General features: G+C 67.5%; 57 protein-coding genes (2 of these 57 cut by a window edge). 31 read left to right on the top strand and 26 right to left on the bottom strand.

The features are described from left to right. Together N536_RS0126990 and N536_RS0126985 are read left to right on the top strand one after the other, a co-directional pair. On the top strand, positions 1–760 hold the 3' portion of the coding sequence (locus tag N536_RS0126990; RefSeq protein ID WP_029116463.1) for a hypothetical protein. It extends 95 nt beyond the left edge of the window; the window shows 760 of its 855 coding nt (coding positions 96–855); the start codon falls outside the window, past its left edge; its stop codon occupies positions 758–760. Positions 761–832: 72 nt separating this feature from the next. Beyond that, positions 833–1,549: a crotonase/enoyl-CoA hydratase family protein gene (locus tag N536_RS0126985; protein ID WP_029116462.1), complete on the top strand. Its 717-nt coding sequence runs from the start codon at positions 833–835 to the stop codon at positions 1,547–1,549. Here the strand turns inward: N536_RS0126985 and N536_RS0126980 are convergent. The 3 genes from N536_RS0126980 to N536_RS0126970 form a co-directional block, all read right to left on the bottom strand. Next, complete coding sequence (locus tag N536_RS0126980; RefSeq protein ID WP_029116461.1) at positions 1,546–2,082, bottom strand: M15 family metallopeptidase; 537 nt, start codon at positions 2,080–2,082, stop codon at positions 1,546–1,548. The genes N536_RS0126985 and N536_RS0126980 overlap by 4 nt on opposite strands. Before the next feature lie 69 nt (positions 2,083–2,151). After that, complete coding sequence (gene usfY, locus N536_RS0126975) at positions 2,152–2,463, bottom strand: protein UsfY (protein WP_029116460.1); 312 nt, start codon at positions 2,461–2,463, stop codon at positions 2,152–2,154. Between the two features lie 80 nt (positions 2,464–2,543). Continuing rightward, positions 2,544–3,149, bottom strand: coding sequence for an HD domain-containing protein (locus N536_RS0126970; RefSeq protein ID WP_029116459.1), 606 nt, complete (start codon positions 3,147–3,149; stop codon positions 2,544–2,546). Between the two features lie 40 nt (positions 3,150–3,189). Here N536_RS0126970 and recC point away from each other — a divergent pair, with 40 nt between their 5' ends. The 3 genes from recC to recD are packed head-to-tail and all read left to right on the top strand — an operon-like array spanning position 3,190 to position 11,509. Then, complete coding sequence (gene recC / locus N536_RS0126965) at positions 3,190–6,477, top strand: exodeoxyribonuclease V subunit gamma (RefSeq protein WP_029116458.1); 3,288 nt, start codon at positions 3,190–3,192, stop codon at positions 6,475–6,477. Then, positions 6,477–9,776, top strand: a complete 3,300-nt coding sequence (gene recB / locus N536_RS0126960) for an exodeoxyribonuclease V subunit beta (RefSeq protein WP_029116457.1) — start codon at positions 6,477–6,479, stop codon at positions 9,774–9,776. Before recC ends, recB begins: the two co-directional genes overlap by 1 nt. Beyond that, the gene (gene recD, locus N536_RS0126955; RefSeq protein ID WP_081809392.1) at positions 9,773–11,509 is read left to right on the top strand and encodes an exodeoxyribonuclease V subunit alpha; all 1,737 of its coding nucleotides are present in this window, start codon (positions 9,773–9,775) and stop codon (positions 11,507–11,509) included. Before recB ends, recD begins: the two co-directional genes overlap by 4 nt. Positions 11,510–11,552: 43 nt before the next feature. On the opposite strand, the gene N536_RS39595 is transcribed toward recD, so the two are convergent. Then, on the bottom strand, positions 11,553–11,777 hold the full coding sequence (locus tag N536_RS39595; RefSeq protein WP_036437709.1) for a hypothetical protein: 225 nt from the start codon (positions 11,775–11,777) through the stop codon (positions 11,553–11,555). A 72-nt stretch (positions 11,778–11,849) separates the two neighbouring features. Here N536_RS39595 and N536_RS0126945 point away from each other — a divergent pair, with 72 nt between their 5' ends. The 4 genes from N536_RS0126945 to N536_RS0126930 all read left to right on the top strand — a co-directional run bounded on the left by N536_RS0126945 (position 11,850) and on the right by N536_RS0126930 (position 16,004). Next, a complete protein-coding gene (locus N536_RS0126945; protein WP_029116454.1) occupies positions 11,850–12,194 on the top strand; it encodes a GNAT family N-acetyltransferase in 345 nt (114 codons plus the stop codon). A gap of 304 nt (positions 12,195–12,498) precedes the next feature. Continuing rightward, positions 12,499–14,133, top strand: a complete 1,635-nt coding sequence (locus tag N536_RS0126940) for a fatty acyl-AMP ligase (protein WP_029116453.1) — start codon at positions 12,499–12,501, stop codon at positions 14,131–14,133. A gap of 130 nt (positions 14,134–14,263) precedes the next feature. Then, positions 14,264–15,073, top strand: coding sequence for a GAF and ANTAR domain-containing protein (locus N536_RS0126935; RefSeq protein ID WP_029116452.1), 810 nt, complete (start codon positions 14,264–14,266; stop codon positions 15,071–15,073). 46 nt (positions 15,074–15,119) lie between these two features. Continuing rightward, positions 15,120–16,004, top strand: a complete 885-nt coding sequence (locus tag N536_RS0126930; protein WP_029116451.1) for an NYN domain-containing protein — start codon at positions 15,120–15,122, stop codon at positions 16,002–16,004. Positions 16,005–16,011: 7 nt separating this feature from the next. Here N536_RS0126930 and N536_RS0126925 read toward each other — a convergent pair whose 3' ends face one another. Next, on the bottom strand, positions 16,012–17,250 hold the full coding sequence (locus N536_RS0126925; RefSeq protein WP_231514644.1) for an Ig-like domain-containing protein: 1,239 nt from the start codon (positions 17,248–17,250) through the stop codon (positions 16,012–16,014). 157 nt (positions 17,251–17,407) lie between these two features. After that, complete coding sequence (locus tag N536_RS0126920) at positions 17,408–17,827, bottom strand: very short patch repair endonuclease (protein ID WP_081809391.1); 420 nt, start codon at positions 17,825–17,827, stop codon at positions 17,408–17,410. Between the two features lie 144 nt (positions 17,828–17,971). Between N536_RS0126920 and N536_RS0126915 the strand changes: the two genes are divergently transcribed. Further along, positions 17,972–18,904, top strand: a complete 933-nt coding sequence (locus N536_RS0126915; RefSeq protein ID WP_029116448.1) for a cyclopropane mycolic acid synthase family methyltransferase — start codon at positions 17,972–17,974, stop codon at positions 18,902–18,904. Positions 18,905–18,995: 91 nt separating this feature from the next. After that, positions 18,996–19,904, top strand: coding sequence for a cyclopropane mycolic acid synthase family methyltransferase (locus N536_RS0126910; protein WP_029116447.1), 909 nt, complete (start codon positions 18,996–18,998; stop codon positions 19,902–19,904). A gap of 161 nt (positions 19,905–20,065) precedes the next feature. Here the strand turns inward: N536_RS0126910 and N536_RS0126905 are convergent, their stop codons facing one another. The 3 genes from N536_RS0126905 to N536_RS0126895 are packed head-to-tail and all read right to left on the bottom strand — an operon-like array spanning position 20,066 to position 22,402. Next, complete coding sequence (locus N536_RS0126905) at positions 20,066–20,500, bottom strand: nitroreductase/quinone reductase family protein (protein ID WP_029116446.1); 435 nt, start codon at positions 20,498–20,500, stop codon at positions 20,066–20,068. Then, on the bottom strand, positions 20,493–21,035 hold the full coding sequence (gene mug, locus N536_RS39590) for a G/U mismatch-specific DNA glycosylase (RefSeq protein WP_036437704.1): 543 nt from the start codon (positions 21,033–21,035) through the stop codon (positions 20,493–20,495). Before mug ends, N536_RS0126905 begins: the two co-directional genes overlap by 8 nt. Before the next feature lie 2 nt (positions 21,036–21,037). Next, entirely contained in the window at positions 21,038–22,402 is a 1,365-nt protein-coding gene (locus N536_RS0126895; RefSeq protein ID WP_051574789.1) for an alpha/beta hydrolase domain-containing protein, read from the bottom strand. A 156-nt stretch (positions 22,403–22,558) separates the two neighbouring features. Here N536_RS0126895 and N536_RS0126890 point away from each other — a divergent pair, with 156 nt between their 5' ends. Then, entirely contained in the window at positions 22,559–22,951 is a 393-nt protein-coding gene (locus N536_RS0126890) for a hypothetical protein (RefSeq protein WP_029116444.1), read from the top strand. Continuing rightward, positions 22,890–23,309 carry a hypothetical protein gene (locus N536_RS42675; protein ID WP_197040238.1) on the top strand — a complete coding sequence of 140 codons (420 nt, stop codon included), beginning with the start codon at positions 22,890–22,892 and terminating at the stop codon, positions 23,307–23,309. The genes N536_RS0126890 and N536_RS42675 overlap by 62 nt, the downstream gene beginning before the upstream one ends. 162 nt (positions 23,310–23,471) lie before the next feature. Here N536_RS42675 and N536_RS0126875 read toward each other — a convergent pair whose 3' ends face one another. Both N536_RS0126875 and N536_RS0126870 read right to left on the bottom strand, forming a co-directional pair. After that, positions 23,472–24,161: a cation transporter gene (locus N536_RS0126875; protein ID WP_029116443.1), complete on the bottom strand. Its 690-nt coding sequence runs from the start codon at positions 24,159–24,161 to the stop codon at positions 23,472–23,474. Continuing rightward, positions 24,161–24,490 (bottom strand): helix-turn-helix transcriptional regulator, encoded by a 330-nt coding sequence (locus tag N536_RS0126870; RefSeq protein WP_029116442.1) that lies wholly within the window; start codon positions 24,488–24,490, stop codon positions 24,161–24,163. Before N536_RS0126870 ends, N536_RS0126875 begins: the two co-directional genes overlap by 1 nt. Before the next feature lie 90 nt (positions 24,491–24,580). Here N536_RS0126870 and N536_RS0126865 point away from each other — a divergent pair, with 90 nt between their 5' ends. The 7 genes from N536_RS0126865 to N536_RS39575 all read left to right on the top strand — a co-directional run bounded on the left by N536_RS0126865 (position 24,581) and on the right by N536_RS39575 (position 30,961). Next, positions 24,581–25,216, top strand: a complete 636-nt coding sequence (locus N536_RS0126865) for a class I SAM-dependent methyltransferase (RefSeq protein WP_029116441.1) — start codon at positions 24,581–24,583, stop codon at positions 25,214–25,216. A gap of 201 nt (positions 25,217–25,417) precedes the next feature. After that, a complete protein-coding gene (locus tag N536_RS39580) occupies positions 25,418–26,707 on the top strand; it encodes a DNA cytosine methyltransferase (RefSeq protein ID WP_155948740.1) in 1,290 nt (429 codons plus the stop codon). Next, positions 26,704–27,852 carry a DNA cytosine methyltransferase gene (locus N536_RS0126855; RefSeq protein WP_081809390.1) on the top strand — a complete coding sequence of 383 codons (1,149 nt, stop codon included), beginning with the start codon at positions 26,704–26,706 and terminating at the stop codon, positions 27,850–27,852. Before N536_RS39580 ends, N536_RS0126855 begins: the two co-directional genes overlap by 4 nt. Beyond that, the gene (locus N536_RS0126850; RefSeq protein WP_029116439.1) at positions 27,849–28,238 is read left to right on the top strand and encodes a hypothetical protein; all 390 of its coding nucleotides are present in this window, start codon (positions 27,849–27,851) and stop codon (positions 28,236–28,238) included. The genes N536_RS0126855 and N536_RS0126850 overlap by 4 nt, the downstream gene beginning before the upstream one ends. Beyond that, a complete protein-coding gene (locus N536_RS0126845) occupies positions 28,231–29,370 on the top strand; it encodes an AAA family ATPase (RefSeq protein ID WP_029116438.1) in 1,140 nt (379 codons plus the stop codon). Before N536_RS0126850 ends, N536_RS0126845 begins: the two co-directional genes overlap by 8 nt. A gap of 23 nt (positions 29,371–29,393) precedes the next feature. Continuing rightward, positions 29,394–30,569, top strand: coding sequence for a hypothetical protein (locus N536_RS0126840; RefSeq protein WP_029116437.1), 1,176 nt, complete (start codon positions 29,394–29,396; stop codon positions 30,567–30,569). Positions 30,570–30,586: 17 nt separating this feature from the next. Continuing rightward, complete coding sequence (locus N536_RS39575; RefSeq protein WP_051574786.1) at positions 30,587–30,961, top strand: YidH family protein; 375 nt, start codon at positions 30,587–30,589, stop codon at positions 30,959–30,961. 4 nt (positions 30,962–30,965) lie between these two features. On the opposite strand, the gene N536_RS0126830 is transcribed toward N536_RS39575, so the two are convergent. Both N536_RS0126830 and N536_RS42360 read right to left on the bottom strand, forming a co-directional pair. Next, on the bottom strand, positions 30,966–32,912 hold the full coding sequence (locus N536_RS0126830) for a GMC family oxidoreductase (protein ID WP_051574785.1): 1,947 nt from the start codon (positions 32,910–32,912) through the stop codon (positions 30,966–30,968). A 37-nt stretch (positions 32,913–32,949) separates the two neighbouring features. Next, the gene (locus N536_RS42360; RefSeq protein ID WP_155948739.1) at positions 32,950–33,105 is read right to left on the bottom strand and encodes a hypothetical protein; all 156 of its coding nucleotides are present in this window, start codon (positions 33,103–33,105) and stop codon (positions 32,950–32,952) included. 209 nt (positions 33,106–33,314) lie between these two features. Here N536_RS42360 and N536_RS0126820 point away from each other — a divergent pair, with 209 nt between their 5' ends. Then, positions 33,315–34,595, top strand: a complete 1,281-nt coding sequence (locus tag N536_RS0126820) for a CdaR family transcriptional regulator (RefSeq protein WP_029116435.1) — start codon at positions 33,315–33,317, stop codon at positions 34,593–34,595. A gap of 36 nt (positions 34,596–34,631) precedes the next feature. Here the strand turns inward: N536_RS0126820 and N536_RS0126815 are convergent, their stop codons facing one another. Both N536_RS0126815 and N536_RS0126810 read right to left on the bottom strand, forming a co-directional pair. Beyond that, entirely contained in the window at positions 34,632–35,015 is a 384-nt protein-coding gene (locus tag N536_RS0126815; RefSeq protein WP_029116434.1) for a type II toxin-antitoxin system VapC family toxin, read from the bottom strand. Beyond that, positions 35,012–35,227, bottom strand: a complete 216-nt coding sequence (locus N536_RS0126810) for a hypothetical protein (protein WP_029116433.1) — start codon at positions 35,225–35,227, stop codon at positions 35,012–35,014. Before N536_RS0126810 ends, N536_RS0126815 begins: the two co-directional genes overlap by 4 nt. A gap of 104 nt (positions 35,228–35,331) precedes the next feature. Between N536_RS0126810 and N536_RS0126805 the strand changes: the two genes are divergently transcribed. The 3 genes from N536_RS0126805 (at position 35,332) to N536_RS39570 (ending at position 39,360) form a co-directional block, all read left to right on the top strand. Continuing rightward, positions 35,332–35,952 (top strand): TetR/AcrR family transcriptional regulator, encoded by a 621-nt coding sequence (locus N536_RS0126805; RefSeq protein WP_051574784.1) that lies wholly within the window; start codon positions 35,332–35,334, stop codon positions 35,950–35,952. A gap of 103 nt (positions 35,953–36,055) precedes the next feature. After that, on the top strand, positions 36,056–36,502 hold the full coding sequence (locus N536_RS0126800) for an MmpS family transport accessory protein (RefSeq protein ID WP_029116431.1): 447 nt from the start codon (positions 36,056–36,058) through the stop codon (positions 36,500–36,502). 50 nt (positions 36,503–36,552) lie between these two features. After that, positions 36,553–39,360, top strand: coding sequence for an RND family transporter (locus tag N536_RS39570; RefSeq protein ID WP_155948738.1), 2,808 nt, complete (start codon positions 36,553–36,555; stop codon positions 39,358–39,360). A 125-nt stretch (positions 39,361–39,485) separates the two neighbouring features. On the opposite strand, the gene N536_RS0126790 is transcribed toward N536_RS39570, so the two are convergent. From N536_RS0126790 to N536_RS0126775, 4 genes are read right to left on the bottom strand one after another with little or no spacing between them, the layout of a single operon-like run. Then, a complete protein-coding gene (locus N536_RS0126790) occupies positions 39,486–39,695 on the bottom strand; it encodes a hypothetical protein (protein WP_029116430.1) in 210 nt (69 codons plus the stop codon). 41 nt (positions 39,696–39,736) lie between these two features. Continuing rightward, positions 39,737–40,552 carry a carbon-nitrogen hydrolase family protein gene (locus N536_RS0126785; protein ID WP_029116429.1) on the bottom strand — a complete coding sequence of 272 codons (816 nt, stop codon included), beginning with the start codon at positions 40,550–40,552 and terminating at the stop codon, positions 39,737–39,739. 19 nt (positions 40,553–40,571) lie between these two features. Beyond that, a complete protein-coding gene (locus tag N536_RS0126780) occupies positions 40,572–41,906 on the bottom strand; it encodes an MFS transporter (RefSeq protein ID WP_029116428.1) in 1,335 nt (444 codons plus the stop codon). After that, positions 41,906–42,667 carry an aldolase/citrate lyase family protein gene (locus N536_RS0126775; RefSeq protein WP_029116427.1) on the bottom strand — a complete coding sequence of 254 codons (762 nt, stop codon included), beginning with the start codon at positions 42,665–42,667 and terminating at the stop codon, positions 41,906–41,908. The genes N536_RS0126780 and N536_RS0126775 overlap by 1 nt, the downstream gene beginning before the upstream one ends. Positions 42,668–42,762: 95 nt before the next feature. Between N536_RS0126775 and N536_RS0126770 the strand changes: the two genes are divergently transcribed. After that, positions 42,763–43,458: a GntR family transcriptional regulator gene (locus N536_RS0126770; protein WP_155948737.1), complete on the top strand. Its 696-nt coding sequence runs from the start codon at positions 42,763–42,765 to the stop codon at positions 43,456–43,458. 46 nt (positions 43,459–43,504) lie between these two features. Here N536_RS0126770 and N536_RS39565 read toward each other — a convergent pair whose 3' ends face one another. Next, the gene (locus N536_RS39565; RefSeq protein WP_036437745.1) at positions 43,505–44,653 is read right to left on the bottom strand and encodes a hypothetical protein; all 1,149 of its coding nucleotides are present in this window, start codon (positions 44,651–44,653) and stop codon (positions 43,505–43,507) included. Positions 44,654–44,835: 182 nt separating this feature from the next. Between N536_RS39565 and N536_RS0126760 the strand changes: the two genes are divergently transcribed. Further along, complete coding sequence (locus N536_RS0126760; RefSeq protein WP_029116425.1) at positions 44,836–45,972, top strand: SMP-30/gluconolactonase/LRE family protein; 1,137 nt, start codon at positions 44,836–44,838, stop codon at positions 45,970–45,972. 30 nt (positions 45,973–46,002) lie between these two features. On the opposite strand, the gene nagB is transcribed toward N536_RS0126760, so the two are convergent. Together nagB and N536_RS0126750 are read right to left on the bottom strand one after the other, a co-directional pair. Beyond that, positions 46,003–46,812 carry a glucosamine-6-phosphate deaminase gene (nagB, locus tag N536_RS39560; protein WP_051574801.1) on the bottom strand — a complete coding sequence of 270 codons (810 nt, stop codon included), beginning with the start codon at positions 46,810–46,812 and terminating at the stop codon, positions 46,003–46,005. 19 nt (positions 46,813–46,831) lie between these two features. Next, positions 46,832–48,001, bottom strand: a complete 1,170-nt coding sequence (locus tag N536_RS0126750; RefSeq protein WP_051574800.1) for an ROK family protein — start codon at positions 47,999–48,001, stop codon at positions 46,832–46,834. A 153-nt stretch (positions 48,002–48,154) separates the two neighbouring features. Here N536_RS0126750 and N536_RS0126745 point away from each other — a divergent pair, with 153 nt between their 5' ends. Then, positions 48,155–49,585, top strand: a complete 1,431-nt coding sequence (locus N536_RS0126745) for an APC family permease (protein WP_029116423.1) — start codon at positions 48,155–48,157, stop codon at positions 49,583–49,585. Positions 49,586–49,763: 178 nt separating this feature from the next. Here the strand turns inward: N536_RS0126745 and N536_RS43625 are convergent, their stop codons facing one another. Further along, positions 49,764–49,982: a hypothetical protein gene (locus tag N536_RS43625; protein WP_081809397.1), complete on the bottom strand. Its 219-nt coding sequence runs from the start codon at positions 49,980–49,982 to the stop codon at positions 49,764–49,766. A gap of 26 nt (positions 49,983–50,008) precedes the next feature. On the opposite strand from N536_RS43625, the gene N536_RS0126740 reads away from it, so the two are divergent. Both N536_RS0126740 and N536_RS41795 read left to right on the top strand, forming a co-directional pair. Next, a complete protein-coding gene (locus N536_RS0126740) occupies positions 50,009–51,025 on the top strand; it encodes a hypothetical protein (protein ID WP_029116422.1) in 1,017 nt (338 codons plus the stop codon). Positions 51,026–51,068: 43 nt separating this feature from the next. Next, positions 51,069–51,566 carry a tyrosine-protein phosphatase gene (locus N536_RS41795; protein ID WP_231514643.1) on the top strand — a complete coding sequence of 166 codons (498 nt, stop codon included), beginning with the start codon at positions 51,069–51,071 and terminating at the stop codon, positions 51,564–51,566. A 73-nt stretch (positions 51,567–51,639) separates the two neighbouring features. On the opposite strand, the gene N536_RS0126725 is transcribed toward N536_RS41795, so the two are convergent. Then, entirely contained in the window at positions 51,640–52,197 is a 558-nt protein-coding gene (locus N536_RS0126725; RefSeq protein ID WP_231514642.1) for a DUF3887 domain-containing protein, read from the bottom strand. A 248-nt stretch (positions 52,198–52,445) separates the two neighbouring features. On the opposite strand from N536_RS0126725, the gene N536_RS0126720 reads away from it, so the two are divergent. Both N536_RS0126720 and N536_RS0126715 read left to right on the top strand, forming a co-directional pair. Further along, positions 52,446–54,050: an MFS transporter gene (locus N536_RS0126720; protein WP_029116420.1), complete on the top strand. Its 1,605-nt coding sequence runs from the start codon at positions 52,446–52,448 to the stop codon at positions 54,048–54,050. Positions 54,051–54,090: 40 nt separating this feature from the next. Further along, entirely contained in the window at positions 54,091–54,408 is a 318-nt protein-coding gene (locus tag N536_RS0126715; protein ID WP_231514641.1) for a helix-turn-helix domain-containing protein, read from the top strand. A 116-nt stretch (positions 54,409–54,524) separates the two neighbouring features. Here the strand turns inward: N536_RS0126715 and N536_RS0126710 are convergent, their stop codons facing one another. Continuing rightward, positions 54,525–56,192 (bottom strand): SWIM zinc finger domain-containing protein, encoded by a 1,668-nt coding sequence (locus tag N536_RS0126710; protein ID WP_029116418.1) that lies wholly within the window; start codon positions 56,190–56,192, stop codon positions 54,525–54,527. A gap of 143 nt (positions 56,193–56,335) precedes the next feature. Continuing rightward, a protein-coding gene (locus N536_RS39550) for a hypothetical protein (RefSeq protein ID WP_155948735.1) crosses the window boundary here: on the bottom strand, positions 56,336–56,510 show its 3' portion. It continues 149 nt past the right edge of the window; only the last 175 of its 324 coding nucleotides appear in the window; the start codon falls outside the window, past its right edge; the stop codon is at positions 56,336–56,338.

Raw genomic sequence — 56,510 nt, 5'->3', positions numbered from 1 at the left:
CGTCGTACTTTTCTACGCCCATCGCCAGATCAAGAAGAATCGCCAGGTCAAGACCGAGCAGATCCGACCGCAGGTGGCGATGTTCATGGAGCCGCACGCCGCCGATTGGCACGTCATCGAACTCGTCGTACGGAACTTCGGCCAGACCGCTGCCCACGACGTGCGCTTCGAGTTCACCAACCCACCGACCGTCGCCATCTACGAGGACAACGTCGCCGACAGGCAACCCGACGTCGCCGAACTGGACCTCCCCAGCGAACTTCCGTTCCTCGCGCCCGGGCAGGAATGGCGAACGGTGTGGGATTCGGCGATCAGCCGTGAACAGCTGGGCGGGTCCATCCGGTCCCGCTTCGACGGCACGCTGACGTACTTCGACCACCCGCGGCCAGACAAGGACAAGGGCAAGAACAAGGGCGGTTCGCGGTTCTGGAACAAGCGCCAGGAGTTCCAGTCCAAGGTGTGCCTGGACTGGGCGACGCTGCAGCCCGTCCAGCGCCTCGAGCTGATGACCACCCACGACCTGGCGAAGCGGGAGAAGCAGAAGCTCGAACTGTTGCGCACGGTGCTCACCTACTTCCACTATGCGTCCAAGGAGACCAGACCCGACGTGTTCCGCGCCGAGATCGACCGGATGAACCGTGCGGTCGAGGAAGCTCAGGACCGTTGGCGCACAACGCAATTCGATCAGACCACGGAGCTGGACTTCCCGTGGATCGAGAAGAACGGTGCCGCGGGGCGTCACCACGCGAGCCTGGGGTGAGCGACGGCTCCCGTCGCTGAATAACGGCGTTAAGTAACATCGGCTCCGATATCCGCACTCGAGGGAGAGTCGATGAGCAGCACGGTCAACTACGAGCTGAATGAGTCGGTCGCGACGATCACGCTGGACGACGGCAAGGTCAACGTGTTGTCGCCGGCGATGCAGCAGACCATCAACGAGGCATTGGACCGTGCCGCGAAGGCCGCCGAGAACGGCGAGGTCAAGGCCATCGTGCTGGCAGGCAACTCGCGGGTGCTGAGCGCCGGGTTCGATCTGAGCGTGTTCGCCTCGGGCGACGCCGCCGCTTCGCTGGCGATGTTGTCCGGTGGCATCGAGCTGTCGATCCGGCTGCTGACGTTCCCGGTGCCGGTGATCATCGCCGCCACCGGCCCGGCGATCGCGATGGGCGGGTTCATGTTGCTGTCCGGCGATCATCGGGTGGGCTCGCCGAAGACGCGCTGCCAGGCCAACGAGGTGGCGATCGGCATGACGCTGCCGCTCTCGGCCATCGAGGTCATGCGAATGCGGTTGACGCGGACGGCTTTTCAACGCGCCGTCTCGATGGCGACGCCGTTCTCCGGCGACGCGGCCGTCGCAGCCGGGTGGCTCGACGAGATCGTCGAGGCCGAGAACGTCCTACCGAGGGCCCAACAGGTCGCTGCCGAAGCCGCCGCCACACTGCACGTGAAGGCGCACCTGGCCAGCAAGCTGAAGGCCCGCGACGACGCGCTTAAGGCGATTCGGGCCGGAATCGACCGGCTCCCAGCGGAAATCGCCGGCGCGGGTTAGCCCGTCGGCTCATACGAGCCACAGTGGTCGCACCCGCTCGGAGCCAGGTCGCGCAGCGCGGCGTGCGCCAGCTCGATGGCATCCGACGGCGTGCCCATGAACTCGAAGTGCATCCAGTCCCGCCGGTGCCCGTGGTCGCCGCCCCAGGCGAAGCCGTACCGGTTCCAGACCCGGGCCACGTGGGGCGGGAGACCCTGTGGGTCGCCTGTCGTCAACGGGTCGTCGCTTCCGTTGACGTCGACGTCGACCGCCCAGGAGTGGTTGAAGGCCGTGCTGGTGATGGCGATCGGATGGCGGTCGCAGCCGCCGCACTCGCCGGCGTTGAGAAGCGGGTAGTTGCCGCCGTCCTCGCGTTCCGTCCAGTCGATGAGCGTGCAGACGAGCGTGGCGAGGGCCGTGCGGACGGCGACTCGGATGCCGGAGCGGTCGGCGACGGCGGTGGCCACGTCGGCATTTGCTGCGCGACTGTGCCAGCGGCCTGTCCAGCCGCGGTGGCCGACGGTCGGTGCGTAGGCGTCAAGGTCGGTGAACATGACTCAATCGTCGACCCACCGACGGGCCGAGGCGTGAGTAGTCGGCTACTCGATTTCCGCTACACCGGGTTAGCTGGCGCGGTGATGCGTGTCGAGCTCGGGGTGCTCCACCAACCAACTTCGTTCGATGCGGTTCACCCTGCGGTGCTCCAGGGTGATCAATCCAAAGCCCGCCGTGACCACCGCCCCGCTCACCAACGCCAGCGGAAGCACCCACTGGGAGTTTCCGTACGCCGCGGCGGCGACGATGCCGGCGAGGCCCACTATTCCAATGGCGATCAAAATCAGTCCCGGAAACCACAGCGTGTCGATCATCGATTCGCCGGCATGCGGCATCGTCGTGCGGGAATGATCGACCGGATCGTGATGCGCGCCCTTCATCGCATCTCCCCTCATCGTTGAGATACTTCGAGGGTAGACCTGCCTCGGCCGCACTACCAGGTCTTTTGCCGGCAAAGTCCCTACGTCTTCGGCGCCGCGGCGACCGCCCCTTCCAGCTCGTCCAGCACCCGCCCGAGTTCGTCGACCAGCCACCCCGAATGCCGGGCCCGGTAGACGTCGAGCAGCGAGCGGTAATACCAGAGGTGCTGCTGCGGGTCGTGCATGCTGAACCGCGTCCACAGCGCCGGCCCGAGGTCGCGGTAATCACGCAGGATCGCCCTGGCGTTGTCGACCTTGTCGCACAACGACACCAGGATGGTGGCCTCCGACGTGTAGCCGAGATGGTCGACGTACTTCTTCTTGCGCTCCTGCCAGGGTGGCTTGGGCTCTTCGAAGGTGTCACTGCACTCGCCGACGATGGTGGCGACGTCGTCACCGAACTTCTCCCGGATCTCGGCCAGCGTCGCCTCGCCGCCCTGATCCTCGGCCGCGTCGTGCAGCAGCGCCGCGATGGCCTGCGTCTCGGTGCCGCCGCCTTCGATGACCAGGCTGGCCACCGACAGCAGGTGGCCGAGGTACGGGATGTCGCCACCCTTGCGGGTCTGCGTCCGATGCAGTTGCGAGGCGTACCCCAGTGCCTCGTCGAACCGTTCGGTCAGCTTCGGTGTGGCGGTTTGTTCCGGCATTCCCTCACCGTGTCACACGCACGCCCTATCGTGGCGACTGATGGCCCTGCACCTGCACCGCGGCGAGCGCACGGATCTATTGGCCGACGGTCTCGGTGCCCTCCTCGCCCAACCCCTCGACGATCCGTTCGCCACGGAGCTGGTCCTGGTTCCCGCGCGCGGCGTCGAGAGGTGGCTCAGCCAGCGCCTATCGCACGTCCTGGGTCGCGGCAGCGGGGCCGACGGGGTGTGTGCCGGCGTCGAGTTTCGGAACCCGCGCTCCCTGCTCGCCGAGATCACCGGCACCACCGATGAGGACCCGTGGGCGCCCGACGCCATGGTGTGGCCGCTGCTGGAGGTCATCGACGAGAGCCTCGACGAACCGTGGTGCAAGACGCTGGCCACCCACCTCGGCCGGTTCGAAACCAGCGACGAGGAGAAGGAGCTGCGGCTGGGGCGGCGCTACGCGGTGGCGCGCCGCATCGCCGGGCTGTTCGCCTCGTATGCCAGCCAACGGCCCGCGCTGCTCGTCGACTGGCTGGACGGCAACGCGGATCTGCCCAGCGACGTCGACTGGCAGCCACCGCTGTGGCGGGCCCTGGCCGACCGCGTGCAAGCCGATCCGCCGCACGTGCGGCAGCAGAAGACCGTTGCGCGCCTTCGGGAATCACCTCTTGACCTGCCGCCGCGGCTGTCGCTGTTCGGGCACACCCGGCTACCCTGCACCGAGATCGAGTTGATCGCGGCGCTGGCCACCCACCACGATCTGCACCTCTGGCTGCCGCATCCCAGCGACGCGTTGTGGCGCACGCTTGGCGGCCTGCACGGTGCGATTCCGCGTCGCGACGACACCAGCCACCGTTCGGTGGGCCATCCCCTGTTGGCCACGCTTGGCCGGGATCTGCGCGAGTTGCAGCGCGGGCTGCCCGCCGAGGTCCGCACCGACGAGCACCTCGACGGCGGCGACCACCCTGACACGCTGCTGGGTTGGCTGCAATCCGACATCGCCTCCAATTCCGTTCGGGCACAGGGTCGTTCGCTCGCCTCGCGCGACCGGTCAGTGCAGGTGCACGCATGTCACGGGCCGGCCCGCCAGGTCGACGTGCTGCGGGAGGTGCTGCTCGGCCTGCTCGCCGACGATCCGACGCTCGAGCCCCGCGACATCCTGGTGATGTGCCCCGACATCGAGACCTACGCGCCGCTGATCAACGCCGACTTCGGGCTCGGTGACGTGCTGCACGGCGCACACCCCGCCCACCAGTTGCGGATGCGTCTCGCCGACCGCTCACTGGTGCAGACCAACCCGTTGCTCGGCGTGGCGACACAACTGCTGAGCCTGGCGGGCAGCAGGGTGACGGCCAGCGAGGTACTCAACTTCGCACAGGCCGCTCCGGTGCGGGCGCGGTTCGGCTTCACCGACGACGACCTCGAGGACGTCACCGGCTGGGTGCGTCAAGCCAACGTCCGCTGGGGATTCGACCAGGAGCACCGCAGGCCTTACGGCGTCGACTTCGTGCACAACACTTGGCGTTTCGGGATCGACCGGGTGCTGGCCGGCGTCGCGATGTCCGACGACGCGCACGCGTGGATCGATTCCACGCTGCCGCTCGACGACGTCAGTAGCAACCGCGTCGAGCTGGCCGGGCAGCTCGCCGAGTTCGTCGACCGCCTGCAGCGGACGGTGTCCTCGCTCACCGGTGCTCGCCCGCTGCGGGACTGGTTGGCGGCACTGACCGACGGCATCACGATGCTGACCCGGATCGACGATGCCGACGCCTGGCAGACCAGCCAGATGGACCGCGAGTTCGGCGACGTGCTGGCCGACGCCGGCGCCAGGGCCTGCACGATCATGCGGCTGCCGGACGTGAAGGCGCTGCTCGAACGTCACCTCGCGGGCCGGCCGACCCGTGCCAACTTCCGCACCGGCACGCTGACGGTGTGCACCATGGTGCCGATGCGCTCGGTGCCGCACCGGGTGGTGTGCCTCGTCGGCCTCGACGACGGCGTCTATCCGCGGCGGGGCGTCGTCGACGGTGACGACGTGCTGGCCCGCAACCCGATGACCGGCGAGCGCGACATCCGTTCGGAGGACCGGCAATTGCTGCTCGACGCCATCGGCGCGGCGACCGAGAAGCTGGTGATCACCTACACCGGCGCCAACGCCTATTCGGGTCAGCCCCGTCCGCCTGCGGTGCCACTGGCCGAGCTGCTGGACACACTGGACGCCACCACGCAGGAGTGCGTCCGCGACCGAATCGTCGTCCGACATCCGTTGCAGCCCTTCGACATCCGCAACGTCATCCCCGGGCGTCTGGTGCCCGAGGTGCCGTTCACGTTCGACTCGACCGTGTTGCGGGCCGCGCGGGCCAGCGCCCGCGAGCGCTCGGAGCAGCCCAAGTTCATCTCCGGTCCGCTCCCGCCGCTGCCTGCCGACGACGTCGCACTCGCCGATCTGGTCGCGTTCTTCAAGGATCCGGTGAAGGGCTTCTTCCGCGCGCTGGAGTACACGTTGCCGTGGGACGTCGACGGCGTCGAGGACGAAATGCCCGTCGACATCAACGCGTTGGAGGAATGGACCGTCGGCGACAGGATGCTCACCGACATGCTGCGCGGCATGACACCCGACCAGGCGCGCCAGGCCGAGTGGCGGCGCGGCACGCTCCCGCCCGGCCAACTTGGCTGGCGCAAGGCAACGGAGCTGCGCGACCAATCCGACCTGCTGGCGACGGCCGCACGCCGGTACCGGAACACGACCGCGCAGGCCTACGACGTCGACGTCGAGCTCGGCGCGGGGCGCCGGTTGACCGGCACGGTGTCCCCCGTCTTCGGCGACCGGCTGGTCTCGGTCACCTACTCCCGGCTGGACGGCAAGCACCTGCTGGAGTCGTGGATTCCGTTGTTGGCGTTGTTCGCCCGCGATTCGCGGCGCGACTGGTCGGCCGTCTGCATCGGCCGGCCGAAGCGCGGCACCACGCCGCGCCAGGAGGGCATCGGGCGCCCGCAGGAACCGGCCGTCGACGTGCTGCGGGAGCTGGTCGCGATCTACGACGCCGGCAGGCGCGAGCCACTTCCGTTGCCCATCAAGACGTCCTACGCCTGGGCGTGTGCCCGCGACAGCGGTGACGACCCGCAGCAGGCGGCGACGTACCGGTGGAAGTCGAACGATCGCTACCCCGCCGAGGATCAGGACCGCGCACAGGTGCGGGCGTGGGGCCGCGGCGCACCGCTCACCGACCTCATGCAGCCCATCCGGCAGGGCGAGGAGTACGACGGTGAGAACAACCGGCTCGGTGCGTACGCGGCACGACTGTGGCTGCCGATGCTGCGCGCGGATCGGAGCCGGGACTGATGGACCGCTTCGACCTGAGGGACCCGCTACCCGCGGCCGGCTCCACCACGGTGCTCGAGGCCAGCGCCGGCACCGGCAAGACCTTCGCGTTGGCCGGGCTGGTGACGCGCTACGTCGCCGAGGGCGCGGCGACGCTCGATGAGATGCTGCTCATCACGTTCGGCCGCGCCGCCAGCCAGGAGCTGCGCGAACGGGTCAGGGCTCAAATCACCGAGGCGGCAGCCGCTTTCGACGATCCTTCGCTGGCCGGCGACAACGAGCTGGTCGCCTACCTGCTGGAGGGCAGCGACGCCGACCATGCGGCGCGGCGGCAACGGCTGCGCGACGCCCTTGCGGGGTTCGATGCGGCGACCATCGCCACCACGCACCAGTTCTGCCAGCTGGTGCTGAAGTCGCTGGGCGTTGCGGGCGACTCCGATGCGGGGGTGACGCTGGTCGAGAGCCTCAACGACCTGGTGACCGAGATCGTCGACGACCTCTACCTCGCCCACTTCGGGCAGCAGCGCGACGACCCCGAGCTGTCCTACGACGACGCGCTCAAGCTGGCCCGCGAGGTGGTGAACAATCCCGCGACCGAGCTGCGGCCCATCGACCCGAAGCCCGACTCGCGCGCCGCGGTGTGCATCGACTTCGCCAAACACGTTCTCGCCGAGCTGGAAACACGCAAACGGCGGATGGGGATCTTGGGCTACGACGACCTGCTGACGCGGCTGGCGAAGGCGCTCGTGGCCGAGCAGTCGCCAGCCCGGGTCCGGATGCACCAACGCTGGCCCATCGTCATGGTCGACGAGTTCCAGGACACCGACCCCGTGCAGTGGGAGGTGATCGACCGCGCGTTCAGCGACCGGTCGACGGTGATCCTGATCGGCGATCCGAAGCAGGCGATCTACGCGTTCCGCGGCGGCGACATCGTCACCTACCTGCGGGCCGCCGAGACCGCAGGGAACAAGAAGACACTGGGCACCAACTGGCGCAGCGACGCCGCGCTGGTGGACCGGCTGCAGGCGGTACTGCGCGGCGCCGAGCTGGGCAACCCGGCGATCGTCGTGCACGACGTGGAGGCCAACCATCGGGGCACCCGGCTGGTCGGCGCCCCGCGCGGCGAGCCGTTCCGGCTGCGGGTGGTGCAGCGGGCGACGTTCGGCCGCCGCGGAATTCAGAACCTGAGCATCGACGACCTGCGCACCCACATCGGCAAGGACCTGGCCAACGACATCGGCGCGCTGCTGGGCAGCGGCGCGACGTTCGACGGCAAACCGGTGGCTGCGCGCGACATCGCGGTGATCGTCGAGAAGCACAAGGACGCGCGCGCCTGCCAGCGGGCATTGGCCGCCGCGGGCATACCGTGCGTCTACACCGGCGACTCCGACATCTTCGAATCGGAGGCCGCCGACGATTGGCTGGCGCTGTTGGAGGCGTTCGATCAGCCGCATCGTGCGGGCGTGGTGCGGGCTGCCGCGGCGACGATGTTCTTCGGCGAGACCGCCGAGACGTTGGTGGCCGGTGGCGACGCGCTGACCGACAGGATCGCGGAGACGTTGCGCGAGTGGGCCGGTCACGCCCGCGAGCGTGGCGTCGCGGCCATCTTCGAAGCCGCCCAACTGCGCGGCATGAGCGGCCGCGTGCTGTCGTGGCGCGACGGGGAGCGCCACATGACCGACCTCGCTCACATGACGCAGCTGCTGCAGGACGTCGCGCACCGCGAGCACTTCACGCTGCCCGCGCTGCGGGACTGGCTGCGCGCCGAGCGCGACGACCGCGGTGGCAGCACGGAGCGCAACCGTCGGCTGGACAGCGACGCCGCGGCCGTGCAGATCATGACGGTGTGGGTGAGCAAGGGCCTGCAGTATCCGATCGTGTACCTGCCGTTCGCATTCAATCGCAATGTGCAGGAACGCGATCTGATCCTGTTCCACGACGGCGACACCCGGTGCCTGCACGTCGGCGGCAAGGACAGCGCCGACTACCACGAGGTCGAGAAGCTGGGCCGCGCCGAAGCCGCAGGCGACGACAGCCGGTTGACCTACGTAGCGCTGACCCGTGCCCAGTCCCAGGTGGTGGCGTGGTGGTCGCCGGCGTTCGACGAGCCGAACGGCGGGCTGTCGCGGCTGCTGCGGGGGCGTCGGCCCGGCGAAGCCACGGTGCCCGATCGCTGCGTGCCCGCCAAGATCAGCGATGACGACGCCATGGCCCGGCTGCGCGAGTGGGCGGACGCCGGCGGGCCGGTGCTCGAGGAGTCGGTGCTCACCCCCGCACCCGCGGTGCTGCCGGACCCCGTCCCGGCCAACCTGGACGCTCGGCACTTCCACCGCTCCATCGACACCACGTGGCGGCGCACCTCCTACTCGGGGCTGATCCGCGTCACCGAAACACCCGGTGTGACAAGCGAACCCGAGGTCGTCGAGCTCGACGACGAAGTAGCCGACATCCCGCTGGTGGAGCCGGCGGCAGGGCCGAGCGTCCCGTCGCCCATGGCCGACCTTCCGACCGGCGCGAAGTTCGGCACCCTGGTGCACGCGGTGTTGGAGACGGCCGACCCGTTGGCGCAGGACCTCGCCGCGGAGCTGGAGGCGCAGATCCGCGAGCAGCTGGTCTGGTGGCCGGTCGACGTCCCGGCCGCCGACCTGGCCGCGGCGCTGGTGCCGATGCACGACACCCCGCTGGGACCACTGGCCGGTGACCTGACGCTGCGCCAGATCGGACTGCCGGACCGGCTGCGCGAGTTGGACTTCGAATTTCCGCTCGCCGGTGGCGATCTGAGGGCGGCCGCGCCGGACATCCGGCTGGCGGACGTCGGGGACTTGGTGCGGAAGCATCTGGCGGCGAGCGATCCGTTGGCGCCGTACGCCGACCGGCTGATGAGCGACGTGCTGGGCAACCAACCGCTGCGGGGTTACCTCAGCGGGTCGATCGACGCGGTGCTGAGGATCCCCGACGGTCCCGGGCACCGTTACGTGGTCGTGGACTACAAGACCAACTGGCTCGGCGACGGCGACGAGCCACTCACGGCGGCCGACTACGGCCGATCCCGAATGGTGGAGGCCATGCTGCACTCCGATTATCCGCTACAGGCGTTGCTGTACAGCGTTGTGCTGCACCGGTTCCTGCGCTGGCGACAGCCGGGATACGACCCCGACCGTCATCTCGGCGGCGTGCTGTACCTGTTCGTGCGCGGCATGTGCGGCCCGGAAACCCCGGTGGTCGACGGGCATCCCGCCGGGGTGTTCGACTGGCAGCCGCCGACGGCGCTGATCGTTGCGGTGTCCGATCTGCTCGATGCGGGCAGGGCCGCCGCGTGACCTCGGTCGAGACGGTGGACGCCGCCGACTGGCGCCGGGCAGCGGGCGCAACTGGACTGTTGAAGTCGTTCAACGACGCCGGGGTGATCGACTCGTCGGATGTCCTTGTCGCACAACGACTCACGGCGATGGTGGCCGAGACCGACGAACGGGTCGCACTCGCCGTCGCCTTCGTGGTCCGCGGCTTGCGGGGCGGCTCGGTGTGCGTCGACCTGCGGTTGCTCGAGGCGCAGGTCGACGTCCCCGACCTGCCCTGGCCCGCCGCCGAGGACTGGCTCGCGGCCGTCGCGGCCAGCCCGCTGCTCGCGGCTCCGCACGTGCTGCGCACCCAGGGTGAGCTGCTCTACCTCGACCGGTACTGGCGCGAGGAACGCCAAGTCGCCGACGACCTGCTCGCGATGAGATCCATCGCTGCGGCGGCGGCGACCGACGTGGATCGGTTGTTCCCTGCAGGGTACGAGGAACAACGCCAGGCCGCCGAGCTCGCGCTGTCGCAACGGCTCACGGTGCTGACCGGTGGGCCGGGAACGGGCAAGACCACCACGGTCGCGCGGCTGCTGGCGCTGCTGGCAGCTGAGGGGTCGTCGCGGCTGCGCATCGCCCTGGCAGCCCCCACCGGGAAGGCGGCGGCGCGACTGCAGGAGGCCGTGCAGGCCGAGATCGACGCGCTGGAACCCACTGACCGGCAACGGCTTTCCGGGCTGCACGCCACGACGCTGCACCGGCTCTTGGGCAGCCGGCCGGACAGTTCGTCGCGGTTCCGGCACCACCGGGGCAACCGGCTTCCGCACGACGTCATCGTGGTCGACGAGACGTCGATGGTGTCGCTGACGATGATGGCCCGGCTGCTGGAGGCGGTGCGGCCGGAGGCGCGGCTGCTGCTGGTGGGCGATCCCGACCAGTTGGCGTCGGTGGAGGCGGGCGCGGTGCTGGCCGATCTGGTCGAGGGTCTCGGCGGCCGGGATGACGTGCGGATCGCGGAGCTGCGGACGTCGCACCGCTTCGGCGAGTCGATCGGCGCGCTGGCGTCGGCGATCCGCGGCGGTGAGGCGGACTTGGCGATCGAGGTGCTGCGGGCCGGCGGGGACCACATCGAGTGGATCGACGCGGAGGATCCGAGCGCCGCACTGCGCAAAGTGCTTCAGCCGCATGCGCTTCGGCTGCGCGAGGCCGGTGTGCTCGGCGACGCCGGCGCGGCACTGCGGACGCTGGCCGAGCACCGGCTGCTGTGCGCGCACCGGCGCGGGCCGCACGGCGTGCAGCACTGGAACCGTCAGGTGGAGCGGTGGCTCACCGAGGCGACCGGCGAACCGATCTGGTCATCCTGGTACGCGGGCAGGCCGGTGCTCGTCAGCGCCAACGACTACGGGTTGGGCCTCTACAACGGCGACACCGGCGTGACGGTGGTTGGCCCGAACGGGCTGCGCGCGGTCATCGCGGGCGCCGAGGAGCCGGTGACGTTCGCGACCAGCCGGCTGTCGGAGGTCGAGACGATGCATGCGATGACGATCCACAAGAGCCAGGGCTCGCAGGCGGCCGAGGTGACGGTGCTGCTACCGCCGGTGGACTCACGGTTGCTGACGCGGGAGCTGTTCTACACCGCGGTGACGCGGGCGAAGGCGAAGGTCCGGGTGGTGGGGTCGGCCGACGAGGTGCGCGCGGCCATCGAGCGGCGGGCGGTGCGGGCGTCGGGCCTGGCGCTACGGTTGGGCGGGGCCGAACCGGTCGCCTGACCATGAGTCCGATTGCCCGCCTCTGCGCGACTTTTCTGGCCCGTCACCGACCGATGATCAGGTCCTTGATTTCGGCGAGCTGCTCATCGACCGATCGGAGAGTGCCCCGGGTCTCTTGCCGAAAGTCCGCGAGGCCTGTTTCCACGGCGGCCAAGCCCTTTTCTACGGCGGCCAGACGCGTGCCCACGGCAGCGAGTCCCAGTGCCTGGTCGCGCTGGTTCGCGCCCAAGGCGTTCACCGCGGCCAAGACCGCACGGTAGTCAGCCATCGCTGCATCGTAAGACGACGAGGCCGCGGGTACCCTCGGCTGCGTCGACCACTCGCCGCGGAAGGGAATGCCATGACGCTGACGGACAAGACCGGAGCCCCTGTCACCATCAGCCGGCAACCCCACGAGTTCAACATCGGCGTGGAGGGAAAGACGGTGGGCCTCGCGGCTTTTGCCGAGCGCGACGGGCAGCGCGTCTTCCACCACACCGAGGTCGACGAAGCGTACGGCGGGCGCGGTCTCGCCACCGTGTTGATCGGCGAGGCACTGGCGGCAACGCGCGCCGACGGCCTGCGCATCGTCGCGGTGTGCCCGATGGTCGCCGGGTACGTCAAGAAGCGCCACGATTTCGACGACATCGTAGACCCGCAGACGCCGCAGATTCTGGCGTGGTTGCGGTCCCACGCAAACAGCTGAACGTCTCGATTCGACGCTCAATGGTGCGGCTTTGGCCGCGGACGCGGTACCGTCATACCCGGTTGACGACCCAGCCACCCGGACCCGTCACAGCGGCGACCTAAGAAATCCCCGCTGAGAGCGCCCGCTCTGCATTCCGACGTAGGCCGACCTAATGAACGGTTGTGCACGCGGAATGATGAGGCCCTTGGCTGCGAATCCAACGCTCACTCCCCCTCGTGCATGCGCGCTCGAACTCGAAAGCGCCTGATCACTGCATGATTCCCACACGTGCCGCAATGGCGGCGAAGCCAAGAGGATTGTCGTGAGCAGATTTACCGAAACGATGTTCAGCAACGCCCACTCGAGCCCGAGGGGCATGGTCACCGGGGAACCGGATGCTCCCGTCCGCCACACGTGGGCGCAGGTCCACGAACGCGCCCGGCGCATCGCAGGCGGCCTGGCCGCTGCCGGTGTCCAGCACGGTGACGCCGTCGCGGTACTGGCCGGCGCACCCGTCGAGATCGCCCCCACCGCGCAAGCCATCTGGATGCGCGGCGCCTGCCTGACGATGCTGCATCAGCCCACCCCTCGCACCGACCTGCAGCGCTGGGCCGAGGAAACCACCGCCGTCATCGACATGATCGGCGCCACGGCCATCGTCGTCTCCGATCCGTTCATGCCGGCGATGCCCTTGCTCACCCAGCTCGGACTGAACGCCGTGACCATCGAGCAGCTGCTTGAGGGCGACCCCATCGACCCCGTCGATACCGACGAGGACGACCTGGCGTTGATGCAGCTGACGTCCGGTTCCACCGGTTCGCCCAAAGCCGTCCAGATCACGCATCGCAACGTGGTCTCCAATGCCGAGGCGATGTTCGTCGGCGCGGAGTTCGCGCCCGAATCCGACGTCATCGTCAGCTGGCTGCCCTGCTTCCACGACATGGGCATGACGGGCTTCCTGACCGTGCCGATGTACTTCGGCGCGGAGCTGGTCAAGGTCACCCCGATGGACTTCCTGCGCGACACCCTGCTGTGGGCCAAGCTCATCGACAAGTACAAGGGCACCATGACCGCGGCGCCCAACTTCGCCTACACGCTGTTCGCGAAGCGGCTGCGCCGCCAGGCCACGCCCGGCCAGTTCGACCTGTCTTCGCTGCGCTGGGCGCTGTCGGGCGCCGAGCAGGTCGAGCCCGCCGACGTCGAGGACCTCGTCGATGCCGGAGCGCCGTTCGGCCTGCGTCCGGAAGCCATCCTCCCGGCCTACGGCATGGCTGAGACCACCGTCGCCGTCTCGTTCTCGGAGTCCGGCGGCGGGATGGTCATCGACGAGGTGGACGCCGATCTGCTGGCCGCCCTAGGCCGCGCCGTCCCCGCGTCGAGGGGCAATACCCGCCGGCTGGTGTCGCTGGGCCGGGTGCTCAAGGGACTGGAGATCCGCGTCATCGCCGAGGACGGCAGCGTCCTGCCGCACCGTGCCGTCGGCGTCCTGCAGGTCCGGGGCGAGCCGGTCACCCAGGGCTACACCACTGTCGCCGGTTTCATCGGCGCGCAGGACGAGAACGGCTGGTACGACACCGGCGACCTGGGCTACCTCACCGAGACCGACGACGTCGTGGTGTGCGGACGGGTCAAGGACGTCATCATCATGGCCGGGCGCAACGTCTACCCCACCGACATCGAACGCGCCGCGGCCCGGGTCGACGGTGTCCGGTCGGGCTGCGCGGTCGCGGTGCGGCTGAACGCCGGGCAGTCGCGCGAGACCTTCGCGGTTGCCGTGGAATCCAAGGAGTACGACAACGCCGACGAGGTCCGCCGCATCGAGCGTCAGGTGGCGCACGAGGTGGTCGCCGAGGTCGACGTCCGGCCGCGCAATGTCGTCGTCCTCGAGCCGGGGATGATCCCCAAAACGCCGTCGGGCAAGCTTCGGCGCGCCCATGCGATGCCGCTCGTCCTCTAAGCGCAACCCTGCGATTCGAGCGCGCCGAGGCCCTCCCAGGTTTGGTTGCGAGTAGATTCGGCCATCACAAAGGTGCTCAATGGCGCTGATCGGCGGTCATCGTACCGCCGTACCCCAGGGGAGGAGGGGGATGGCCGAGTACGACGCCCAGCCGGGTCGCACGGTGTCCGCGGGGGCGGATCTGTCACCCGCGCAGGTCGAGGCCAACGAGGTCGATCTGTATCTCGGCCTCAGCCGAGTCGCCAGGATCGTGGCCGGCGGCAGGGCCGTGCCCGACCTGCTCAATGACGTCGCCGAGTTCGCGGTGCAGGCCATTCCCGGTGTCGACGGCGCCGGCGTGACCCTCGTGGACGCCAAGTGCGGCGCACCGCACGCACAAGCCTGGTCGGCCACCCCGCAGTTCGTCTGCGACATCGACGCGCTGCAACACGACGTGCTCAAGGAGGGGCCGTGCGTGACGTGCATGGAGACGCACCGCCCCGCGGTCAGCGGGTCGATCGGGTGTGACCCTCGCTGGCCGCACTTCGGCGGACACGTGGCCCGCATGGGCGTGCACTCGGTGCTGGCGTTGCCGCTGATGATCGCCGACCAGGTGATCGGGGCCATCAACGCGTACGCCTACCAGCGCGACGCGTTCACCGAGCATGCGGTGCAGCTGGGCGCGCAGTTCGCCGGCCCGGCCGCGGTGTCCGTCTACAACGCGCAGCTGCTCGCGTCGGCCCAGGAACGCACCGACCGGCTGCAGCGTGCTCTGAGCACCCGTGCAGTCATCGATCAGGCGGTCGGCATCATCCGCAGCCGCTCCGGCGGCACCGCGGAGGAGGCGTTCGACCGGCTCACCCGCATGAGCCAGGCCGACAACGTCAAGCTCAAGCTCGTCGCGGAGCGGCTCGTGGAGGAAGCGGTGCGACGGGCCCGCATGCGCCAGCGCTCCGTGTGATCCCGGGGATTGTGTCGTGCCCACCCCGATGGGCAAGACTGAGGCCATGACGGAGTCAGACGCCACCCGCGTCGCGGTCTACCTCGACTTCGACAACATCGTGATCTCGCGCTACGACCAGGTGAACGGTCGCAACTCCTTTCAGCGCGACAAGACCAACGGCCTCGATCCAGACCGGCTCGCCAGGGCCACCGTCGACGTCGGTGCGATCATCGACTTCGCGTCGTCGTTCGGGACGTTGGTGCTCACCCGGGCCTACGCGGACTGGTCGGCCGACCTGAACGCCGCTTACCGCGGGCAGTTGGTGGGACGCGCCGTCGACCTGGTGCAGCTGTTCCCGGCGGCGGCCTACGGCAAGAACGGCGCCGACATCCGGCTGGCCGTCGACGCGGTCGAGGACATGTTCCGGCTGCCCGACCTGACGCACGTGGTGATCGTCGCCGGCGACTCCGACTACATCGCGCTCGCGCAGCGCTGCAAGCGGCTCGGCCGGTACGTGGTGGGCATCGGGGTGGCCGGCTCGTCGAGCCGGTCGCTGGCCGCGGCGTGCGACGACTTCGTCATCTACGACGCGCTGCCCGGCGTGCCCGTCTTCGAACCCGAACCCGCACCCGCCGAGGCGGAGGCCGAGGTGGCTCCGCCGAAGAAGCGCAGGCGTGCGGCGCGCCCCGCCGACAACGAGGAACCGGAGCCACCCGACCCGCAGGCCGCCGCGACGGCACTGCTTCAGCGCGCCCTGCAGATCGGCCTCGAGAAGGACGACGCCGACTGGCTGCACAACTCGGCGGTCAAGGCGCAGATGAAGCGGATGGACCCGTCGTTCAGCGAGAAGTCCTTGGGGTTCAAGTCGTTCAGCGACTTCCTGCGTTCCCGAGGCGACGTCGTCGAGCTGGACGAGAGCTCGACGACGCGGCTGGTGCGGTTGAAGTAGAGGGCTCTCAGGCGAGCTTGCTGCCCCGGCGCCACTGATCCCACGGAATGGTCCAGTCACCGTTCTGCGACAGCTCCAGCGGCTTGCCGCCGGTGTTGCGGACCTCGACGATGTCGCCGGGCTGCGAGAAGTCGAAGAACCACTTGGCGTTCTCGCCGTTGAGGTTCAGGCAGCCGTGGCTGGTGTCGGTGTTGCCCTGTGCCCACACCGTCGCATTGAGCTGGTGCAGGTAGATGCCGTCGGTGCTGATCCGGGTGGCCCATGGGATGGTCTCGCGGTAGCCGAGGCGCGAATTGGTGGGCAGCCCGAACGTCGACGAATCCATGATCACCGGGTTGGCCTTGTCCAGCACGGTGTAGACACCCGGCGGCGTCCAGAACGACAGGACGGTGTCGCCGATGGTCTCGGTGCCGCCCATGCCCATCGACGTCGGCATGGTGCGGACCAGCTTGCCGTTCTCGAAGACGCTGACCTGCTTGGTGACGTCGTCGGCGATCGACACGTGAGCGTCGCCGATCTTGAACGAGACGCGCTCGTCGTCGGCGCCGTAGAGCCCGTCGCCGAGCGGCGCGCCGTAGATGTTGGCGGCGACGGTGACCGTCGTGCCCGGCGCGTAGTACTTCTCGGGCCGCCAGTGCGCGGTCTGGTCGTCGACCCAGTACCAGGAGCCGGGCACCGGTGGGTTGGTGGTGACCGACAGGTGCCGTTCGGCGTTGGCCTTGTTGTCGATCGGCTCGTCGAAGCGCGCGACGACGACCATGCCGACGCCATAGGTCGCGCCGTCCTTCAGCAGGACTCCGCCGGTCGTGTCGAGGTAGACGTCGGTCTGATCACTGGGCGACACCGTGGTGAAGCTCGCGGTCTGCCGCGACGGCATGCCGCCGGGGCCGCGGGCAGCCACGGTCATCGTGTAGGTGCGGCCGTAGCCGAGCTGGGTGGTCGGCTTCCACACCGTCGCGTCCGGCGTGAGGATGCCGGGGATCTCCTTGCCGGCGTCGTTGACCATCGTGACGTCGGTGATCGTGCCGCTGGTGGCGGTGACGAGAACCGGGCCGGCGGGGTTCATGTCCTCGGTTCCGGGCGCGGGCATCACGGACAACGCCGCGGGCGCCGACGACGGGACCGCCGGTGCGGACTCGGACAGGTCGCGCGGCGCGGCCACCACCTGACAGTTCTCCGGGCAGCGCTGCGAGCTGCTCACGACGACGCCGCCGAACACGGCAAGAACCGCCAACACACCCGCCAACCAGGCACCACGGACACGGCGAGACGACGTCAACAAAACTCCAGAATTTTTGCGGCGGGAAGCCAGACTTTCGAGCGGGGGCACTCCATCGTAAGGGGCGCGAGCGACACAGGCACGGAGGGTGGGGTGTATGTGAGTGTTTCGTAATCCGCCTGTGTCAGAGGGTTCTTGCCCGCACGACGTCCTCGACGCGTCGCGCCGCCTCGAGCGGATCCTCGTGCTCCCACACCCGCAGGCTGATCCACCCGGCGTCGGCCAGCCGGCTGTCGGTGTCGCGGTCCCTGGTGCGGTTGCCCGCCACCTTGTCGGCCCAGAACTTCGCGTTCGCCGCCGCGACGGTGTGGTGCTCGGGGCAGCCGTGCCAGAAGCAGCCGTCCAGGAACACCGCCACCTTCGCCCGCGGGAAGACGAGATCGGCGGTGCGCCGCAATCCGGCCAGCGGTTTGGCCGCGACGCGGTAGCGCAACCCGCGCGCGTGCACGGCCGAGCGCAGCGCGAGCTCGGGCTTGGTGTCCCTGCTGCGGTTGGAGCGCATGCGGGCCCGCGCCTCCGGCGACGACGCCCACGATTCGGCCACCAATCCAGGCTAAGTGCGGCCCGGGATTCGAGCGTCTCCCCCATCGTCAGGCACGTGCGAAAAATGTAATCTCAAGGAGCCGACTTGGTGGAGAAGACGCCGGACGGCACGACCCCACATTCCTAATCCGAATAAGGCCGATGAATGAGCTCTTCAACCCAGGCACAGACACCCGCTCCCGCGCAGTCCAAGTGGCTTTCCAAATCCGCAGCGCAGACGCGCGGTTCGGACAAGAAGGAAGTCCAATTCCACTACGACATCAGCAACGACTTCTTCAAGCTGTGGCAGGACCCGACGCAGACCTATAGCTGTGCGTATTTCGAGCGCGAAGACATGACGCTCGAGGAAGCGCAAATGGCGAAGGTCGATCTGTCGCTGGGCAAGCTGGGCCTGAAGCCGGGGATGACGTTGCTCGACATCGGTTGCGGCTGGGGTTCCACGATCATGCGTGCCGTCGAGCGCTACGACGTCAACGTCGTCGGCCTGACGCTGTCGCAGAACCAGAAGCAGCACATCGAGGACCACTGGTTCGCGAACTCGAAGAGCAAGCGCCACATGGAGGTGCGGCTGCAACCGTGGGAGGAGTTCGACGAGCCCGTCGACCGGGTGGTGTCGATCGGCGCCTTCGAGCACTTCGGCTTCAACAAGTACGACGACTACTTCAAGAAGACCTTCAACTTGATGCCCGACGACGGCGTGATGTTGCTACACACCATCATCATCCCGAGCGACGAAGAGGTCCGCGAACGCCAACTGCAGCTGAAGATGTCGACGGTGCGGTTCATCAAGTTCATCATGGACGAGATCTATCCCGGCGGCCGTCTGCCGCTGGCCGCGCAGGTCGAAGAGCACGCCGTGAAGGCCGGATTCGCCGTGACACGCAAGCAGAAGTTGCGGCCGCACTACGCCAGAACTTTGGACACCTGGGCAGCAAATTTGGAGTCCCACAAGGACGAAGCCATTGCCATTACGTCCGACGAGGTCTACGAGCGTTTCATGAAGTACCTGACGGGCTGCGCCGACCTTTTCCGCAACGGCTACACCGATGTTTGCCAGTTCACTTGCGAGAAGCCATGACTCGCGAGCTGTAGTAATTTGCGTTATGCAAGTCAACGAATAGGGACATAGCGATTCGCGGTCCGGAAAGTCGCACGGAGGTAGGTCGGGGATGGCTGAGGGAATTGTCAACGACGTAGAAACTTCGGCGGCTACTTCGCCAGCGATGCAGCCGCACTTCGAAGAGGTACAGGCCCACTACGACCTCTCGGACGACTTCTTCGGAACGTTCCAGGATCCGTCGCGGACCTACAGCTGTGCCTATTTCGAGCGCGACGACATGACGCTCGAAGAAGCGCAGATGGCCAAGATCGACCTCGCGCTCGGCAAGCTGGATCTTCAGCCCGGCATGACCCTGCTCGACATCGGCTGCGGCTGGGGTTCGGTGATGAAGCGCGCGGTCGAGCGCTACGACGTCAACGTCATCGGCCTGACGCTCAGCAGGAATCAGTGCGCGTACGGCCAGCAGCTGCTGGACGGGCTCGACACCGAACGCTCCCGCCGGGTGTTGTTGCGTGGGTGGGAGCAGTTCGACGAGCCCGTCGACCGGATCATCAGCCTGGAGGCCATCGAGGCGTTCCCGCAGGAGCGGTATGCGCCGTTCTTCAAGGCGTGCCACAGCCTGCTGCCCAGTGGCGGCCGCATGGTCATCCAGGCGATCCTCGGGCATCCGCTGAAGCAGTGGCCAGAGCTGGGCATCCCGATCACGATGACCGACCTGCGGTTCATGCGGTTCATCGCCAAGGAGATCTTCCCCGGCGGCTCGGTGCCGGGCTTCGACGACATCACGGGGCTGTCGGCTGATGCCGGCTTCACGGTGGAGCAGACGCAACTGCTCGACGAGCACTACGTCCGCACGCTGGATCTGTGGGCGTCGTCGTTGGAGGCACACCACGACGAGGCGGTCGCCGCGACGTCGGAAGAGGTCTACGAGCGGTACATGAAGTACCTGACCGGCTGCAGCGACTTCTTCAAGCGGGGCATCAGCGAGCTGGGGCAGTTCACGCTCGCGAAGGCCTAGGTGGTGGGCGTGAGCGCGTCCGGGGCATGACTGCGAATGCCCGCCTCTGCGCGACTTTTGCTTGCGGCCGGCGCCTTCGACGCGCCGAGCGTGAAGATGTGCGCGAGATCCCAACGGCAGAAATCTCGGGATTATCTTCACACTCGCGGCGACGAATCCCTCTAGCTGCTGGGCGTCAGCTCGAAGACGGGAATGACGCGCTCGGTGCGCTTCTCGTATTCGCCGAATCCCGGTGCCCGCTCGACGATGGCGGCGTAGATGCGGTCGCGCTCCTCGCGCGGAAGTTCGTGGGCCACCACCCGCTTCGGCGGATCGGAGCCCACCTCGATCGACACGTTGGGGTTGGCGCGCAAGTTGAACACCCAGCCGGGACTCGCGTCGCGCCCGGCCGCGGAGCCCACGACGTAGATCTTGTCGTCGATGTCGAAATAGCCGATCAGATTGAGGCGTTCGTCGCCGCTCTTGGCGCCCGTGGAGGTGAGCAACAGCAGCGGGAAGCCCTCGAACTGACCGCCGACCTTCCCGCCGTTGCGGCGGAACTCCTCGATGTTGCGTTCGTTGAACTCGCGTTCGGAGACCTTCGCGTCCTCAGCCATCGTTCCATCGTGGCACGGCTGGGGCGGGTCCGCTGAGAGCCTGGTGGAGTTCGGCATAGGCGACGACGAGCGCGTCGAGTGGGAAGTTCTTGTTGAGGCCACTCGGGTTGGGAAGCACCCAACTCGTCGTCCCCGCGAATGGCACCGGTTGGCGTCCCCACGCGATGTCGGATGGGGCGAGCATCGCTGCGAGTGCGCGCTTTCCCAGGAAGGCGACGACCCGCGGAGCGTAACGGTGGATCTTCGCTTCGAAGGCCGGTCGTGCGCTTCGGAATTCGGCGGCCGATACCTCGCCGGCCCGCTGAGTCGGCCGAGCGACGACCGCGGTGATGCCGCAGCCATGCCCCAGCAGGTCGCGCTCGTCCTCGGGCCGCAGGCGCGTCTCGGTGAACCCCGCCAGATGCAGCACGGTCCAGAACCGGTTGCTTCGATGCGAGAAGTTGTGGCCGTCGGCGGCCGCACTGGATGCCGGATTGATGCCGCAGAAGATGACGTCCAGCCCGGTGGCGAGCAGGTCGGGGTCGAACTCGGCCATCACTAGCCGGGATAGGCCGATTCGGCGAGGTCCAGAATCTCCTGGCGGTCGGCGGCGAGCAGGAAACCCGCGCCGATCGCCGCGTCGAGCGCTTGGGTGAACCGGTCGACGTACTCGGCCCTCCCGCCGGGATAGAGCCGCTCGAGGGTCTCGGCGTCGAACACGTCGGCCGAGCCGAACAGCATCGCCATCAACGGCTCGGTGGCGCCGATGCCCGACGTCCGCGCGGCCGGCACGTCGATCCACGGTGTGCGCACACCGCCGGTCGCGTTTCCGTGCGCGTCGAGGGTGAGCTGGCCGTCGGTCATGTCGATCGGCGGGGCCGTCGGCGCAGGGGTACCCGTGCGCACCCAGTCGTTCAGTTGGGCGAGCGCCGCCTGCAGCACGTAGTGGTGCTGCGGGGCGAAGTTGATGAAGTGCGGGAGCTCCTGGCCCATCAGGGTTTTGGTGGGTTCGTACGCGGCGACGAGGTCGGCCAGCGGCGCCGAGCCGGAGTCGATGAACCCGACCTTGATCGTGTAGTTGTCGGCGTGCGCGGTGCCGGGAATCTCCCACGTGCGCAACGTGTTTGCGTCGGGCCGCCGGGCCCGGTGATAGCCGACCCGCACGCCGTCGACGAGGTCGGTTTCGGTGATGACCGTCATGACGGGGACGCGCAGTTCGTCGGTGAACGGCGTGGCCTCGGGCTCGCCGGCGTCGAGAATCGACGTGCCGTCGAGCGGCGCCGCCTCACCGAAGCGCGAGTGGACCAGGAAGCCGTCGTACGTCTTCGCCAGCGGATCGACGGCGTTGACGTAGGTGCTCAGGAACATCGCGGACTGCGATTCGCCAATCGCCACAACGGCTTCCGGGCGCGATTCACCGAGCACGTCGCCCGGGCGGTCGCGGATCAGCTGTCCGATCTGGGAGAAGATGTCGTAGGCGTAGGCGTCGCCGGGGTGCTCGAGCGTCCCGTAGCGTTGCGCGTCTTGCGTCTTCAACGACATGTCGAAGCCGGTGATGCTGGCGCCGCCACCCTCGACGCCGACGCGTTGCGCCGAGACGGCGACGTAGGCGTAACCGGCGCGGATGATCTCGCGGTGCGCCATGAACCACACCGCGGGCGCGTCGATGCCGCCGCTGACGTTGACCCATTCGACGAGGACCGTGCCGTTGAACCTCGTAGGGTCGCTCGGAGTGAGGACGACGATGCGCGTCGTGTAGTCCGCCGTCGCACCAGCCGGGTCGTAGCTCGTCGCCGTTCCCGAGACGAAGAACTCCTCCATCGCGTAGCCGACGTCTGCCACGGCGTACGCGCCGAGCAGCAGGTTCGGCGTGCCGGGCACGTGCGTGACGGCGGGGGTGGTGACTCGCTGGGTGTTACTCACCGATCCAGTGGAACATGCCACGGGCGAGCGACGACGCGGCGGTCCGCCGCTGGGTTCGGACCTGCGTTCTTGTGTGTGATCCATGGTGAGATTCGCAATGTGAACCTATAGTGGTTCTATATGGTGTTCGAAGGATAGAGAGTTGGGTGTACTGAAATGGCAGTCGCAACCGGACGCCCAGACCTCGCCGCCTACAACGAGGCCGTCGGGATGAGCCCTGCTGAGCTGGTAACCGCGCTCCGAAGCCTGCTTGGCGCGAAGCTGGTGGCCTACATCGGCGGGGTGAAGGAGACGCGAGCCGTCAGGCAGTGGGCGGAGGGATCCCGCAACATCGCAAATCCCAGTGATGTCGAGCGGTTGCGAGTGGCCTACAGAGCTGCGCGGGTCGTCAATCTCAAAGACAACACGCAGATTGTTCAAGCATGGTTTCAGGGACTGAACCCATTTCTCGACGATGTCTCGCCGGCCCGCGTGCTGCGGGATGGCGATGTCGACGCCGATGGACCGCGGGTCATCGCGGCAGCCCGCCAATACGCCGCAGTTGGGTGATTGCCTCCGGACCGAGACGCTTCCGACCCTGCGGGCGCAATCCCTGCCATTGGCAAGCGATCTCGGATTTTCAGACGTCGACGCCGCGGCAATCCGGGAAGGTGAACCGCGCGAACTAACGCAGTCGATGTCAGCGTGGATCTACGAGATAGTGGGCCCCGAGGGCGAGCGGATGAATGGCGTCCAATACCTGTCGCGACATGGCGACGACTTCATTCTGTGGGCGATCTACGAGCGAGGTGCCACCGACTCGCCGCCCGAGGTCACGTCACGCGAATGGCCAACGGCCATATCGCCCGACGATGAAGACCTCCTCGAGGCGATGCGCATACATCGCATTGGTTGGCTTGCAAGCTGACGGCTGGGGATTGGAGCCAGCAGGACGGCCCAGCATCGCGATCGTTCCGCCGAGCGTGCACGAGTATGCGAAGTTCGGGCCCGATCTCGACCACGGGCTCACGTTCGACAAGAAGGGCCTGATCGCTGATCCGGGCCATGATGAGTCTGCCCTTTCGTCCGGTTAGTCGTCGCAGCAGTCGCAGTTGTCTTCGTCCGCAGCGGTTTTCGTGCTGACCGGCGCGGGGCAACAGGCATCGCCCTTCCAGGCGTTGATGCCCTCCCGAACCGCGATCACCGCGATGCCCAACGCGGCGATCGGATCTGCCCACGACCAGCCGAACAGGCTGTTGAGCAGCAAGCCGACCAGCAGGATGGCCGACAGATAGGTACAGAGCAGGGTCTGTTTGGAGTCGGCAACCGCAGAGAGTGAACCCAGTTCGCGCCCGGCGCGACGTTGGGCCCACGACAGCACCGGCATGATCACCAGGCTGGCAGCGGCCAAGCCGATGCCGATGCTGGAGTGTTGCGCTTCGCCGAGGCCGAACAGCGACCGCACCGCGTCGACGCCGACGTAGAGCGCCAGTCCGAAGAACGAGAACGCAATGATGCGCAGCGCGACCTTTTCGCGGACCTCCGGATCCTTACCGGCGAACTGCCAGGCCACCGCCGCCGCCGACGACACCTCGATCACCGAGTCCAGGCCGAAGCCGATCAACGCGGTCGAGGACACTCGGGTGCCTTCGGTGAGGGCGATGACGGCCTCCACCACGTTGTAGGAGATGGTGGCGGCCACGAACCAGCGGATCCGCTGCGAGAGCACCCGCCGACGTCGCGCCGTCGGGGGTTGGCGCAGGCCGAGTTCGAAGGCCATCAGCAGCAGCCCTCCCGTTGCGCGTCAGGGCAGCACGCCGGGTCGACGGCCAGGACGAGACCGATCAGGTCATCAAGCGCATGGCCGATGCGCGGGTCGGCCAGCTCGTAGCGGGCGCGCCGACCCTCTGGCACCGCCACAACCAGGCCACAGCCGCGCAGGCACGCAAGATGATTGGACACGATCTGGCGCGAGACGCCGATCTCCTCGGCGAGCTCCGACGGGTATCGGGGCGCCGTGCGCAGGCTCAACAGAATGAGCGTGCGGGTCTTGTCCGAGAGCGCATACCCGAACCGGGCCAGCGCGTCACTATGGATCAAGGTCTCCATGATCCGCCATAGTACACACGATTCTGTATCCAGAAAATGGTGTATCTATAGGCTAAGTCCAGAGATACGGCCATCAGGAGGTAACACCGCTTGTCTGCCACCAAGGACCGCAGCGCCCGCTGGAATCGCTACTGGGACAAGAAATCCCACTCCTACGACCGAGAAATGGGTTTCTTCGATCGGCACCTGTTTGGCGACTCCCGCCACTGGGTGTGCCGGCAAGCCAGCGGCGAGGTGTTGGAGGTCGCCGTCGGGACAGGCCTGAACCTCGACTTCTACCCCGACGACATCACGCTGACCGGGATCGACCTGAGCGACGGGATGCTCGACATCGCCCGCCACCGCGCCGCAGACCTCGGCCGCACGCCCACCCTGCAGCAGGCCGACGCCCACCAGCTGCCATTCGACGACGCCTCGTTCGACACCGTCGTCTGCACCTTCGGACTCTGCGCCATCCCCGATCACGCCAAAGCCATCGCCGAGATGACCCGGGTACTGCGCCCGGGCGGCCGACTCATTCTGGTCGACCACATCCAAAGCAGCTCAGCTGTTGCCCGGGCAGTGCAGCGGTTCCTCGAGGTGTTCACCGTGCCGCTCGGCGGCGAACATTTCCTTCGCCGCCCACTGAACCAAGTCCGGACCGCCGGCTTGGACGTCGAACGGGTCCAGCGGTTCAAACTCGGTCTGGTCGAACGTCTCGTCGCCCGCAAACCCACCACAGCCTGAGCGGCCTGCGCCCCCGGTCGAGCGTGCGCCCGTGTGCCAAGTTTCGTGCCCGATCTCGACCGCGGGTCCACCTTCGACGAGCAGGGTCATTGCGGCGCGCCGCCGCAGGTGCCCGCACTTGTCGGAACCGCTGAATACGATTGCCCATGTGATCCGCCACGGCCGCCGAGCAGACGACTCTTCGCAGGTCGCGTGGTGTTGATGAGCGAGCCATCCCAGAGCGCCGTCGAGCGACGGCCCAGCATCGACGCCGGATTCGAGCGGTTCCGCACCCGCAAGGGCACCTACGAGCGCGTCCTGACCCGGCGCGACGGCCGCAAGACCACCAGCGTGCTGGCCGGCTACCCCGGCGGCGACGCGCGGCCCACGTCCGCCGACGAAGCCGAACGCGCCTGGCTGCAGAGCACCGTCGCCCCGCCCTGTGGCGCCTCGCGGTCGTCGCTGCGCGTGGTCGACCTGTTCTCGGGATGCGGCGGCCTGTCGATCGGCCTGGCCGAGGCCGCCCGAGCGCTGAACCGGTCGTTCGAGCCGGTGTTGGCCGTCGACGTCGATCAGGTCGCCGCCGACACCTACGCCGCCAACTTCCCCACCGCCGCCACGGTGTGCCAGGACGTCACCGAGGTATTGCCGGGCAAGGTCGGCGGTCGGCTCACGTCGGCCGAACGGATGCTGTCCAAGCACCACGCCGAGATCGACGTGCTGGTGGGCGGGCCCCCGTGCCAGGGGCACAGCGACTTCAACAACCGCACCCGCCACGCCGACGACAAGAACGAGCTCTACCGCACCATGGTCCGTGCCGCGGAAGTGCTTGAACCGCAACATATCCTGATCGAGAACGTGCCCGGCGCGCTCAACGACCGGCGCTCGGTCGTACAACGCACCGCGGAAGCGCTCGGCCGGCTCGGCTACCACGTGTCGATCGGGGTGATGGACCTCAGCGAGATCGGGGTGCCGCAGCGCCGCCGCCGGCTGGCCCTGATGGCGAGCCTCACGCACACCACCACCCCGGCCGACGTCGCCGAGCGGCACCGCCGTGAGCCGCGTGACGTGGCGTGGGCGTTCCAGGATCTGGAGGCACTGCCCGAGTCCTGCCGCGACCAGGGCCTGGTCGACGCGGTCGCCCGGTCGGCTCCCGCCACCCGCAAGCGCATCGACTACCTCTTCGAGACCGGCGCGTTCGACCTGCCAGACAGCGAGCGCCCGGAGTGCCACGCCAACGGCGGCCACAGCTACAAGGCGATCTACGGCCGGCTGGCGTGGGACCGCCCGTCGCAGACCGTGACCACCGGCTTCTACAGCATGTGCATGGGCCGCTACGTGCATCCGAGCCTGCGCCGCACCATCACCGCGCACGAGGCGGCGCGACTGCAGTACATCCCCGACTGGTTCTCGTTCGACGCGGTGCGCCACCGCACGGCGATGGCCCGGATGATCGGCAACGCGGTGCCGTCGCGGCTGAGCTATGCCGTCGCGCTGGAGTGGCTGCGATGAAGCGCGCGTCGATGCGCGTGGCGGGGTTGTTCGCCGGCATCGGCGGCCTCGAACTCGGCATGGCCGCCAGCGGGCATCAGACCCAACTGCTCGTCGAGAACTCCGCGCCCGCCATGCACGTGCTGCGCCGCCGCTTCCCCGACGTCAAGATCGAGGCCGACGTCCGCGACCTGGTGTCACTGCCCGCCCGCACCGACGTCGTCGTGGCCGGCTTCCCGTGCCAGGACCTGAGCAGTGTGGGCCGCAAAGTCGGAATCGACGGTGCCAGAAGCAGTCTCATCGGCGAGGTGCTGCGGCTGCTCGACGGCGCCGACGTGCCATGGCTGGTGCTGGAGAACGTGCCGTTCCTGATGTCGCTGGGCCAGGGCGCGGCGCTCAAGCTCATCACCACCGCGCTGACGGAGCTCGGGTATCGGTGGGCGTATCGCGTGGTGGACAGCAACGCGTTCGGTCTGCCGCAACGGCGCAACCGGTGGTACCTGGTCGCCAGCCGGGTCGGAGACCCGCGCGATGTGTTGCTGGCCGACGACGTCGTGCGGCCCGAGCCCGCCGCCGGCTATCCGGATGTGGCATGCGGGTTCTATTGGACCGAGGGCATGCGCTCGTTCGGCTGGGCCGTCGACGGGGTGCCGCCGATCAAGTGCGGCTCGTCGGTCGGCGTCGCCTCTCCCCCGGCCATCCGCCTGCCGTCGGGCACGTACGTGACGCCAGATCTGCGAGATACGGAGCGGCTGCAGGGTTTTCCCGCCGATTGGACGGCGCCGGCCGAGGAGGTCGCCAAGCGCGGCGAACGCTGGCGGATGGTCGGCAACTCGGTGAGCGTTCCGGTCGCGACGTGGATCGGCGAGCAGCTGGCCGCCCCCGGCCGGTACGACCCGTCGGACGACCAGCCGTGGACGGGTGCCAAGTGGCCGCGCCGGGCGGCATGGGCGGACCTGGACGGCATCGTGCACGCCGCGGACGTCGGGCCGTGGCCGGTGTGGCAGCCGCGGGTGCCGCTGGCGGATTTCCTGAAGTACCCGGGGGCGCCGCTGTCGGCGCGGGCGGCGCTCGGCTTCCTCGGCCGGACGCGCAAGGGGTCGCTGCGGTTCCCGGCGGGGTTCATCGACGAGCTGCAGACCTATGCGGAAAGCGTTGGTGCATGACCGGATTGTTCGGTGACCTCGACGATCCGCACCGCCTGCGCGACGGCATCATCGACGCCGTTCGGCACGGCCTCGCCGCCAGCCGCAACGACGCGTCGAAGTGGGATCCGCTGTACCGGTGGTTCGCCGACGAACTGGGTGTGGGCGACGGCCAGAAGGGCGGCCCGGTCATCGGCAAGCTGGTGACCGAGCAGAAGCAGATCGGCAACCGCTGCGACGAGATGGCGAAGTCGAATCCGGTGTACGCGGTGATCAGCGTGCTGGGTGACGTGACGCCCGAACACATGCTCAACGCGATGCGCAAGCGCGGGCGGCTGCCGTCGTTGAAGGCCGCGCTGTTCCTGCGCGAGGACACACCGGTCCGGTTGGTGATCTTCGATGAGTGACCCGACCATCGGGAAGCTGCAGTCGATCTTCCCCGAGCTGACACCCGAACACCATCCCGTGCTGGGCTTGGTGGCGGGCAACGTCGGCGGCGGCAATTCCGTTGGCGGGCAGGTCCCCTCGGTCATCAGCGTGCCCATCGAGATCGACCCGCGGATCGAGCGGATGGTGCGGCTGGCCATCCTGTCCGCGCCCGCGGTCATCCTGGTCGGCCCGCCCGGCAGCGGCAAGACCACGCTGCTGCGTCAAGTGGTCGACCGCATCGTCGCCGACCCGAAGAGCTTCGGCTTCCAGGCCGGCCCGACCGGCGTGGAATGGTCTGCCGCCGAGGAGAATTGGTCGGCGACCGACCTGGTGGGCGGACAGACCATCGACGGCGGCGAGCTGCGATTCCGGCCGGGCCGCGTGCTCAGCGCGGTCGCGGCCGGCCGGTGGTTGATCATCGACGAGGTCAACCGGGCCGACATGGACCGCATCTTCGGCGGTCTGCTGACGTGGCTCAGCGGGCAGGACGTGACGCTGGGCGCGGTGTCGCCGTCGATCGGGTCGCCGCAGGTCGAGCTCGGCTGGTCGGGTACCGCGACGTGTTCGGTGGAGCACGCGTCGCTGTTGACGAACCCCATGACCGGCGCCGGACCGGTCCGCTATCTGGCCGGCACCGAGTGGCGGTTGCTCGGCACGTACAACGCGCTCGACGCGCAGCGGGTGTTCCGGTTCGGCCACGCGCTGGGCCGCCGGTTCCTGCGCGTGCCGATTCCTGCGGCGGACGCCGACAAGTTCCGCACCGCGCTGCTGGGCCAGGACAGTGGGCTGCCGGAGCCGCTGCTCGACGCGATCGTGGCGATTTACTCGGCGCACCTGATGAATTCGATGACGACGCTCGGCCCGGCCCTGTTCCTGCGGATGGCCGACTACATCGCCGCGGGCGTCGGCACCGATGCCGAACCGCTCACCGGCGTCAGCCAGGTCGACCGGGAACTGCTCGCCGAGGCGTACCTGGTCAACGTCGGTACGTGGCTGCGCGAGATGGAGGACGAGCTGCCGTCGCTGGGCCGCGCGATCGTCGAGGAACACCACGCCCTCGGGCAGTCCGAGTGGGAGTGGATCGTCGAGATGAGCCGCGTATTGTCCTGACGGTCGGGAGCGAGCCCGACGTCATGCTGCCGGTCCCCGAGGCCGGGTTGGACCACGTCCTGCGGGCCTGGGTCGGCCGGGGCCAGCTGGTCAAGGTGCTCAATCAGCTTGCCGGCGACGAGCTTCCGCGTGACTGGCGGCCCGAGGACACACAGCTGCGGGCCGACCTGATGCTGTTCCTCGATCTGGTGCCGCTGCTCGAACGGCTGCCGAAATCGGTGCGGCAGTGGAGTGATCTGCTGCCCGCGCAGTCGCGGCGGCGCCAGGCGGTGGCCGACACGCCGTCCGGTGCGACGTCGTGGGTGGACACGCGACGGCGATACGGCTGGCCGCCGTCGGCGTTCGTGGTCCGGCACCGCGACCGCGTCGCACACGAGCTGCTGTCCTCGGTGCTGGCGTGGGTGGGCGGCGAGGTGCTGCGGTTGGCGCGGCGGGCGTCGACGATCGATGTTGCCGCCTCCAACGATGTTTCGTTGCAGTTGGATTCGCTAGCCCGTGTGTTCGACATCGGGTTGGTCGAGCCGGGGGCTGGCGCGCCGCGGCCGTCCGAGCTCGCCGCCGTCGAACGGGAGGGTGCGGTGTGGCGTCGGCTGGTCGACGTGGCCCGTCGGCTGCGGGCCGCGAGCGCGCCGGAGCTGGCTGCGGAGTTGTTGTTGCCGGTTCCGGAGCTGCGGCCGACGTTGTTCCAGCTGGGCGTGCTCGGTGAGCTGCTGCTGGCACTGCGGGCGGCCGGCGCATCGGTCGTCAGCACGTCGCCGTTGAGCTTCGTCACCGGCCGCGAGCAGTTCCACGTCACGCACGCGGGGCAGGTCTGGCATCTGTGGATGGAGGCGGGCGGCGCCTGGCAGCGCTACGGCGCGTCGTCCATGTACCGCTCCTTGACGACGGGCTTGCGGGCCCAGACCCGGCCGCTGGCACCGGATCTCATGCTGATCCTGCCCGGCGAGGCGGCGTTCATCATCGAATGCAAGTACTCGGCGAATGCGGACTACGTCGGGCGGACGGGCCTCGCGCAGACGCTTCTGTACGTGACCGACGTCGGGGCGTCGATGGCCGCGAGCGTCGAGGGCGTCGTCGTCGCGCCGAACGGCGTCGTGGGTGACGCCACGTCGGAGAGCACCCCCGCCGGCCGGCTGGGGATTGCGTCGGCATCGGCGGGGGTGGCGCGGGCGGCGGAGTTCATGGCCGCGGTAGGTTGACGGACGGAGAGGCGACGATGGTAGATCAACCGCTAGACACATCCACTCGACTCGCCATCGAGCGCACGCGTCTGGCCAACGAGCGAACGCTCATGGCGTGGATCCGCACCAGCACGTCGCTGATTGCCTTCGGTTTCACCATCTTCAAGTTCTTCCAGTACCTGGCGACGCAGGAGCATCGCCACACGGTCGTCAGTCCCTGGATCGTCGGGATGACGATGATCCTCATCGGTCTGACGGGCCTGGCACTGGCCTGGGTTCAGCATCGCCAGCAGTTGAAGTCGCTGAAGGCGGAGGTTGGCGCCATGCCGTACTCGATATCGGGAATCATGGCCGGCCTGATCGCGGTTCTGGGTGTCATCGCACTCGTCGTGGTGGCCATGAGGTTGTAGCTCTTCAGCCGACCATGTTCGTCGCCGTGCGGCGTGCGAGCGCCATCGTCGTCACCATCGGGTTGACCCCCGAGCAGCTGGGCATTCCGCTGGCGTCGGCGATCCAGACGCCCGTGACGTCATGCAGCTCGCCAGTCGGTTTGGCGACCGACGTCTGCGGGTCGCTGCCCAGCTTCGCGCTGCACATCTGGTGCGCACTGAACACCGGCGTACCGCCAGGGCCGATCGGAATCTGGTGCACTGCCGCGATGAACGCCTCGAGATCGTCGCCGCGCGTCCAGGGCGCAAACGGCTGGCCCGCGAGAAATATCCGTTGTGCACCCGCGGCCTCGTGCATGCGAATACACGTCTCCGCGGCCTCACGGAAATGGCAACGATCGAGGTCGTCGTCGAAGGGATACCAGAAGGTGGATTGACCGTTCTCGTCGATCGTGACGCTGCCGGCGCCGCGGTCCTTGACGATGAACACCCAGTCCGCCCGGTGCCGATACTGGCGGGTGAGTTCCTTATGTTGGGCGCCGTCGAGCCAGGGCACGACGGTGGTGAACAGGCCGGGCAGGTGCTGGACGCATTCGATGAGGTACCCGTAGCCGTCGTTGCATTCGGCGAACTCGTTCATGATTCCGGCCATCGCGGGCCCGTACCACGGGTCCTGGGGTTCGTCGTAGATCCCGCTGACGAGGCTCGCGGGGTGCAGTCGCAGTTCGGCGCCGACGGCGGGCCCACCGATACCCGACCGCAGCAGCAGCCCCGGGGTCTCCAGGCTGCCCGCGGCCGCCACGACCGACGGCGCGTTGATCACGACGCGTGAGGTCGCTTGCGTCTGGGGGTCGGTGTAGGTGGCCTCGACCCCGACCGCCGCGCCGTTTTCGACGAGGATCTTGTCGACCCAGACGTTGGGCAGCAGCTTCGCTCCGGCGTCGGATGCGTCCTGCAGATAGGTGCGCATCGTGCCCTGCTTCGCACCGGTCTGATCGCCCATCCCGCTGTACCCGATCAGGTTGGGGTCGTACTTGTCGGGATCGATGTTGAGGGTGGCGATGCGATAGGAGTAGTCGAGCTTGGCGGCGCCGTCGCGCAACCGCTCGTGGGGGCCGTTCTGGGTGGCGACCTTGTCGTTGCACTTGATTCGGTCGAACACGGCTTGGAGGTGTTCGTCGAACGCCGGGGTGTCGACGTCCTCGAGCCCTGCGGCGGCCCAGCAAGCGCGGACGGTGTCCGGCGTGCGCAACGAGTTCGACCAGTTGACCGTGCTGCCGCCGCCGACGGTGCTGCCCGCCGCGATGCTGACCATGCCATCGGCTGAGGGGAAGAACCCGCCGCGCAGAAAGAGGTTCTGGTACGCAACGACTTCCGACTGCACGAAGTCGGATTCGGTGTGGTAACCACCGCCTTCGAGGACGATCACTCGCTTGCCCGCTTCGGCGAGCACCGCGGCGGCCACTCCGCCTCCACTGCCGGAGCCGACGACCACGACGTCCGCCTCGAGCGTCGTCTCACCGGAGACGGTGAGGACCTCCAACGTCCTGCGGGAGTCCGGCGGGTTTTGGACCGGGCCCGGATACCCCATGGCGGGCCACAACGGATTGTGGCCATCCGGGCCCGGCAGACTGTAGGCGAACAGCACCGAAAGCTGCTTCAGCGCGGCGATCGCGCCGGCCGCCTCGGGCGAGATGCCTGCGAGAAACGCGACGATCGCCTCGCGGCCGGCCTGAGGCTGATCTGCGAACCCAGCCAGGGTGGCGGCGTCGATCAGCTGAAGCAGGCCCGCGAGTCGATCCTCGGGCAGATTCGCGACGAGGTATTGCTCGGTTGCGATGTCCGCGCCGACGTCGCTGCCCTTGGCGGCGTAGAACCCATCGGGGTCGTCTTCGCATGGAACGGCTGCGACGAAGGTGTCGACGATCGCGGTCAGCGTCGTCCGCTGCAGAGTGTTGAATTCGAGGGTCACGGCGTGAGCTTTCTTGGTCGGTTTGGGTAGCGGTTCATCAAGCGTTTCGAGGGACGCGTCGGTACAGGCCGAAGACCCGTCGGATGCGTCCGACGCGGGTGACGACGTGTGGCGCCAACGTGACGCCCACCGGCACGAAGAGCGGGGACAGCACTAGCAACATGATTGCGGCGGCGCTCAAGTAGCTGCTCATGGTTGACTCACCTTCTCCGCGAGGCGGCACTGGGGGAAATTGATGACGTCGGCGCGTTCGGGTCTTGGAATCTCAGCGCTGCGTTGGCTCTAAGAATCGCCGAGTAGACGCCCCCGCAGCTACGTCGTCGGGCGACCAAGTCTGGGTGAGTTCTTGGCTTCCGGAGCCAAACCGGGTTGCAGTCCGGGTTGCGGCGATACCGTCTGGTCATGGCAGGGACGGGCCGCGACGACGCCGCGGTAATCGCGCAGTCCGCTGCGGCGATCGTCGGTCGGTTGAACCAGCGGATGGCCGAGCTGACCGGCTCGATCCTCGAGGTCGTGGTCGCCGAAATCGCCGAGTTGCGCGGCGACGCACAGCTACTGCAGCTGCTGCGTGACAGCATCGACGGAAACGTCGCGACCGTGTTCTCCGCGATCCGGCATGCCATTCCGATCGAGAAAGTCGAATTGCCCACTGCCGCAGTCGAACACGCACGGCGGTTAGCGCAGCGCGGGACGACGGTCAATGCGTTGGTGCGCGCCTACCGGCTAGGGCACAAGGCGGTGCTCGACGCGGTGCTGGACGAGATACGTGCGTCGGATCTGGAGCCGCCGCTGAGCTTCGCCGTGTTCAGTCAGATCTCGGAAGTCACGTTCGGTTACATCGACTGGATCACCCAGCAGGTCGTCAGCACCTATCAGGGTGAGCGGGACCGCTGGATGGAGAACCAGAGCGGCCTGCGCGCGCTCCGGGTCCGGGAGCTGCTCGACGGGGCCGACGTCGACGTCGATGCGGTGACGACGGCGATCCGCTATCCGCTGCGGCGGACGCATCTGGCCGTGGTGGCCTGGCGCGATGAGGACGACGGCGGCGGCGACCTCGCGTCGACGGAGCGCTTCGTCGACCAACTCGCCGAATCCGTCGGCGCCCGCGAGAGCCCGTTGCACATCTCGGTGGACCGCGTGACCGGATGGGCCTGGATCCCCGTGCCGGCAGACGCTGCGCCGGGCGCGGTCGCCCGCATCCGCATGGTCGCCGAGGCACGACCTGACGCCCCATGGATCGCGGTCGGGAATCCGTTGCCAGGCGTTGAGGGCTTCCGACGCTCGTACGAGCAGGCGCAAGAAGCGCATGCGGTGGCGATCGCGTCGGGCTCGAACGCGCACCGGGTGACCGCTGCCTGCGATCCCGGCCTGTCGATCGCGGCACTGCTGGGCGGCAATCTAACCGCCGCGCGCGTTCGAGTCGCCGAGGTCCTCGGCCCGCTTGCCTCGTGCACGGAGAACGACGAGCGCCTCCGCGAAACACTGCGAGTCTTCCTGCGCACCGGCTCGAGCTTCAAAGCCGCCGCCGAGGAACTCCACATGCACTCCAACTCCGTCAAGTATCGCGTACAACGCGCGATCGAACGTCGCGGACAACCGATCAGCGATACCCGACTGGACGTCGAAGTCGCACTGCTGCTGTGTCATTGGTACGGCAGCGCGGTCCTGACGGTTACGGCTTGACGGTGAGGTCGCCGATCGCGTCGGCCCACCCGCCGTTCATCGAGGCACGACGGTGATGGCGCAGCGCGGACCGCTTGCCCTGGCCAACCGCGCATCGGCTGTCGTCAGCGCGCAGCCGAGATTCTCGGCCAGTGCGACATACATTGCGTCATAAGGGGTCACGGTGTCTCGTAGTTCCCAGACGCGTTCCAGCAGTGGCGGTGCGGCGTAGCGGATCAGCCCCAACTGTCTCCAGATACCGATGGCGTGGTGCGCGTCTTCAGTCGTCAAGAGTCCGGCGAGGACCTGCCGTCGCATGGCGCTCACCACTTCGGTATCCACGAGGTGTGGCACGTGAATGGTCTCGACGGCAATCAGGCGGCGAGCCTCACCATCGTTCAACAGCGCCGACACCGCCGCCGAGGCATCGAGGACGATCACCTGCGATCGGCATCGACGTGCTCGGCGATCGCGTCGGCCGCGATGTTCAAGTCGGGCAGGGTGGCGATCAACGCCGCGTTGTCCACCCTGCGCGTCGCAGCGTCGAGTTCCCGGATGGCCACGGCCGTAACCGATGTGCTCGCTGCGCGCGCCAGCCGTTCGAGCCGGTTCATCACGTCGTCGGGCACGTTGCGCAAGTGCAGAGTTCTCACGCCGCGATTGTATGCGAACAGCTTGCATCATGCTAGCAACTTGCTAGCATGGCGATCACATCCATTAACACGCCCCTGCGCGAAAATGCCCGATACTCAATCCCATGAAGTCCGCTGGTCCGCTGGAGGCCCCCGTGATCCGAAGATCCACGAGCGGGGGCTGTCCGTGGTCGGTGCGGGAGGCCGAGCTGCTCGCGGTGACGCTTCGGCTGCTGCAGGAACACGGATATGACCGCCTGACCGTGGACGCCGTGGCTGCGAGCGCGCGGGCGAGCAAGGCCACGATCTACCGGCGGTGGCCGACGAAGGCCGAGCTGGTGTTGGCCGCGTTCATCGAGGGCACTCGGCCGGTCTCGGTCATGCCCGAGACGGGCTCGCTGCGCGGCGACCTGCTGCACGTGGCCGAAACGATCCGCACCCACGTGAGCGCCCACGCGGCCACCATCCGAGCGGTGCTGGTGGAGACGTCACGCAGTGCCGAGCTCAACGCCATGATGCAGAAGCAATTCCTCGACCAACGCAAGGCCATGATGAAGGACATCCTCGCCCAGGCCGTCGCCCGCGGCGAGATCGCGGCCTCGGCCATCACCGAGGACCTGTGGGACGTGTTGCCCGGCTACCTGATCTACCGGACGGTCCTGAGCGGCCGGCCCCCGTCGCCGCGGACCGTGCAGGACCTCGTCGACAACGTGATCCTCCCCGGCCTCACCCGGCACAACACCTGACGTACGTGTTGTGCGGTCCGATCCAGTACCGTACTGTCAACCTGGTTGACATCCAGGGCGGCCGTCCGAGGACGGTGCCCGTCCACAGTCGAAAGGGTCACGGATGCAGCGGCTTTCGCTCGGCCGCCTGCTGAGCCGGCAATGGATGGTGCTGGTCGCAGTGGTCGTCGTCGCAGTGGCGGCGTTCGCGGTGTACCGCCTGCACGGCATCTTCGGCTCGCACGACGTCACGGTCACCAGCGGTGAACTCGCCGACCAGACCGAGCCGTTCAACCCCAAGCACGTGGTCCTGGAGGTCTTCGGCCCACCGGGCACCGTTGCCACCATCACCTACCTGGACATCAACGCCCAACCGCAACACGTCGCGGGCGCGACCCTGCCCTGGTCGTACGACACCACCACCACGCAGCCGGCCGTGTTCGTCAACGTGCAAGCGCAGGGCGACAGCAACTCGATCGGCTGCCGGATCAAAATCGACGACGTCGTCAAGGACGAGAGATCGGTCAACACCGTGAACGCCTACACCTACTGCCTGGACAAGTCCGGATGACCGCACGCCACGAAGCACCACCGGAAGCTCCGAAAAGCACCATCGCACACATGATCCGGCTGTTCTCGGTTCCGATCGTGCTGTTCTGGGTGCTCGTCGCCGCCCTGACGAACGTCCTGGTGCCGCAACTCGAGGTCGTCGGCGAAGCGCACAACGTGGCGCTCAGCTCGCCGGATTCGCCGTCGTTGCAGGCGTTCAAGCGCATCGGTGAGAAGTTCCATGAGTTCGACTCCGACAGTGCGGCCATGGTCGTGCTGGAGGGCGATCAGCCGCTAGGCGCCGAGGCGCACCGCTATTACGACGACCTGGTCAACCGGATCGAGGACGACGCCAAGCACGTTCAGCACGTGCAGGACTTCTGGGGCGATCCGCTGACCGCCGCGGGTTCGCAGAGCTCCGACGGCAAGGCCGCCTACGTTCAGGTGTTCCTGGCCGGCAACCAGGGTGAGGCGCTGTCACTGGAATCCGTGGACGCGCTGCGCGACATCGTCCGCAAGACACCGGCACCGCCAGGGGTGCACGCCTACGTGGCGGGCTCGGCTCCGCAGATCGCCGACCAGTTCGAGGTGGGCAACGAGGGCACCACCAAGGTCACGCTGTTGACCGTCGGCGTCATCGCCATCATGTTGCTCATCGTCTACCGCTCGTTCGTGACGATGCTCCTGGCGTTGGTCACGGTGCTCGTCGAGATGTCGGCGGCCCGCGGCGTCGTCGCCTTCCTCGCCAACTCCGGATTCATCGGCCTGTCAACGTATTCGACCAACATCCTGACGCTGTTGGTCATCGCCGCGGGCACGGACTACGTGATCTTCCTGCTCGGCCGCTATCACGAGGCGCGCAACAACGGCTTCGACCTGAAGTCGGCCTACTACGACATGTATCACGGCACGACGCACGTGATCCTCGGGTCGGGGCTGACCATCGCCGGCGCCGTGTACTGCCTGAGCTTCACCCGGATGCCGTACTTCCAGAGCCTGGGCGTGCCCGCGGCAATCGGCGTCCTGGTGTCGCTGGTCGCGTCGCTCACGCTGGCGCCCGCGGTGATCGTCATCGGCGGCCGGTTCGGTCTGCTGGAGCCCAAGCGCCACACGCCCAAGCGCGGATGGCGACGGATCGGCACGGCGATCGTGCGCTGGCCCGGGCCAATCCTGTTGACCACCATCGGGATTGCGCTCATCGGCCTGCTGGCACTCCCCGGCTACAAGACCAGTTACGACGTCGGTCGGTACCTGCCCAGCGACGCCCCGTCCAACATCGGCTACGCGGCCGCGGAGCGGCACTTCTCCAAGGCGCGGCTCAATCCGGAGCTGCTGATGATCGACACCGACCACGATCTGCGCAACCCCACGGACATGATCCTGTTGGAACGGGTGGCCAAGGCGGTCTTCCACACCGACGGCATCGCGCAGGTGCAGTCGATCACGCGGCCGCTGGGCACGCCGCTGGACCACACGTCGATCCCGTTCCAGATCAGCGCGAACAGCGCCGCGCAGATTCAGAACCTGCCGTACCAGCAGGCCCGCGCCGCCGACATGCTCAAGCAAGTCGGCGAGATCGACAAGACGCTCAGCGTGCTGCAACAGCAGTACGGCCTGCAGTCGCAGGCCAACCAGGCCACCCACGACCAGACCGTGGCGTTCCAGGACACCGTGGCCACGGCCAACGACTTGCGCGACAAGATCGCCAACTTCGACGACTTCTTCCGGCCGATGCGCAACTACTTCTATTGGGAGCCACACTGTTTCGACATCCCGGTGTGCGCGGCGTTCCGCTCGTTGTTCGACGCACTGGACGGCGTCGATTCGCTGGCCGATCAGTTGGCCAACGTGTCGTCGAGCATCAACAAGCTGGATCAGATCCAGCCGCAGCTGCTGGCCCTGATCCCGCCGCAGCAGGCCATCCAGCAGGCCAACCGCGAGCTGACGATGACGAACTACGCCACGACGGGTGGAATCTACGACCAGAGCGCGGCGGCACTGCAGAACTCCACTGCGCTGGGCCAGGCGTACGACGCGTCGAAGACCGACGACTCGTTCTACCTGCCGCCGGAGGTGTTCACCAACCCCGAGTTCGTCCGCGGCCTGAAGTTGTTCCTGTCGCCGGACGGCAAGGCCGCGCGGATGATCATCACGCACGACGTGGATCCCGCGACGCCACAAGGCATTGCGCACATCGAGGAGATGCGGCACGCGGCACGAGAGGCGATGAAGGGCACGCCCCTGGCGGGGTCGAGGATCTACATCGGCGGGACGGCGTCGACTTACAAGGACATCTCGGGGATGGCGCACTACGACGTGATCATGGTGGCCATCGCCTCGATGGCGCTCATCCTGCTGATCATGATGTTCATTACCCGCAGCATCGTCGCGGCGATCGTCATCGTGGGCACCGTGGCGTTGTCGCTGGGCGCATCGCTCGGGTTGTCGGTGCTGGTGTGGCAGTACATCTTGGGCATCCAGTTGTACTGGGTGGTGATGCCGCTGGCGCTGATCCTGCTGCTAGCCGTCGGGTCGGACTACAACCTGCTGCTGGTGTCCCGGTTCAAGGAGGAACTCGGGGCCGGACTGAACACCGGCATCATCCGATCCATGGCGGGCAGCGGTTCGGTGGTGACGGCCGCCGGGCTCGTATTCGCCTTCACGATGGCGTCATTCGTGTTCAGCGACCTCATCGTGCTCGGGCAGATCGGCACGACGATCGCGCTGGGTCTGCTGTTCGACACGTTGATCGTGCGGTCGTTCATGACGCCGTCGATCGCGGCGTTGTTGGGCCGGTGGTTCTGGTGGCCGCTGCGGGTGCGGCAGCGGCCGGGGCATCGCGGGCGGGCCGGCGATCCGAATCAGTTGGCATTGTTCTGAGCCTTGGCCCGGCGGCGTCGGGTGGACCCCGGGGCATAGACCGAAGTGCCCGGCTACGAGCGACAAATGCAAGCATGGCGGCCCTGGTGCCGACGAGGTATCGCGGGACTAGTGCGACTGCATCCTCATGCGGGGTGCCGTTCGAGGTATTCGACGACGGCCTTCCGGATCAGCTCCGACGTCGTGGCGGCCTGGCCAGCCTGGACGCGGAGGGCGATCTCGATGCGAATGGGTTCGGGTAGCCGAACGGGCACGGTGGGGGTTTTGCCGGCCGCGGGGGTGCCTTTGGTGGGTCGGCCCATGCGGAGTGCGGGGCCGATCTCGATGCTGCGCATGGTGGCGTCCGCTGGGGGTCCGCCGTCCCAGGCGATCCGAATCAGCTGGCGTTGTTCTGAGGCTTGGCCGTAACCGTGAAGCGCCGCAAGCTAATTGCGGGGTTCTTCGCTCGCACCCGAGCAATGCGCTCGGGGTCGAGGGTCGCGGTGCCAAGCCCTTCTTCTTCGCCGACGGATGCGAGGACGACGCCCATCGGGTCGACGATCATGCTGTTGCCTGCGCCTGCCTTGCCGCACTGGTCGGCGGCGGCGAGGTAGACCGTGTTCTCGATCGCGCGGGCCCGCAGCAGCGTCGTCCAGTGGTCCTCCTTCAACGGTCCGGGCACCCACTCCGCGGGCACCAGCACCACGTCTGCCTCGGCGTCGATAAGCCGCCGCGTGACCTCCGGGAAACGCAGGTCGTAGCACGTCTGCATGCCGAAGCGTAGGTCGCCGACGGTGAAGGTCTGCGGCGGCTCGATGTCCCCGGGACGAACCACGGCGGACTCGGTGTAGCCGAAGGCGTCGTAGAGGTGCAGCTTGCGGTAGGTCGCGACGACGGCACCGGTGGCGTCGATCGCCAGCAGCGTGTTGTGGATGCGGTCTTCGTCGTCGGTGGCCTCGTTGAGGCCACACACGATGGCGATTCCGTGCTGTGCGGCAAGTTTGGTGAGTTCCGTGACGAACGGGCCATCGAGGCGTTCGGCCGACGCGACGAAGCGCTCGTCCATCACCGGGACCGTGAACATCGAGTATTCGGGGAACACCACGAGATCGCTGCCCTGCTCGTGCGCCGCGGCGACCATGCCTCGGATCGACGTCAGGTTGACGGACTTGTCCTCGCCGGGCGCGATCTGAGCGACCGAACAGACGACCATGGGGACCTCCTGTGGTGGGTCAGGCGGAGACGGGCGGCGGGGCCATGCGGTCCATCCGTCCGAGAACGACGGTATAGCAGAGAATTCCGAGTACCAGCACGACGCCGGTGACGATGAATGCACCGGCAAACGATCCGGTGGCGTCGACGACCATCCCCGTGACGATCGGCGCGGCGATGCCGATCAGGTTGGCGATGAAGTTGACGATGCCACCGAGCGAGCCCGTGAATCCCTCAGGCGCGATCAGCGAGACGATGCTCGCACCGGCGGGCACCGAGACTGCCAGTCCGGCAGCGCCTATCGAAATGAACGCGACGGCGGGGCCGATGGTGTCGACGTAGGCCGCGCCAGTGACTGCCAGTGCGGCGAGCATGCTGACCACCAGCACGATGCGCCGCACCTTGGTCACCTGACCCGTGCGCTTGATCCACCAGTCCATTAGCAGCCCAGCGATGAGGAATTGCGCAATCACGGCGACCAGCCATGGAATCATCGAGTACAGCCCACCTTGAAGGAGATTGACCCCGAACTCCTGCTTGAGGTAGCCCGGCAGCCAGGTCAACAGGACGTAGTAGGCGTAGGTGTAGGACGCGTATCCGAGCGCCAACCCCCAGGTCTTGCGGCGACGCAGCAGGTGACCTACACCGCGCAGCGACCCCTCGGCGAGGTTCTCCTCATTCTCCGCATCGCCGGCCTTGAGGTAGGCGAACTCCTCGGCCGACATCCGTCCCGCGGCGACCGCGGCCGACGGGGTGCGGTAGAGCAACCACCATGCAAGGAGGTAGGCGAGGCTTAGCGTCCCGGTGAACAGGAACGCCGCATGCCAGCTGAACGCGGACACCAGGAAGGCCATGATGGGGATGCCGATGACGTTGGAGAGCTTGGCGCAGCCGTCGAAAATGGCTGTGGCCGTGCCGCGTTCCTGCTTGGGAAACCACTGGCCGATCGCCTTCCAGCCAGCGGGCACCGTCGGCGCTTCACCAACGCCGAGCAGCAGTCGAGCGACGATCATCAGACCCAGGCCGCCGGCGGCCGCCGCTGCGAACGACGCGAGGGCCCAGAGGAAGACGCCGACGCGGTTGACCCACGGCACGCCGATCTTGTCGATGACGGTGCCGATGGGCATCTGCAAGAGGGCGTAGGTCCACAGGAAGGCCGACGCCAGGACTCCCATCTGCGCGGCGCTGATGTCGAAGTCATCCATGATGGCCGGGGTGGCCACCGACAGGTTCACGCGGTCGATGTAATTGACGAACATCCCGGCGCCGAGCAGGCCACCAATCTGCCACCGGAATCGGCCTGGGCTCTTGGTCGCTGCCGCACCGCTAAGGGGTTGCGCCTGAACGTCACTCATCAGTTGCTCCCGTTCAGTACCGGGCTGCGGTCGATGTCGGTCATCGCGGCGTGGGCGGCCGACAGGCCGGCCAGTAGTGCGCCGTGCTCCATGGTGAGGGCCATCTGGTCGGCGCCATGTTCGACGGCGAACCGCTTCTCTTCGGGGCTCCATGCAGGCAACAGCCAGGGTTTGCCTGCGTTGCGGGCTGCAGCGGCGATGCGCGCGAGGTCGGCGAAGTCGCCGTCGGTACGGGCGTACGCACCGCGTTCACGTCGCAGCGAGAGGTCCGATGGTCCAACGAAAACGCCGTCCACGGTGTCGAGAGCGAGGATGTCGTCGATCTGGTCGATTGCACCGGCGTCCTCGATCATCGGGTAGCACCGCGTCTTGGCATCCTGTGCGGATACCCACTCATCGGTGAAGCCGCCGTAGGCGGAGGTGCGGCCGCCGGCGAAGCTGCGATCGCCGCGCGGCGGGAACTTGGCGAAGCCGGTGACGACGGCCGCGTGGTCGGCGTTCTCGACGTGCGGAATGGCGACGACGTCGGAGCCGAAGTCGAGCGCCTGTTGAATCGGACCGCGTTCGGGTCCGAGGACTTTCGCGATGACTTCCAGGCCGATGGCCTTGAGGAACGGGATGAAGCGTTCGAGGTCGGCGAGATCGAAGATGCCGTGCTCGATATCGAGGACTGCCGCGCCGTAGCCGACCTGACGGGCGATTTCGGCGGCGGCCACGTTGGGCCCGGACAGCCAGACGGCGTAGCGACGATTCGGTTCCACGGTCTCTCCCCTGGGTGGTTGAGCGGTGACTTCTGGCGGGTGTCGCGGCGGCCACACGGCCTGTACATTTCTTGTATACACAAGATGTACGTCGGATGTCCAGTACCGTATGGGCAGCGGAAGGGGTCGACATGGCGGTCGAGGCCGGTGAGCTGGGCGCGACCCAGTCGGCGCGCGATCGCGTCTACCAGTGGGTGCGCGACGAGATCATCAAGGGCACACTGCCCGCTGGCCGATTCCTCGACGAAGTGTGGGTCGCCGAGCTCGTCGGCACGTCGCGGACGCCAGTTCGGGAGGCGTTCCATCGACTGAACTCCGAGAAGTTCATCGACCTGTTGCCGCGTCGCGGGGCGCAGGTCCGCAGCGTGACGTCGCGGGAGCTCGAGGAGGTCTACGCCTCACGTCGGCTGATCGAGGGGCACTCGGCACGCGCGCTGTGCCTGGCGGACGCGGGTGCGCCGGAGCCCCTGGATGAGCTGGCGAGTCGGATGGAAGAGGCGGGGCGCGAGCAGGATTGGTTCACCGTGGCGCGGCTGGATCGGGCCTTTCACCGGTCGATCGTGGACGCGCACGGCAACTCGATCCTGACGGAGTTGTACGACGCGCTGCGGTCGCGTCAGCAGCGAGTGGCGGTGCGCGCATTGCAGATTCGTCCACAACGCGTCCCGGAGATCGACCGTCAGCACCGCGCGATCATCGACGCGTTGGCACGCAACGACGTCGACGGCGTGGCCGTACTACTCGATGAACATCTGCGACCGATCCCGGAGATCACTGCGGCGCTCGGGTGAGCTCCCGCAGGTTTCGATTTCGCAACGGGCCGGAGCGGATCCGCCGCTACACCGCGTCGTCGAGATCCCAATGCACTGCTTGCTGCAGCACCTCCCGCTTGTAGTTCGACCTCAGCCCGTCGAGTACCGCGAGCGTTCGTGAGGTCAGTTCATCTCGGATACCGCTCTGCGCGTGGGCATATGGGATGAACGCGCGTAGCAGATCGGGCGCGTCCAGCGTCACTTCCAACGGAATGTGGTCCTCGACGTAGGGCGTGCCGCCGATCGCCTGTTCGACGCGCACCTCGCTCCAGCGCAAGGCGTCACCAGAACCAGTCTCGAAGAGTTCCAGCAGCAGCTTCCGATGGCCGGGATCGGTGAACGGCGCTGCGCAACTGGTTGCGAAGAACCTGTCGCACAGCTCCTCATCCGACTTCCAGTCCCCAGCCGGTGGCCGGTGTGCACCACCTTCGGGTAGCCGACCTACGAGCCACTGAACCAGCGCGTTGTAGAGCGGCCAGGTTTCCGTCTTAGGTGACAGCCTCGGGAAGCGGAGCGCATCCTCGATCCACGCCCGCGCATCGGCCAGCGTCATGTCGAAAACCCTGGTATCGCTGCTGGATTCGGCTAGTCGCGCAAGAACCTCGTCCATCGGATGGGGCACAACGACTCCATCGACAATGCTCGACAACATGTTGTGGTCGATCTGGACTCCGACGGTCAACTCTTGCCCGCTGACAAGTCGCATGCCGATCACCAGTTCGTCGACATCACCGAACACATCGGTTCTGCGCACCGCGCGGTACGCGTCGACCTGCGGCAGGGCGGCGATCCATCGCGGCAGATGATCGCCTCGGTCTGCCACTTCGCGTCGGCATCGGAGCTGCGCGTCTGGCTCGTGGACGAGAAGTTCGGCGATGGCGGCCAGTAACGCCGTCGTCTCCCGGTCTCGCACACCGATCAAGCCGGTGAGGATGTTGTCCAGAAAATCCGGATCGCACCGACCGGACTTCAGCGATATCAGTCGTTCGGGCTGCGCCACGTGGATCACCACGCTGGCCACACTGAGCAGGCTCAGCGGATGCCCACCCTCCAGGGCACTGCGTACCGCGTCCCTGAGTGGGTTGCCGGCGGGATCGTCTCGGCCGCGCTTCTTCGCCCGCCGCGCGTCACGGCGGGCCTGTTTCGCCCTGCGTGCTCGTCGTTTATCAGTCATGTCGCGGACGCTACTCACGGGCGCCGACATCCCGGAAGGACAACGGCCGCTTCATCCACAGATCGATGTCGTAGCGGCATCGATCGATGTCGGAAAGGGATTAGACCACCCTCCGGATCCCGCGTAGCTTCACGCTCAACGATCAGGCCGGAGCCATCAGGGCCCTATCTGAAAGAGACTCGATGTACACCACGCGGCGCAACATGCTTCTCGGGATGGGGGCCACCGTGGCCGCCGCCATGACCGCGAGCGCGTGCTCACAGTCGTCTCCGGCCCAGTCGTCGCCACCGCAGCCCGTGCTGCCGCCGCAGCCACCGTCGTTCCAGCCGAACCTGCGCTATCCCGACCCGGCCATCGAGATCCTCGATCCGAGCTTCAGCAAGTATCGGATCTATTCGAGCACGCTCGAACAAGTCGGCACTGGCATGCGCTGGGCCGAGGGCCCGGCCTACTTCCCCGACGGCGGATACCTACTCTGCAGCGACATTCCGAACAACCGGATCATGAAGTTCGACGAGAAGGACAACAGCCTCACGGTCTTCCGCAGCCCCGCCAACTACGCCAACGGCAACACGCGTGACCGCCAGGGCCGACTCGTCACCTGCGAGCACTCGGACACGCGCCGCATCACCCGCACCGAGAAGAGCGGCGACGTAACGGTTTTGGTTGACAGCTTCGAAGGCAAGCGCCTCAACGCGCCCAACGACATCGTCGTGAAGTCCGATGACACGATCTGGTTCACCGATCCGCTCTTCGGGATCAACGGCGAGTGGGAAGGCAGCCGCGCCGAGCCCGAGCAGGCAACCACCAACGTCTACCGGGTGACTCCGGACAAGCAGATCACCGCAGTCATCACCGATCTCGTCAATCCGAACGGCCTGGCGTTCTCCCCCGACGAGAAGAAGCTCTACGTGGTCGAGTGGAAGGGCACCCCGAACCGCAGCCTCTGGAGCTACGACGTCGCCGGCGACGGAACCGTCGGCAACAAGACCAAGCTGATCGACGCCGCCGACCAGGGCGCGCTCGACGGATTCACCGTCGATCGCGACGGCAACCTGTGGTGCGGCTGGGGCAGCAACGGCGCGCTGCAGGAGCAGCCGTCCGACATCGGCGGCCGCAAGGTATTCCAACTTCGTGGCAAGTCCGAGGATCTCGACGGCGTCATGGTGTTCAACCCGCAAGGCAAGGCGATCGGCTTCATCCGCCTCCCCGAACGGTGCGCCAACCTCACCTTCGGGGGTCCGGAGAACAACCGCCTCTACATGGCGGCCTCCCACTCGCTCTATGCCCTCTACGTCGAGACCCACGGCGCGACCTGAGCGCTTCTCGCGCAGAGCGATCATGCGGTCCTATCGTTGGACGCGACTTGAGGTTTGACCATTGAGTCGTGCCGGAGACGGCCGGTACTCCTCGGCGTACCGGTAGAAGTCCGCGTTCTGCAGCCGGACGGCCGCCGCCTCGTCGACGACGACCGTGACGTGCGGGTGCAACTGCAGCACCGAGGCCGGGCAGCTCGCGGTGACCGGCCCCTCGACCGCCGCGGCGACTGCGGCCGCCTTGTGCTGGCCCGTCGCGATCAGCACCAGGTGCCGGGCCGAGCTGATCGTGCCCAGCCCCTGCGTGATCACGTGGCGGGGCACCTCGTCGATGCCCTCGAAGAACCGTGCGTTGTCCTGCCGGGTCTGCTCGGTCAGCGTCGTCACCCGGGTGCGTGAGCCGAGCGACGACCCCGGCTCGTTGAACCCGATGTGCCCGTTGACGCCGATGCCGAGCAGCTGGACGTCGACGGGCCCGTCGCCGCGAATCATGGCGTCGTAGCGGTCCGCGGCCGCGAACACGTCGTCGGCCACCCCGTCCGGGCCGTGCACCCGCGCGGGGTCGACGTCGACGTGGTCGGCGAACTCCGTCCGGATGACGTGCGCGTAAGACTGCGGGTGGCTCGGCGGCAGGCCGACGTACTCGTCGAGCAGAAACGCTTGCACCGCAGCGAAACTCAGGCTTTCCTCACGGTGTCGTCGGATCAGTTCCTGGTACACCGACAGCGGCGACGATCCGGTCGCGAGGCCCAGGGTGCTCGCCCCCGAGCGGACGGCGCGGTCGAAGACGTCGGCGACGGTGATGCCGCATGCGGCATCGTCGGGCTTGATCAGGACTTCCATCATTCTCTTTCTGTGTGGTTCAGGCTTCGCTGGCCGAGCGGCCGAGGACGCGGCGGTCGAACACCAGGTCCCATGCGGTACCCATGGCGGTGGCGATCGCACCGACGAGGACGGCGTCGTCCCCCAGGTCTCCCCCGATGATGTCGGGCACCAGCGGAATGGTCTCGGCCAGCTCGCGGCGCATCGGCTCGGCGAGCAGGTCGACGTTGCGGCCGATGCCGCCGGCCAACACGATCAGACCCGGGTCGAGCACGGCGGTGATCATCGCGACCACCCGCGCCAGCTTCGAGGCCTCGTCGGCGACGACGCGGGCCGCGCGGGCATCGCCATCGCGGGCCGCGTCGAACACGGCCTTGGCCGTCGTGAGGTTCAGCCCGGCGTCGCGCGCCGCCGCCACCACCGCGTCACCGGCGGCGACGACCTCGACAGGTCCGGGTCGGTGCGACGGCACTCCCGCGGGCACGTGGTCGTACGGCAGGTCGGCGATCTCCCCAGCCGCGCCGTGTGCGCCACGAAAGAGTCTGCCGTCCACCAGGATTCCCATACCGATACCCGTGCCGACGGTCAGGCACGCGACCACGCCGACGCCCTGGGCGGCACCGCGGGCGTGCTCCCCCACCGCGCAGAGGTTGGCGTCGTTCTCCACGATCACCGTCGAGCCGTTCGACCCGACGAGCTCCGTCAGCTCGCCGAGCAGCCCGCGCCGCTCCCATCCGGGCAGGTTCGGTGAGCGGTGCACGGTGCCAGCCGCCGTATCGGGGATGCCCGGCGTGCCGAGGACCGTGACGACGATGTCGGCGGCGGTGAGCCCGGCCTCGGCGATCACTCGGTCGACGGCCTGGCCCACGCTGCGCACAAGCATCGCGCCCGAGCGGCTGCGGTTGGGCTGCTCGACGCGGGAGACGATGGCGCCGTCGAGGTCGGCGACCGCGACGTGCAGCACGCGACGGCCGATGTCGACGCCGACGATGTAGCCGGCGTCCGGCGCGGTGCGGTAGACGACCGCTGCGCGCCCCGGGCGGTCGGCCCGCCGGCCGATTGCCCGCACCAGGCCGTGCTGCTCGAGGTCGAGGAGTGCTTGTCCCACGGTCGGTTTGGACAATCCGGTGCTGGTGGCGATCTCGGGACGGGTTGCCTCGCCGTGGTCGCGTAGGCGGTCGAGCACCAGCCGTTGGTTGAGTGCACGCATGCTCGCCGGGGTTCCTGCTTGCGGTGCCGCGCGGCTATCCACCGCCACCTCCCGTCCCGTCGACTTCGAAATTTTACAAGCGAACTCTCGCACACTTGCGCTGAGTATGTTAAGAAACTTTCCTAACAAACAAAAACTTGGAGGAGGTGCGTCGTGGGATCACCATCGACGAGCGCTGCCACGACGGGGCAGCCGTCGCTCGAACGCCAGATCGGCCCGCTGCAGGCCACCGCGATCAACATGACCCAGATGTGCGGCATCGGGCCGTTCGTCACGATTCCCGCGATGGTCGCCACCATCGGCGGCCCGGAGGCGATGTTCGGCTGGATCATCGGCGCGATCCTCTCGCTCGCCGACGGCCTCATCTGGGCCGAACTCGGCGCCGCGATGCCGGGCGCCGGGGGCACGTACATCTACCTGCGCGAGGCGTTCCAGTACCGCACCGGTCGGCTGATGCCGTTCCTGTTCGTGTGGAGCGCCGTGTTGTTCATCCCGCTCATCATGTCGACGGGCATCATCGGCCTGGTCCAGTACCTCGGCTACCTGATCCCCGGCGTCACCGACGCGTCGGGAAACACGGCCCTGGGCAAGACGATTGGCGTCGGCATCACCCTGCTGATCATGGTGGCGTTGTTCCGCAAGATCGGTCAGATCGGCAAGCTCACCACGGTGCTGTTCGTCGTCATGCTGATCGCGGTGCTCAGCACGATCATCGCCGCGTTCAGCCACTTCGACGCCGCGCAGGCGTTCGCCTTCACCCCCGGCGCGTTCGGCACCCACGGGACGTTCTGGGCGGGCCTGGGTGCGGGGCTGATCATCGCCGTCTACGACTACTTGGGGTACAACACCACCGCGTACCTCGGCGGCGAGATGCGCGATCCCGGCCGCACGATCCCGCGGTCGATCGTCTTCGCGATCCTCGGCATCATGAGCCTGTACTTCCTGCTGCAGATCGGCGTGCTCGGCTCGATCCCGCTCGACGAACTGAAGTCCGCGACGTCGGTCGCCTCGTCGGTGCTGGAGCAGGCGTGGGGGTCCACGGCCGCGCAGATCATCACCGGGCTGATCGTGGTCGCGGCGATCGGGTCGGTGTTCGCCGGCCTGCTCGGCGGCTCGCGCGTGCCGTACGAGGCGGCCCGGGACAAGGTGTTCCTGCCGATGTTCGGGCACCTGCACCCGAAGCTGCACCTACCCACGGCCGGGGTGCTGGCCATGGGCATCATCACGATCATCGGATCGCTGTTCACGTTGACGACGATCATCAACGCGGCCGTTGCGACGCTGCTGATCATTCAGTCACTGGCGCAGGTGGCGGCGATCATCGTGCTGCGCCGCCGCCAGCCCAATCTCGTTCGCCCGTACCGGCAATGGCTGTATCCGGTGCCGACGATCATCGCCGGGGTCGGGTGGGTCTACATCTACCTCTCGGGCACGTGGCTGTCGATCGGGCTGTCGCTGGGCTGGATTGCGATCGGCTCCGTCGCGTTCCTGATCTACGCCAAGACCGAGAACACCTGGCCGTTCGGTCCGAAGGAGATCAAGGAGGCGTTCGTCGACGAGGGGGCTGCGCGGTCGGCGCCCTGACGCCGGGCCGCCAGCCGACGTCGACGCGGCGGCTGGCGGGCCGGAGCATGGACACTTTTGCCCACCTTCGAGCGACTTCGTCCCTTAAACGCGGACGATGACTGCGCCGGCGACATCGGCTAGTACGTCAAAGTCGTTGCCCTGAGTGATCACTGACAATCCCGGTGAGGCGGCAAACTCACCGCAGATCGTCGATGGTCTCTCCGGCGAGGATCGCGAGATCCTCACGAAGACCCGGATCGGCTTGAGCGCGTTGCCCGCGCGCCAAGAATTCGTCCTTGCCGACCCAGCGGTGGCGCTGAGGGCGGTTGCAGGCAAGGACATAGACGCTTCTGCCCGCCTTCGAGCGACTTCCGCACCTTGTCGGTCGGCGGACGTACTGTCTCCTCAGCGCTATAGAAAGTGTGGCAGCAAGGGGGCGACATGGCGTCGGACTGGTTCCCGAGGCTCGTTGGCTTCGAGGAAGACGACTACGAGGCGACGCGTAGTCGGCTGCTCGTGGAGGGCGACGAGCTGGTCTCGACGGTGAACGGCAAGCGGTACGGCGCGGGGAAGCTGTCCGTACCGACGTTGGCCGACTTGCGTTCTCGCGTCGATGTTCCCGAGCGCGGGCGAGCAACCGTCCGATACGTCACCGGGGATGCCCGCGCCCTGCACGGCGAGCCCGAGCTGGAGGGCGCGCTGTTCCAGGTCGCCTCGCAGTTCAACTTGCTGGAGATGACCGGGCCGAGCGTCACTCCCGAGGACGGGGTGACGCGCTACGCCGGCGATCCGACGCAGGGGCCGGCGTGTGCCATGGCGGCGGGCGCCGCGACGATCTACCGCAACTACTTTGCGCCCGTCGGCGCCGAGTTCGGGCAGAGGCGGCACCGGCAGATCGATGCCCTCGCTCCTCTGGGTGAGGCGTTGTCGTCGCGGTTGGGCCGCCCGGTATCCGAGCTCTGGAAGATGAGCAACGGCTACGCGTTGTGCACGCCGTCCGGCCTCGACGCGATCGCCGGCCTGCTCGCGTCGTGCACCGACCAGGAACGCGACGACCTTCGTGGCCGCTTGGCCATCGGCGTGCACCGCGACGTCGAGGTTGCCGACGTGCGTGATGGTCCGCGACGCCTTGTCTCACAGGCGTTTTGCTCGGCGCTGCCGGTTGCGTACGGTGGGGGCGCGCGGTCGTCGTGGGAGGCGTTCGCGCGGTTGGTGCTGGAGGCCAGTTATGAGGCGACGCTGTTGTCGGCGGTGGAGCAGGCGGTGGCCGGCGGGTCGAACGTCGTGCTGTTGACGCGGGTGGGCGGCGGGGTGTTTGGCAATGCCGATGCGTGGATCGACGACGCGATCGTGCGGGCGCTACGGATCGTCGAGCACGCGGGCCTGGACGTCCGGCTCGTGAGCCATAGCAGCGTGCATCCGTCGTTCCGAGCGATTGCCGGGCAGTTCGATGGATGACGGGGCGGGATGGCCGCACGACGCGATTCTTCACGCGTGGTGGGTGGAACCTGGGCGACTGCTGGCGGGCGAGTATCCGGCTTCCCGCACGCGCGCGGGCACCGTCGCGAAGGTTCGTGCACTCGTCGCGGCGGGCGTCGAGTCGATCATCGACCTGACCACGCCGGCGGACCACCTCGATTCCTACCACGCCGCGTTGGACCGCGAGGCGGCGCGTGCCGGCCGTACTGTCCGCCGCTTCGCGCATCCGATTCCCGACATGGGCGTCGTCGACGAGAAGGGATACGACGAGGTCCTCGCGCGCATACGAAGCGAAATGGACGCCGGACGAACGGTTTACGTGCACTGCTGGGGCGGCAAGGGCCGGACGTCGACCGTCGTCGGGTGTCTGCTCATCGACGGGGGGCTGGAGTACGAGGGTGCGATCGCACGGATCGCCGAGCTACGGGCCGGGACTCGGAAGGCTGACGATCGCTGCCCGGAGTCGCCGTCGCAGCATCGGGTACTGAGGGAGCGGGCGGCTCGGAAGATGCGGGAGTAATCCTCGGGCGACCCCACTCCCCCGGCTTCGCGACGTTGCTTCGCAGCGCGAATTCCATTGCCACAGCGGCGGTTCAGTTGCCGCCCGTTCGAGCCGCGGCATCGGGATTCAGTATGTACAACCCGGCGATCGTCTGATCGTCACGGAACGTGATGCGGGCGACGAACTCGCCGGCCTCGAAGTTCAGTGGCGTGTTGGTGGTCGTGAAGTCGGCGGTCCGCACGGCTTCGGTGGCGCCGTGACTCTCATAGGCACCGGCCATACCGATGATCTGAGCCCAGGCTTCGGCAAGCCCCTCCTCGGTGAGCCCTGCACGCATCGTGGCATCGAAACGCGCACTGACATCGGCCCACCGACCGTGGACAAGGTCGTCGATGACGGTGCCGGCCAAATCGTCGGCTTCGGGTAGTGGCTTGGTGTTCATGGCTTTTCCTGTTCTGGGATCGATGGGTCTGCCGTAACGCTGGAATGCCGCCTGGCGCGTCACGCCGAGAACGTCGCCGATTTCCTGCCAGGTGTGCCCCGCCCCGCGGGCCTGATGCACGGCCGCCGCCATCAAGGCCTCGGCCTGGTCCTCAACGACGCGCGCCGCACGCACGAGCTCAAGCGGATCACCCTCGGCGCTGAGCACCGGAGCCGCAAGGATCTCCGCGAGTTGGCGGTGAAGCTGCTGGCCAGTCGCGGCGAACGAACTCGACATGATGTAAACAATATCTTTACACATCCGCCTTCGTCAATGAACTCTTGACACTCCGGCTGGCCGCCGGCACCGGCCTCATGGATAAACGCGTGGGCCACGCGCACGACGAGTTGGCCGCGAGAACGGGAAACGCCGCGCCCCCATACAGTGGCCAACACGGCCACACACGGGAGCGGCGGATGACATCGGCGGGCGAGAAGGCACGGGTTACCTCGACGTGGGCGCCGCTGCGATCGCCGGTCTACCGGGCGCTGTGGATCGCGCAGCTCGTCTCCAACCTCGGCACCTGGATGCAGACCGTCGGGGCGCAGTGGATGCTCGTCGGCGATCCTCGCGCGGCCGTCCTGGTTCCGCTGGTGCAGACCGCCACGACGCTGCCGGTGATGCTGCTGGCGTTGCCGTCGGGTGTGCTGGCGGATCTGATCGACCGGCGCCGACTGCTCATCGCCACCCAGGGCGCGATGGCCGCGGGCGTGGGCCTGCTCGCCACGCTGACCGGTGCCGGCCTGACTACCCCGACCGTGCTGCTGACGTTGCTGTTCCTCATCGGCTGCGGGCAAGCGCTCACCGCCCCGGCATGGCAGGCGATTCAGCCCGATCTCGTTCCCGCCGAACAGATTCCGGCTGCGGCCGCGCTGGGCAGCATGAGCATCAACGGTGCCCGCGCGATCGGCCCGGCCATCGCCGGGGTGCTGGTGTCGCTGTCCGGGCCGACGCTGGTCTTCGCGCTCAACGCGGTGTCGTTCGTCGGCATCGTGGTCGTGCTCGTCTGGTGGCGCCGGCCCGCCGTCGCGCAGGGCTATCCGCCCGAGCGGGCGCTGGCGGCGTTGAGCGCGGGCGGACGGTTCATCCGCAGCTCGCCGATCGTGCGGCGCATCCTGCTGCGGGCGGCGTTGTTCATCGCGCCCGGGAGTGCGATCTGGGGTCTGCTGCCGGTGATCGCGGCGAACCAGCTCGGGTTGTCGTCGTCGGGGTACGGGCTGCTGCTGGGTGCGCTCGGTCTGGGTGCGGTATCCGGCGCGTTCCTGCTGGGACGGCTGCGGGCACGCTTCGGTCAGAACGCGTTGCTGGCGGTCGGCGCCGGGGGCTTCGCGGTGGCCACCGCCGTGCTGGCGTTGGTGCCGAACTTCGCAGTCGTGTTCGGCGCCTTGGTGATTGGCGGCGCGTCGTGGCTGCTGTCGCTGTCGACGCTCAACGCGTCGATGCAGCTGAGTCTGCCGGCGTGGGTGCGTGCCCGCGGCTTGTCGGTGTATCAGCTGATCTTCATGGGCGGGCAGGCGGTGGGCTCGGTGGTGTGGGGCGTGATCGCCGGCGCCACGAGCAGCTCCACCAGCCTGCTGGTGAGTGCGGTGCTGTTGGTGCTGTGCGGGCTGTCGTCGCTGTGGTGGCCGCTGCACGCGAAGACCAGCAGCCTCGACCTGACGCCGTCCGCGCATTGGCCCGAGCCGACGCTGATCTTCGAGCCCGAACCGCTGGATGGTCCGGTCATGGTGATGACGGCGTACCGCGTCGCCGCGTCGGACGAAGACGCCTTCCTGGCGGCGATGGCGGTGCTGGGCCGGTCGCGGCAGCGCACCGGGGCGGCGGAGTGGCGACTGTTCCGCAGCATCGAACACGAGTCGACGTTCGTGGAGACGTTCATCGTGCGGTCCTGGGGCGAGCACCTGCACCAGCACTACACCCGGCTCACCGGCCAGGACCGGCTCATCGAGGAAGCCGTGGAGCGCTACACCGACGGCGTGCCGGTGTCCGAGCACTATTTGGCGGTACGGGAGGTGCGGTGAGGCGGTCGGTGATGACCACGACGTGATTCATATTTCATGCATGGCACGTCGCGACCCAATGATAGAAATACCGATCATTGCCACGCTGCAGCACTATGCTCAAAATATGCATCATGTCGAGGCGCTCGTGTACGACACCGCCGACCTCGGTGGACGCATCCGCGTGGTCCGGCGGGCGAAGGGCCTGCGTCAAGACGAACTGGCCGACCGGATCGGCGTCACCCGCATGACCATCTCGCGGCTCGAGCGCGGCGAAGCCGTCAGCGTCGACACTGCGCTGCGCGCCTTGTCCGAATGCGGCTACGCGATCGCAGTGGCGCCGAAGTTCACGCTGGTGAAGGTTCTCGATGCCGGTTAGGTCGCTGTACGGATGGCGTGGGTAACGCGTATGGCTGGCCCCGGATAGTCCTTAACCGTGCCCGCCACGAAAAGCCCGTTGCATCAGTCGCGAAGAACTGTGCGCGCGTCCGCGGTTCAGAGCTTCTTTGCGTCCAGCGCCTTCATCAGCGCGGGTCGCCTGCCGTAGTCCTGGCGGATCTGCACGATGAACGACGCGAAATCATCACTGCGGCCGCCTATTTCATAGAGCTTGGCCATCGTCGCCAATCTCGCGGCGATGTCCGGATAGAGCTTGGAGTTGGGGTAGTGCAGATCCTTCTCGAGCTCCGGCCGGTACAGGTCTGCAGCTGCGACGGGCCGAGCCTCGGCGCCTCGGTCGGCCAATTCTCGCCACGCCCAGCCCGGGCCGTAACGGTCGGCGGCCCGCCACGCGGATTCGATATCGCCGTTGCTCAGGCACAGCTGGACCAAGACCGCGCCGGCGGCGAAGCGGTCAGAGGCCGCCAGTTGCCGCGCGTGGTCGTACGCCCAGGCTCGTTCGGTATCGGCACGGTCGACGCCGGCTGCGAAATCGAGCAGGACACGGTAGCTGCCCACCGACGGCTGCCGGACGAAGTCTGCGCGCAGGACGGCGACCGCATCGTCGATCCGACCCAGTCCCTGATACGTCTTGGCGACAGCGTCCGGGCTCAGCCAAAACGCGTTGCCACCACCGTGGCTGCTGATTCGGCCCTCGGCAACGGCACGGTCGATCCATGCCACCGCTTCCTCGGTGCGGCCGGCTGCCTGCAACCGGGCGACGATCGCGCCATACTCGGGATGTTCCCGCTGACTCAGCAAGTGGATGGCCCGGTCGACGTCGCCGTCGTGATCGGCGAGTTCCAGCAGCATGGCGTCGACTTCGAACCGCTTCCAGTGATCCAGACCTTCGAGCTTCCGGTCAAGCGCCGCCACCGCGCGGCGGTAGGTCGCGAGTGCTTTGTCGTCGAACGCGTCCACGAAATCCGCCAAGACCAGGTGCGGCCATCCCGGGGAGTCAGCCCGGAACTTCACCAGCCACGTCGCGAGTTTGACCGGGTCGGGCTTACCCAGTCGGCAGGCCTGCGCATAGAGGTCGGCGGCCCGTTGGCATTGGTCGCCGATCGAGCCCGAGGAGTCGTCAACCTGCTGAAGGAGCTTGCGAAGCCGGGTCAGTGCGCGCAGCAACGCCGGCCGGACGAGTTCGGCGGCGCCACAGTTCAAGTGGTTCTCGAGCTCGTCGAGCATTTCACTGGCCGCTTCGGCGACCTCGAAGGAACGTCGGTAGTCGACATAGCCGCGGAACGTCAACGTGTTTCGGACGTAGGTCTCCAGCTCGGCTTTGGCCTGCGAGTCGTCACCTGCCGCTGTCGTGGCACGAATCTCCAGCAGGCGGCGCACCCCGTCGTCGCGTTGCGCAAGAGTCGTAACCAGTTCACGCAGCTCGTCGACGTTCATCGCCTGCACCACTGCTTCCAGCGCCGCATCGGCCGTACGGCTGGCTGTGTCGTCGACCGCGACTCGTCCGGTGTCGATGGCGGCGAGTCCGGTCGCGACCAGATGCTTGCAGAAGTTGCCGTCGGCGTGATGCGGGCAGGTGCAGAATCCGTTGGGTAGCCGGCCAGACCAGTCGAGCTCGACTTGGTAGACGTTCTTGGCCTGGATCGACGCGTAGGCCTTGACGTCGGTGATGCGGAGCCCTCGGACATAGCGCACGTAGTCTTCGCCCCGGGCGTAGACCAGATCACCGGCCACCTTGAGCAGCGTCGATTCGGACAGCGGCACATCACCATGGTGCCGGATTCGTGCGCCAAACTCGGACGGGAATCAGCAAGTGGGGTGAACGACGTGTGGTCGGAGCGTGACGACCTTCGGTTTGTAGCTCGATGCCAGCGCGTCGACCACTCTGAGTCGCGGTTCTGCGGCACTTATGGCGGAGGAAGTACGCGCACGTACTCGTCGCGCGAGAGAACGAGCGTCTCGGTCGGCGTCGCTATGTCGACGTAATCGTGGCCGGGTACGTCGTTGCGACTCATCGCCGTCAAGTCCTCAACGATTTCAACCGCCTTGGCGTGGTCCAGTCGCCACACCACGCGGTCTTCG

The organism is Mycobacterium sp. URHB0044, from assembly GCF_000620625.1.
Classification (GTDB): Bacteria; Actinomycetota; Actinomycetes; order Mycobacteriales; family Mycobacteriaceae; genus Mycobacterium.
This window is presented reverse-complemented; position numbering and strand designations above follow the sequence as displayed.

Bases quoted from the DNA above. Each gene is read 5' to 3' on its own strand.
- N536_RS0126985 (WP_029116462.1), top strand. From the start codon at position 833: ATGAGCAGCACGGTCAACTACGAGCTGAATGAGTCGGTCGCGACGATC.
- N536_RS0126980 (WP_029116461.1), bottom strand. From the start codon at position 2,082: ATGTTCACCGACCTTGACGCCTACGCACCGACCGTCGGCCACCGCGGC.
- usfY (WP_029116460.1), bottom strand. From the start codon at position 2,463: ATGAAGGGCGCGCATCACGATCCGGTCGATCATTCCCGCACGACGATG.
- N536_RS0126970 (WP_029116459.1), bottom strand. From the start codon at position 3,149: ATGCCGGAACAAACCGCCACACCGAAGCTGACCGAACGGTTCGACGAG.
- recC (WP_029116458.1), top strand. From the start codon at position 3,190: ATGGCCCTGCACCTGCACCGCGGCGAGCGCACGGATCTATTGGCCGAC.
- recB (WP_029116457.1), top strand. From the start codon at position 6,477: ATGGACCGCTTCGACCTGAGGGACCCGCTACCCGCGGCCGGCTCCACC.
- N536_RS39595 (WP_036437709.1), bottom strand. From the start codon at position 11,777: ATGGCTGACTACCGTGCGGTCTTGGCCGCGGTGAACGCCTTGGGCGCG.
- N536_RS0126945 (WP_029116454.1), top strand. From the start codon at position 11,850: ATGACGCTGACGGACAAGACCGGAGCCCCTGTCACCATCAGCCGGCAA.
- N536_RS0126935 (WP_029116452.1), top strand. From the start codon at position 14,264: ATGGCCGAGTACGACGCCCAGCCGGGTCGCACGGTGTCCGCGGGGGCG.
- N536_RS0126930 (WP_029116451.1), top strand. From the start codon at position 15,120: ATGACGGAGTCAGACGCCACCCGCGTCGCGGTCTACCTCGACTTCGAC.
- N536_RS0126915 (WP_029116448.1), top strand. From the start codon at position 17,972: ATGAGCTCTTCAACCCAGGCACAGACACCCGCTCCCGCGCAGTCCAAG.
- N536_RS0126910 (WP_029116447.1), top strand. From the start codon at position 18,996: ATGGCTGAGGGAATTGTCAACGACGTAGAAACTTCGGCGGCTACTTCG.
- N536_RS0126905 (WP_029116446.1), bottom strand. From the start codon at position 20,500: ATGGCTGAGGACGCGAAGGTCTCCGAACGCGAGTTCAACGAACGCAAC.
- mug (WP_036437704.1), bottom strand. From the start codon at position 21,035: ATGGCCGAGTTCGACCCCGACCTGCTCGCCACCGGGCTGGACGTCATC.
- N536_RS0126890 (WP_029116444.1), top strand. From the start codon at position 22,559: ATGGCAGTCGCAACCGGACGCCCAGACCTCGCCGCCTACAACGAGGCC.
- N536_RS42675 (WP_197040238.1), top strand. From the start codon at position 22,890: ATGTCGACGCCGATGGACCGCGGGTCATCGCGGCAGCCCGCCAATACG.
- N536_RS0126875 (WP_029116443.1), bottom strand. From the start codon at position 24,161: ATGGCCTTCGAACTCGGCCTGCGCCAACCCCCGACGGCGCGACGTCGG.
- N536_RS0126870 (WP_029116442.1), bottom strand. From the start codon at position 24,490: ATGGAGACCTTGATCCATAGTGACGCGCTGGCCCGGTTCGGGTATGCG.
- N536_RS39580 (WP_155948740.1), top strand. From the start codon at position 25,418: ATGAGCGAGCCATCCCAGAGCGCCGTCGAGCGACGGCCCAGCATCGAC.
- N536_RS0126855 (WP_081809390.1), top strand. From the start codon at position 26,704: ATGAAGCGCGCGTCGATGCGCGTGGCGGGGTTGTTCGCCGGCATCGGC.
- N536_RS0126850 (WP_029116439.1), top strand. From the start codon at position 27,849: ATGACCGGATTGTTCGGTGACCTCGACGATCCGCACCGCCTGCGCGAC.
- N536_RS0126845 (WP_029116438.1), top strand. From the start codon at position 28,231: ATGAGTGACCCGACCATCGGGAAGCTGCAGTCGATCTTCCCCGAGCTG.
- N536_RS0126840 (WP_029116437.1), top strand. From the start codon at position 29,394: ATGCTGCCGGTCCCCGAGGCCGGGTTGGACCACGTCCTGCGGGCCTGG.
- N536_RS39575 (WP_051574786.1), top strand. From the start codon at position 30,587: ATGGTAGATCAACCGCTAGACACATCCACTCGACTCGCCATCGAGCGC.
- N536_RS42360 (WP_155948739.1), bottom strand. From the start codon at position 33,105: ATGAGCAGCTACTTGAGCGCCGCCGCAATCATGTTGCTAGTGCTGTCC.
- N536_RS0126820 (WP_029116435.1), top strand. From the start codon at position 33,315: ATGGCAGGGACGGGCCGCGACGACGCCGCGGTAATCGCGCAGTCCGCT.
- N536_RS0126805 (WP_051574784.1), top strand. From the start codon at position 35,332: ATGAAGTCCGCTGGTCCGCTGGAGGCCCCCGTGATCCGAAGATCCACG.
- N536_RS0126800 (WP_029116431.1), top strand. From the start codon at position 36,056: ATGCAGCGGCTTTCGCTCGGCCGCCTGCTGAGCCGGCAATGGATGGTG.
- N536_RS39570 (WP_155948738.1), top strand. From the start codon at position 36,553: ATGATCCGGCTGTTCTCGGTTCCGATCGTGCTGTTCTGGGTGCTCGTC.
- N536_RS0126790 (WP_029116430.1), bottom strand. From the start codon at position 39,695: ATGCGCAGCATCGAGATCGGCCCCGCACTCCGCATGGGCCGACCCACC.
- N536_RS0126785 (WP_029116429.1), bottom strand. From the start codon at position 40,552: ATGGTCGTCTGTTCGGTCGCTCAGATCGCGCCCGGCGAGGACAAGTCC.
- N536_RS0126780 (WP_029116428.1), bottom strand. From the start codon at position 41,906: ATGAGTGACGTTCAGGCGCAACCCCTTAGCGGTGCGGCAGCGACCAAG.
- N536_RS0126770 (WP_155948737.1), top strand. From the start codon at position 42,763: ATGTCCAGTACCGTATGGGCAGCGGAAGGGGTCGACATGGCGGTCGAG.
- N536_RS39565 (WP_036437745.1), bottom strand. From the start codon at position 44,653: ATGACTGATAAACGACGAGCACGCAGGGCGAAACAGGCCCGCCGTGAC.
- N536_RS0126760 (WP_029116425.1), top strand. From the start codon at position 44,836: ATGTACACCACGCGGCGCAACATGCTTCTCGGGATGGGGGCCACCGTG.
- nagB (WP_051574801.1), bottom strand. From the start codon at position 46,812: ATGGAAGTCCTGATCAAGCCCGACGATGCCGCATGCGGCATCACCGTC.
- N536_RS0126750 (WP_051574800.1), bottom strand. From the start codon at position 48,001: ATGCGTGCACTCAACCAACGGCTGGTGCTCGACCGCCTACGCGACCAC.
- N536_RS0126740 (WP_029116422.1), top strand. From the start codon at position 50,009: ATGGCGTCGGACTGGTTCCCGAGGCTCGTTGGCTTCGAGGAAGACGAC.
- N536_RS0126720 (WP_029116420.1), top strand. From the start codon at position 52,446: ATGACATCGGCGGGCGAGAAGGCACGGGTTACCTCGACGTGGGCGCCG.
- N536_RS0126715 (WP_231514641.1), top strand. From the start codon at position 54,091: ATGGCACGTCGCGACCCAATGATAGAAATACCGATCATTGCCACGCTG.